The organism is Algoriphagus taiwanensis (assembly GCF_036245645.1).
GTDB classification, from domain to species: domain Bacteria; phylum Bacteroidota; class Bacteroidia; order Cytophagales; family Cyclobacteriaceae; genus Algoriphagus; species Algoriphagus taiwanensis.
On sequence record NZ_BTPE01000010.1, the window covers coordinates 1 to 57,671 of the forward strand.

Below are 57,671 nucleotides of genomic sequence, written 5' to 3' on the forward strand. Positions count from 1 at the left end.
GTAACTTAAAGAAACACCTGCAGACTTACCATATGATCAGTGAACGAATGATGCAGAACTACCTGGACGAGTTTTGTTACAAGCTCAACAGAAGATACTTCGGTCAAAAACTCTTTGACAGACTCATCATTGCTTCTATTTATCCATACTGGTTTGATTGCGGATAATCATAAAGTTTAATTATTTGCTTCTCGCTCCTCTAAAAAGAATATTTTTTATTATTAGAGACAAATACCTCAAATCGGTAGTGAGCGGAGCTTTTTCATAGGCCAATAAATACTTCATTTCCGAAGCCATGATTTCATCCAAAGTTTTTGGCATATCTGCATAAAAAGGAGGTAGCAGTCCAGGCTTAGTTTTCACCCGTATTTCCTGAAGTTCTTTTGTGTAAAGATTAAAATATTGGCTACTCAAAGGTCTAACCCCAATTAATTTCATATCCCCCTTAACTAAATTCCAAATCATAGGAATCTCATCCAACCAGAATTTTCTAAAAAATCTCCCAATAGGCGAAACTCTAAAATCATCCTTAAACTTTCCACCTTCATCTAATTGATGATACTTAAACACATAATCCTGCAAATATTCTGAATAGGGATACATGGTTCGAAGCTTATAGACTTTAAACACTTTGCCATCTTTTCCTATCCGACGCAATTTAATAAGGGGACCATAGGTTGGTTCCATATCAAAAGAAGGATTTCCTATTTTCCTTGCCACGAAATATAGTTCATTATTAATTTCGCGTTCCAAAAGTACTTCAAAGCCACAGGAATAAAGCCGGCCTAAAGTCTCTGCCCTAGAAAGAACACGATTTCTTCCGTTGGTAAGATAAAAATAAAACTTTTGTGTTAGCTTCAGTTTAGGCAATACTCTGTGAAAGAAAAAATCAATCGTGATAAACAAGTAATTGATCAAAAATGGGTACTTACTTTTAATTGCATTCTTCCTGTTAGAATAAGTTTCGACAGAACATGCAAAAATCCCATTGTATTCTAATTTTTGATTAACACTCTCTAAAAACTTATTTATGCGTCTTATATGGTTAATTTTCTCAAGGTTCAATATATTGATAAAAACAGATTCTGAACTATAAATTAAATCAAAACTATCAGAGGAAAAAAAGATAAAAGTATCTTCAAAATTATATTTAAATACTTCCTTGTAAAATTGCAGAACTTTCTTTGATTTTAACTGCAAAATAAAATTATCTAATTTATCCTTCTGTACGTCATTAGATACAGATTGTTCTAAAAAAAAATTGAATTTTATCATTCTAAGTATATTTAATCAATTAAAATAATAAGAAAGTCCTAATTGAAATCCGGGCAATATATCATCATCGCCCTGGTAAATATCCCATCCAACTACACTAGAAAATCCTGATTGAAATGAAAAATTATCATCAATGTCGTATTTATAAATTAATCCCAATTTAGCACATACATTTGGCCTGTTATATTCATGCCTAAAAAAATAACCTGTACCAATAGTCGCCAAAATAGAATGATTTGAAAAATCACTATTACTAAACATCTTACTTAAGTTTAGGAAAGTATCCACATACCAGAAATCATATCGATGATTTTCTTCATCGGTAATTAATTTAAAATAAGTCCCTCTATAACCTAAAGAAAACCCTATTTCATTCGAAAACCATCTTCCTAAACTCACATCCAACAAAGGAGAAACATTGGAAGAAATAAAATCTTCCTTCTTAATCCCTGAAATCTGAATCCCTGATGAAACATTTCCAAAAAACTTCGCACTACTTTCTTGAGCAAAACAAAAGGAAAAGAAGGCTGAATTAATGAAAATCAGAAATAACAGACAAATCTTCATGTAGAATAAAGTTTAGGGATTTTGTTTACAACTCTAATTACATCAGCAAAATCTAAACCAATTATTTCAAGGTACCACCTTAAAGTTTCATATCTAGGGAAGTTTTCCTTATAAATCAATTCTAAAGCTTCATCTCTTGAAATCATACCTTCTCGAATTTGATTGCTTCTAAATGTATCAAACTCTGAAAAACCAGTAACCGTATAGTAGATATAATTATAAAAACTAGCTGTACCATCTCCAATTCTCCATGTAGAATCGCTATCAATAGCTTTTTCCCAATTATATTCATTCAAAATTAAATCATTGATTTCCTTTTCATCCCAACGGTAATAATCAAACAAATGATAATAATCTTTCTTCGGGGAAATATATCTCGAAGCAAACGAGCCTAGACTGTCAAATATACTTTGATTTAAATAGCCAGGGCTTTTTATTACGTTACTTCCTATATAAGCAAACAGTTTCATTTGATTTATAAATGACAAAGAATAAATTCTTTCCTTATCAAATTTTGGAGGCAAACCAGCAAAACCAACTTTGAAATCAGTGTTCTCCAAGTTGTTAATTCCCCAAATATTTAAATCAATACCAGTTTGTTTTTTTAGTTTATTTGTATAATAAAAGAAAAATTTATCCCCTGCCATAAATAATGGGATCATACCTAGGGAAGGATTTCTAAGCCAGGCTGCAACATTTTTTCTAATGTTCTCTCTTTTCCAATGAATATCAGCTGAAACAATTATATTCTCAACACCAAGTTTCCCACAAACGCGAGCAATATTTCTTCTTGCTAAATCTGTTACCATTCCCCAATCATAGGTGAATGCGATAGGATTCAATCCAAGTTCCTTTTTTATCAAATGCAATGAATAAGTGCTATCACGACCTCCGCTAAATGGGACTATGCAGTCAGGTTTTCCATTTTTTCTCCGATACGGATCTACAAGAGCCTTTAGATTCTCAATCGGTTGTACTTTATCTTGAGGTTTGTAATTATTGCAGTAATTACAAATTCCTGATGAATCAAATTGTATAAAAGGAAAAGTCTGAGGTAACAAGCATTTCGAACATCTGCGGAGTTTACTGATAGCTTGCGCATTATTTTCCAGCAGTCCAAATAAGTGGGCTTCTTTGGAACGATTGATAAACACCGCCGGGTCAATCACTACTTCTCTTTTGTTTTTTTCATTGTCGATCAGGTGTTTCTCCAGCTTAAGTGACCTGACTTTTGACAACTGAATAGAACTATCATTGACCGGACTTTCAAAATGATGGATCTTTAGATCATCCATTTCAATTACAAGACCCTTATTGGAGGTCAGTTGTCTTACATCCAATGAAGCTCCAAAGGCGGCAAATTCAGACGTTTGTTTCAGTCGTTCCAGAAAGTATCCCTCAGAAGCAAAAGTGATGAAGTTTGCGTTGTCAGTTATATAATATAGTGAACCATTATTGGTTGCCAGCACAAACTGATCCAAGTCGTGGAACATGATGGCTAGTGACCAGGTACCCTCGAGTTGAGCGAAGGTTTTATTGCAGGCTTCAACCAAATCGGTTGTGGAATTCAATTGTTTGCGGATAAGTGCAGGTATGATCTCTGTATCAATACTATAGGTTCTGTTCAAATCGTCATTCAGCTGCCACAGTTCTTCCACATTAACAATGATACCATTATGGATAACAATTACATCATCTTTCAAGACCGGTTGATTATTAACCTCATTTAGTTGTGTACCATTTGTAACAAGACGTGCATGGCCAAAGGCTGTAAAGCCATCCCCTTTTTCCTGATGTTTAAGATTCCCTGAAATTACAGTTTGAAAAACTGTGCTTTTTATTAAGTCACGGATAGGCACATCGCCTTTAATGACATCTATTTTATTGGAAAATTGATTCCTTACAGCCATACCAGAAGAATCCTTACCCCTAGATTCACTGAATATGGCTATATTTTCCAAATTTCTTTTTAAAGAAATCGAGGGATAACTTGAATTAGGTTTAACTATAAGTCCAAAAATACCACACATAATCAATATTTTAGTCTTACTACATCAAAAGTCTCTGCAAAATCTACAGATATTTGCGACCCTTTAGCCCTAGCTAAAGCTAGAATAAAATCGTCCTGGAAATATCTTCTTTTTAATAATATTTGAGATTTATAATTATTAAGAACCTGTAATTTAAAATTAATTTCTTCAGAAGTAAGATTGACAAAGAAAGTTGACTTAAATTCTAAATGATTCCAAGGAAGTTCATAACATAATATACTTGAAAAAGTTTTATAAGCCCTAACCATTTCATTAGCTATAATTTGATGATCTTGGTGATAATCATTCAAGGAAGGACCAATTACTAAATCTGGTGAAAAGTCAACCTTTAACTTAACCAAAAACTCTAAAATCTCTTGTCTATAATCAATTAATTTCCGAACAGGATAATTAAAAATTTTAAAACTGCTCTCAGATAAATTATAGTCTTTTAATACATTCCTAAATTCCATTTCAAGAGTGTTTTTAGGCATGTTAGTTGGCAATGATTCCTCAGCCGTTGAAAAAACAACCCAATAAATTTGGGCACCATCTTTAAGTAGTTTATATATTAATCCTCCAGCCCCAAGTTCAGCATCATCTGTATGAGGTGATAAAACTAAAACCTTTCTAAAATTCATAAATTTTTTATTATATTTTGAATGCGAATAAATTCTTTAATAGGTCTAGCAGGACTACCCGCCCAGGTTTCTCCACTGGGAATATTTTTTGTTACGGTTGCGCCCATTCCTACTGTTACATTTTCTTCTATAGATATACCATTCATCAGGTTAACAGAAGGAGCAATCCATGAGTTTTTACCAATTACAGTACTCCCTCCAATCATGGAGTTAGCAATTAACAGTGAATTCTCTCCAACTACAACATTGTGAGCAACATGAACTAAATTATCGATTTTAACTCCTGATTTTATAATAGTGTCACCTAAAGTTCCTCGATCGATACATACATTTGCTCCTATTTCCACATAATCACCAATTTGAACACCTCCAAAGTGGGGAAATTTATTCAACTCTCCATTAGCCTTCCTTGCATAACCAAAACCATCAGAACCAATAACTGACCCAGGATTAATAGTAACAAAATTTCCAATATTAGTCCCAGAGAAAATATAATTATTTCCTAGTAACACACAATTATCGCCTATTGTACAATTATCCTCAATTGTAACATTAGGACCAATATAACAATTCAATCCTACCTTGGAATTATTTGAAATAATTGATGTCGAATGAACATTTGAAGTTCTTTCACGGGGGAAAACAAAATTAAGAATATTTATAAACGTGGACTTGGGATCATCAGATAATATATAGGCCTTATTTGAATCAATTTCAAATAAGCCCTTTAGAGATCTATCTAAAACAATTACTGTAGATAAAGAATTTTGGATTAGCTCTAAAGATTTATCAAGGTTTTTTTTTACCCAAGTTATAGAGTATTCGGCAGTATTATTAATTGGAGAAGCTTTAGTAAAATAAATATCATCTCTTGATGCATAGACTTCTTCATCAACCAAAACATCTGATATTTTCTTAATTGAAACTTTATTCATGATAATCTCATTTATTTTGAAACATTAGTTATATATAAACATTAAATTATTGACCTAAATAAATAAAATATTTCGAATTCTCGAGAACGGTAAAACATAAAATAAAAATATTTATTACAATTTAACTCTACCCCAAAAAAGCATATCTAATAACAGATGAATATATAACATGATTTAAGTCATCACAACCTTTTATATACTCTTTTGCTTTCTTTTGATATTCTAATTTTAAATCTACATGTTTATTATTTTCTTTTATTCTCTCAATCATTGACTCATAGTCATAAAAATAATACTGAATTCCAGCTTTAAAAAGTTCATTATGGACTTTTACGTGGAAAGCTAGCTTATTCAAAAGATAATTAGGCACACCCAAAACTGCTGCTTCTGTGGCCATAGTTCCACTATCAGTTACCATAAATGCAGCATAATAAATTATATACTTGAGGTCAGATGGATCGCCTTTGTACACATTTTTATTGAGCCGGCTAGGTAACTTTCGTTCAGTAACCAATAAAACATCTTTAAACAGACCAACGCAATAGTCAAAAAGATTGATCAAGTTATTGTCTTCTAATCCATTATTGCCTCCGGCATCATGGGTTGCATTTAGTTTTGATGTTCTGATAATGCAAAAATTATTTTCTTCAAGTCCATATTTCTCCAAAACACTAGAATCTGGCTTGTAAACATTGGGGTGAAGGTGAGCTAAGGATTTATTTCCTTTAAAGGAATGCTTCTTTGATTTAAATTTCCCAAGTTCTGTGATTTCTGGTGAAATAATTAAAGTTGCGAAATTAAAAAGTATACTATTAATTTTTATTGTATTGATGTCATTGTCATTAAAAATTATGGATGGAATTTTTCTCCACCATCCACTAACCACCAAAGAATCATCAGTTAGAAATACACAATATCTCTTCTGCCTCAACAAGAAACGTTCAATTTTAAATAATGTGAGAATAAAAACTCTGGCAGAATTAAAAATTGAAGGCTTTTCTTTCTTATTTCGTCCTTTTGGAAACAGATTTTGATATTCCCACCCTTCCTTTCTGACCAAATCTTCTAATACATCCTTAGAATTAATAAGTATATCAACTTGTATCCCATCCGCTTTTAATCTATTAATTGTTTCTCTAAATAAATGTACCTTCGCGGGATGAACGAAGTAGACAAGAACTCTCAAATTGGTTTTATTAGAAGCGTCGTTCATTTTCTTAGGATTTAGAAACAAACCCTTTTCCAGTCTTCTCACGATCTTCTAATTGAAAGAACATTAGTGGTTTATCGGGTAGAAGCCGTTTAATCAATGGAAATACAACTTTTTGGAAACGAGTAATTAAGGGTAAATATGAAGGATAATCATTAATTGATTTACCAGGAATGGCCATAAGAGTGTCAAATTCGTCCCTTTTCATATTCAGTTTCTTTATTACGAAAGTGATATCACGCTCAATAGAATCCAGAGTAAAAGGCTTTTCTGAAATTATTGAAAAGGCTTCCTCGCGTGAAAATTCACCCGTCATTACCTGGCCAGAATACGTTATCTTACGCTTATCAATACCAAATTTTTCTACTAGCCAGTAGGAGATAATGAACTTTGTGAATACGTTTTCATAATGATGCCCTTGATAGTCCTCCCATCCATAGGTTGCTTTTAATAAATCTTTCGCTTCCTTTTTTGTGTAAGGTAAATAGAAAAATGGACGAACCAATTTTATCTTTTTCAAAAAAGAATAATATCCAAACTTCCAAATGCTCATCGTCGGAAACGACTTAAGACTCCGCTTACAAAACTTATTAGCAATGTATCTTATCTGCTTAGCATCAGTATAGGTCCATTCATTAGGTTGAAAACCTTCAGATCGAAAGTCATGACCATTTATTATATACTTCAAATTTTCTCTCGCGGCAGTTTTATAAAGAATTGACTTTATAGCATGATCAGTAGGCCCATCAGCCCATGGAAATTCTGCACGGAGATAGGCTTTTAGAACATCGATTACCTCTTGATAATCAATCACATATGACTCAAAGTCAATCTCCAAAGGGTCTACTAGTTTCTTAATATTTTTAACACATATATCAGAACCCCATCCATTATCTAAATATACCGCTAAAACCCTCAACCCATATTTTTTGGTAATATGAAGTAAGTAAGAACTATCCGTTCCACCACTAACTCCAACAATACAGTCGTATTTTTTACCTTTTCCATCAGCTTTCATTTTGTCAACAAAAGAAAGCCATTCCTGAAGTCCTTTTTCGCCTCTCGGATAGTAGTCCAACATTCGTTGAAAGGTTTTGGCGTAAGAACTTATCCCAAATTCATCAAATTGAATATCCGGAATGGATTCATCCCAAAGCCCTTGAGTACATACTCGTCCTTTAAATCCTATTTTTTCATTTTTCTTATCCATATTAAATCTACTTACCATCTCTCGAAAAAAGTACACTCAAATTGTCATTTTGTGGGTAATTTATTAAAACTCCTTTGCGTGAACCTTGATAAACAAACATGCTACCTGCTGCCAGAGCATGTGCACCAGAATTATACGCTTGCAAAAAATCATTTAATGAGCCGGCTCCTCCTAGTCCAACTACAGGGATTGAAAGACTTTCACTCACCATTTTAATCATTTTTAGGTCATAGCCGATCATACTACCATCACGATCTATTGACTGGAGGATAATTTCTCCTGCTCCCTCTTCTTGCATTTGGCGAGCAAATTCAAGTGGACAAATACTGGTTTTCTTTTTGCCCCCTAATGTGGTACAGACCACTTTACCGAAAAAAGTGGTTTTATAGTCTATACAAACTGTTACACTCTGGCTTCCAAATGAAGAGGCTATTTGATTTACCAGGTTAGGTGAGTTATGTACAGCCGTATTCATTACGACTTTTTCAACTCCCAAGGAGAGAATATTTTCCGCATCTTCAATTGTTGATATTCCACCTCCAATGCCAATAGGCATAAAAGCCTCATCTGTCATATTTCGAACAAAGTCTAGAGGGATTTTTCGCTTCTCTCTACTCGCATCAATATCTAACAGAATAAGCTCGTCAACCTTAAGATCATTGAAGATGCGCACAGCATTGATAGGATCGCCGATATACCGCGATTTATCAAACTTGGTGGTTTTAACTAATCCGCTATTGCGGAGAAGCAAAACTGGAATTACTCGTGGTCTGAACATACAGCCTTAGTATAGAAATTCTTCAATAGGGCCAGCCCCTGATCATGACTCTTTTCCGGGTGGAATTGAGTTCCGTATATGTTTTCAAAATGAAAAGATGAAACTAATTCAACCCCATATTTAGTTGTTGCAGAAATATGATCAATATTTTCACAACTTATAAAGTAGCTATGTACGAAATAGTATTGTAATATATTATCCTCACAAGGAAGCCATGAGCCTTGGGAGGTAATGTTGAGACTGTTCCAACCCATATGTGGAATTTTAAGGCCTTCTATTCTCCCTTTAAAAGCAAGAGTTTTAGAAGGAATCCACCCTAGCCCTTCTACATCTCCTTCTTCAGAGAATTGAGTCATAAGCTGCATACCAAGACAAATTCCCAAAACAGGCTTTCTTTTTTCTAAAACAAATTCGTTAAGCGGAGAAATTAAATCTTTTGAGCGCAGATTATCCATTCCCTTCTTAAAATGTCCCACACCAGGAAGCAAAAAGTGAGAAGCCAAATTGAAATCTTTATAATTGCTACTAACAAATGAATCAATTCCAATACGACATAAAGCTTTTTGAACAGACCTAATATTACCCAATCCGTAGTCAACAATACAAATCATAAAAATTGATTAATTATATTTAGAAACACATAATTTTGTTCTTCAGATGATAATATATGAGCTACTTTGTCTGAATTAGATTTAAATCTAAAAATTTCATCTCTCTCTAATAGCTTAATAGCAGAAGCTAATCCTAACGGTGACCAATCCTTAGCTCTAACTCCTAATTCATATTTTAAAACATATTTGGACATTTCAATATCAGGACCTATAATGATTCCGAGACGAGATTGAACAAACTCAAAAAATTTGTTTGGTAATCCATGTTTAATATTAAAATTGGTAGGTGGACAAAATATTATACCTAGGTCAAATTGGTTGCAGAACTCAATAAGTTCTTCTCTTGGTACTGGTTCTAAAAAATTAATATTTCTAAATCGTTTAGCCCTATTGATTAATTTATGATAATAGTTTACAGTAAAATCATTACGTACTAAAATTAAATTTAATTCATAAAGATTCTCATCAAGAAATTCCATCGCATCGATCATTAATTCCAATTTTCTAGAAGAACTTACAATACCATGATGGATTAATCTAATTTTTTGCAAATTCTTTGTGGGCTTTAAATCTTCAAAAGAAGGTAAATTCACAATTAAATAAGTAGGAACTTTATAATTATCTATATACATATTCACAATTCCATCTGATACAGTAAGTATACAACTTACTTTTGGTATAAATGTATCACAAAGATACTTATAATAATCTTTAATAAACAATCTCCAAATTAAACTATCATCAAAATTTAGTGGACTATATTCATGTGCATCCAAAATAACAGGTTTACCATTTGCTAGTTCAAAAGCTAAAGGTAAAAGCCTAACTTCATGAGCAATAACAACATCAAAATCTTTATATAAAATTTTTAAAATCTGCTTCTTATATTTATCCCAATAAAAAAGGTGATAAAATTTAAATAATAATAAAATAAGCCTAAAAAGTCTAAAAAAAGGATTAATCTTTCTAATTTGAAAAAATTCATCTTCCAAACTACTTTTAGATAAACCAACTGTTACTACCCTAAATCCTTTACTTTTTAAAAAACTAATTTGCCTATACGGTCTAGGATCTTTTTTTAAATCAGTATAGGATAATATAAGTATGGTTTTCATATTAATTTAATTAGATTTATAATATAGATATGCATTTATCCAATCAAATTGGATAAAAGCAAACATCATTACCATTAACCAGAATGGATGGGTAGTAAGGGTTGAAGCAAAATAAATAACAAAAATTATTAAAAATAAAACTGCTACGCCAGAATAATGAAAACTTTTTAAAATTCGATTAAAAAAACGTAGATGAAAAAAAATAAAAACAGACAATCCAATTAAACCATAAGTTGCTAACCAATCAGAAAATCCATTAACCCTAACAAGCTTAGTGTAATTACTTTGTGTGCGAAGATGAGGATTGAACCCATATCCAAAAATAGGACTTTTAAGAAAATCATTAAAGTCAACAATAAAAGATGGAAATCTCCCCAAGGATCGTGACTCAAATTCTCTAGTATCATCCAGTAACTCTTTGTACTCTTCTCTCATATTAATTTCATACTTAATTTTACTAAAACCAAAATCAAGACTTAGAAAAACCAAAATAAATGAAAAACTGACAATAATGAATAAAGGAAGAAATCTTGAATTTTTATTTAATATGTACCAAAAAGGAACAAGTATAAAAGCACAAATAAAAGCAGTAGTTGATGTAGTAGTTATAAGAGCAATGTAGTAAACGAATAACTTTTTGTTAAGCTGAAAATTAGAAAATATTAAATTAATTATAATTGCTACAACAATAAAATTTGCAAAACCCTTTGGCTCCCATGCAAAGCCAGAATTACGATAAACAGAACCATGACTTTCTAAAGTGAAAAAAACAAAATTTGCTAACCTATCATTTCTATACTCTAAAAAAGGAATAAATCTTTGTGGCAAAGATAAAAATGAAAATAACAAATCATAGTTAATTAATTGAACAAGAAATAAAGGAAGACTAATTAAACATAAAATATAAATAATATTTTCATAAATTAAAAAAAATGTATCCTTTACAATTTTTATAGTAAAATATGCATAGTTAATTTTCAACAAAACATAAATACTCAAGATAAAATCATTCTCTTTAAAATATAAAAAATATGCAAAATTCAAAAGAATATATAAAACATTAATCCTTACAAAAAAAAGATCAAATTTTAACCCTCTTTTTGTAAATAAATAAAAGGAATACAATAAGGCGATTATAGTAGTTAAAGGTGAAAAAGCTAATACTGAGGCTTGAGAACTTTTAAAAATGATTAAAAAAACAAGAAAATAATTCTCTCGAGATTGATGCAAATAATTCAAATTAATTTGATAGGACATTATCACTTACCTTTCGAAGAATTATAAGATGAAACAAAATAAAATAAATACATCAAAGAATAAAAAATACTATAAAGCAAAACACTTAAATTTGATGATTGAAAATAATAACCAATATATATTCCTATCGAAGTTAATATCATTAAAAAAATTTGCCAAATCAAATTAACTTTTTGTCGATTAGTTATAATTAAGGAAAATCCTAAGGGACTAACACTAAACTGAAAAAAAAATAGTAAAGATAAATATCTGGCAAATTGTCCAGAAATCTCCCAATCTTTACCAAGCACAATAGAAAAAATATAAGGACTAAAAAACGCGACAAGTAAAGATGGTACTATTGCAATAACCGCTAAGTATTTAAACGTTTTTAAAAAAGTACTTTCAAAATTTCCAAAATTGTTATAATCTTCAGAACATTTTTGTTTAAATACTTCAAGAGTCGAAGAAGAAATTAACTTAATTGGAATTCCCAATATCCGTTGAGTCATAACAAAATAACCTACAGTTGAAGGACCAAAAAACAAAGAAAATAAAATAATTGGATTCTGTGAAACATAAACATTTAATAAATCTGACGGAAGAGAATACTTTGGAAAATTCTTGTATTCTGCTAATATTTTTAAATTATCTAAGGCCTTAAACAAAGAAAAAATACCGCTATCTTCTTTTTTAATTTTATAAAACAAATAAAAAGTTTCTACGAATTGAGCTACAAGATTAGCAATGAGGAAATTTCCTGGATTATTATTGAATAAACCAAGTAAAAGAATTAAAGAATTTAAAGACATAGACTTATAAATTCCAGATTTTGTAATCAAGATATATCTTTTTTTCCTTACTATCCAATTCCTAAACAAATAAAAGAAACCATTTAAGCCTGTAAAAATAGGCAATAAATATAGCCATTCCTTATATTTTAAATCAAAAATAATAAAACTTAATTTATCGAGAAAAATTAAAATAATTAATTGAAATATGAAAATAAAAATGATAACAAACATAATAACAGAATTAAATAACTTTTTCGCAGTGTCTTCTTCCTTTGGCAAAACTATAGCATTATCATACCTTAATGTCACTACAACTGTCAGTATATTCACTATTGAAAGATACATTCCTATTATTCCGAAAGCCTCAGCGTTATAAATTCTTGTAAAAATAGGAGATAAAATAATAGTTAAAATCTGAGTAATAAAAACTCCTGAAGCAATTGTTAGAATATTTTTAATATATTCGTCATAATACTTGTTTTTTAATTTTTTTACTATATATACTTTATTAAACATAAAAAATAAATTAGAATTATTCTATAGGTTTAAATTTTTTAATTTAATCGATCGATTTTTCACAAAATGATGAAATTTTTCAATTAATTATAGATTTAAATTTTGAATTCAAATTATGGGTTTTAAAACAATTGAATTCTAATTTTCAAAAGTGAGCATCCATCGTTTGAGACAAATATAATGAATATATTCTTGATTATTTTTGAAATTATTCATTCTATATTGGATAATCAATTACTTAAATTAATCTTGATACGCTTTTGATTGATTTTTTTAACAAAAACTAACAAAACATTTTAATATTTAATCCAAAGCTACTAAGCCTAATAATGATTTATAAAATACTTTTAAAACAAATTTAGAAGAAAAATACATTTGATGAAAATAATTATAGTTATTGAAATAGCAAATAAAAGTATCTCCAATTTCTTTTTTTGGTCTTCCATTATTGCTCTTCTTTCAAAAAATCTTTGGAATACTTGTTTACTTCACGGGAAAATCAAATATGATGATTTAAATAGTTTATTCAAATCATTTTGAAAATGGATGTTTAAGTAATCGTCCCGCTGCCAATGGATGGTAATCCCCTTTCAATCCAATTTGTTCACTAAAGCGAATATCATGAACAATTTCAATTGAATTCCTAGCTTCTCCCAAACCAAAGCCATTTCCATCTAAAATATGCTGATAGCTATGAGTATGAAGTTCAGTAAAGCCATCGCTAAATTCTATTTCTTGACCTTCCATCGTTAATGACCTATAAGTTCTTCCACCTTTAGCCTTAACATCGTCTGGAAGTGTATCGGCATTGATACTTAGGAACCATCTTACTCTAGCTTTTTCCAGTTCAAAAAAACCTGCAGCCCGATCATGGGTATGGATATGAACCACATTCTTTTTGACTGGCCCAAAAATCCAGGTTAGCATATCGTAAAAATGGACTCCAATGTTAGTTGCTATTCCTCCGGACTTAGCTACATCACCTTTCCAGGATGTATAATACCAATGACCTCTGCTGGTAATATAGGCTAGATCGATATCATATACCTTATCTTTTGGCCCCTCCTCTATTCTTTTTTTTAAAGCTATAATGGAATTATGAAGTCGAAGTTGGAGGATATTAAAAACTCTTTTGCCATGTTCCTTTTCAATTTCAGCCAAAGCATCAATATTCCAAGGGTTAAGAACCAATGGCTTTTCGCAAATTACATCTGCCCCTACTCTCAAGCCAAAGCGAATGTGGGAATCATGCAAATAGTTTGGAGAACAAATACTGACATAATCGATTTTTTTATCCGTTCTCTTTAACTTCTCTACATGTCTATCAAAACGCTCAAACTCCACAAAAAAATCAGAATCAGGAAAGTGGCTGTCCATTACTCCTACTGAATCAAATTTATCATATGCTGCCAAGAGAGTATTCCCTGTGTCTTTTATAGCTTTCATGTGGCGGGGAGCGATATAACCTGCTGCTCCTATAAGCGCGAAATTCTTCATAATTCTATTTCAGTTTTTCTACTGTATTATTTTTCAAAATATATTTTTCCCCACTCTCATTACAAGTAGCATTGCCATCCTTATCAAAATGGAGTCTCTGTCCATATTCACTCATCCATCCAATTTGCTTAGAAGGATTTCCCACTACCAATGCATAGGCGGGAACATTTTTAGTCACCACAGCCCCTGCACCAATAAAGGCAAATTCACCTATATCATGTCCACACACAATAGTGGCGTTGGCCCCAATACTTGCACCTCTGCCTACATTAGTCTTGGCATATTCAGACTTTCTGTTAATCGCAGACCTAGGATTGATCACATTGGTAAAAACCATAGAGGGTCCAAGGAACACATCATCATCACAAGTCACTCCGGTATAGATGGAGACGTTATTCTGAACTTTTACATTCCTTCCTAATACTACTCCAGGAGAGACTACAACATTTTGACCGATATTGCAGTTTTCCCCAATTTTGCAGTTAGGCATGATATGAGAAAAGTGCCAGATTTTTGTTCCTGAACCAATCTCACATCCCTCGTCTATGACAGCTGTTTCGTGCGCAAAAAAGTCTTTCATTTAAAGAAATTTAAAATTTGTTCGATGATATAGTCTTGTTCTTCCGATTTCATTTCTGTGTGAATGGGAAGAGAGATTACCTGCTTGCAGAGCTTTTCAGAAACAGGAAACTGCCCTTCCCTTCCTCCATATTCCAAATAGGCTTTTTGAAGATGCAGAGGAAGAGGATAATAAACCATGGTAGGAATACCCTTATCAGCGAGATGCTTCTTGAAAGCTTCTCTATCGACTGATTCAGCAAGCCTAATGGTGTACTGATGAAAAACGTGGGTTGAGTTACCAACTCGCTCTGGAATGTGAATGTAGGGATGAGATGCAAAAGCGTGATCATATCTATCGGCTACCTCATTCCTGGACTTGGAGTAATCATCCAAATACTTCAACTTCACACTTAGGATTGCAGCCTGTAAGGTATCTAATCTAGAATTGACCCCAATAGAATCATGGTAATATTTCTTTTTTTGACCATGATTAGCGATCATCTGAATTTTTTCAGCCAATTCTGGATCATTAGTAAATATGGCTCCACCATCACCAAAACAACCCAAATTCTTTGAAGGGAAAAAGGAGGTAGTCCCAATGTCACCCATGGTTCCAGCTTGAGCTTTTCGACCGTCTGAAAAGGTATAACCTGCACCAATAGCCTGCGCTGTATCTTCAATGACTTTCAGTTTGTACAATTCAGCTATTCTCAGGATTTCCTCCATATTGGAGCATTGCCCATACAGGTGAACGGTGACGATACCTACAGTTTGATCTGTAATTTTAGATTCCAGCTGATTGATATCCAATTCAAAAGTATCAGGAGTAACATCGATAAATATTGGCTTCAAACCCAAAAGAGCAATAACCTCTACCGTAGCCACATAAGTGAAGGCTGGTACGATAACTTCATCACCCGGCTTAAACCCCAATGCCATCATGGCAATTTGAAGAGCGTCGGTCCCATTGGCACAAGGAATAACAAAACCTGCACCAGTATATTCCTTCAGCTCCTTTGCAAATTTTTTAACCTGTGGACCATTGATAAATGCCGTTTGATCGATTACTTCTTGAATTGCTGCATTTACCTCATCCTTAATTCTATGATATTGGGTCTTTAAATCGACCATTTGAATATTATCCATTGCCTTAAAGTCTTGCATCTACTTTTTCTTTTTCCAATACAGATTTTACATCAAACACCACTTGATTCTCTGATTTTTGAATAGGCCAAGATTTGAATTCCTTGTGTGCCACGGCTAGGATAATGGCTGAATAGTCTTCCAGTACAGGTTTAGTTCCACCGTTGATGACCTCTATGTCATATTCGTGTCGTACTTCGGCTGCATCTGCCCAATGGTCATAGACACAGACATCGATATCGAAAGATTTGAGTTCTTGGTAGATATCGATCACACGCGTATTACGGACATCAGGACAGTCTTCCTTGAATGTAAATCCTAAAATCAGCACCTTAGAATCAAGCACTTTCAGATCTTTACGCATCATGTGCTTGATGACTTCAGTAGCTACATGCTTGCCCATGGAGTCATTGAGTCGGCGCCCAGCCAGGATAATCTCCGGATGGTAGCCTACTTCCTGTGCCTTTTGAGCAAGATAAAAAGGATCTACACCTATGCAGTGTCCTCCAACCAATCCAGGTCGGAAAGGAAGGAAATTCCATTTGGTTCCTGCCGCTTCCAATACCTCTTGGGTATCAATGCCCAATAGATTGAAAATCTTGCTGAGTTCGTTGACAAAGGCGATGTTAATATCTCTTTGAGAGTTTTCGATCACCTTAGCAGCTTCTGCAACCTTGATACTGGATGCCTTATGGGTTCCGGCAGTGATTACCGATTTATATAATTGATCGACGTATTCTGCTACTTCGGGCGTACTACCCGAGGTGACTTTGAGGATCTTGGTCACCGTATGCTCTTTATCTCCTGGGTTTATCCGTTCCGGAGAGTATCCTGCGAAAAAGTCTTCGTTGAATTTCATTCCTGAGACCTTTTCCAAGACCGGTACACATTCCTCTTCAGTAACTCCAGGGTAAACCGTGGATTCATAGATCACCACATCACCTTTTTTTAAGACCTTTCCGATCGCCTCAGATGCCTTAAGCATGGGAGTTAAGATGGGTCTATTGTGTTTATCTGTAGGAGTAGGAACGGTTACAATATAAATATTGGCAGAGGATATAGGCCCTACCGCATCGGTAACCAAGAGACCTTTGCCTTTTTCATCCAAGGCTAAAGGACTTTGAACCAAGACCGACTTGAGCAGATCATCTTCTACTTCCAGGGTTCGGTCATGTCCTTTTTGGAGTTCGGATACCCGCTTTGGGTCTATGTCATAGCCGATGGTTTTGAATTTTTCAGCAAAGGCTGTCGCCAAGGGAAGACCCACGTAACCGAGACCGATAATGGCGATTTTACTTTCGTTAAAAGGTTTAAGCATTTTTTTTGATGTGAGGTTCTACCGAGAATAGATAGAAGAACACGGAATTTTTAGCGTTTAAAAGTTTTATTTACCAAGTCGAAGATGAAATACTCAAGGAAAAACATCAAAATGGATATCTATTCCACCAAAGTCGGCTTTTCCCGCTCTAAGCGTTCATAGACCTTTTTCACATCCTGGGCCTTGTCTTTATTTAAGACCAACACCGCATCGGCTGTCATGATCAAAATGCAATGAGAAAGGCCAACAAATTCAGTAGTCAAATCCGAACCGATTACCATATTTCCATGGGAGTCTATGGGGTAGTTTTGGGCTTTGTAGTATTCATAGATAGCCTCGAAGCTCCCCATATCCGTCCAGTTGAATGAGGACGGGACGACCTTGATTTTTTTGGTTCTTTCCATGACGGCATAGTCCACAGAAATTGAAGGGATTTGCAAGGAAAAGTCCAAGTCCAGAAACCCATCTTTCTTTTTTTCAAAAGTTTCCTTGGCTTTGGCATACACTTCAGGTTCGAATTGCTCCAACTCCTCAAGAAATACCCCTGCCTGAAAGCAGAACATTCCCGAATTCCAAAAGAAATTCCCTGAATCCAAGAAGGCTTGGGCAGTAGCCAAGTCGGGCTTTTCCCGGAAGCTTTTGACTTCTTCCCCATCGGATTCGATATATCCAAATCCTGTCTCCGGATGAGTGGGCTTCAATCCAAAGGTCACAATAAAACCTTCTTTGGCCAGCTGTATCCCGCGAATTAGAGCCTTTGAATATTCCCCATCCGAACTGATGAGATGATCCGAAGGAGTTACAAAAAGTATATCCTCCTTTTGGGCTGCAAAAGCTGCAAAAGCAATAGCTGCAGCAGTATTTCTTGGGCAAGCCTCAATGATTTCTGAATAAGCAGTAATTCCAGCCTCATTCAAATCTTTTCTGGAAAGCGCGTAATTGTCCGCATTTCCGACCACGAGAATTTCATCACAAAAGGATTGGTTTCTTTTGGCAGTTTTTTGGAAAAGCGTCTCTCCCTCAAAAATAGGAAGGTACTGCTTTGGTCTGCTTTTTCTTGACAGTGGCCATAAGCGGGAACCTACCCCTCCGGAGAGAATGACGTTGATTACTTTCATTTATTAATCTTGTGAATTACTTCAAGCATGAAAAAAAGAATTCCGTTTTTTCCATGACTTATAAAAATTGAAAATGCTTCCAAAACGATTTAACTCGTCCCCGAAAGAAGCATTGACTTCCTTTCTTTAAATAATTTCCAATAAAATTTATTCAAGGATAAAGGGATCCAACTTTTGATTCGAAACCATGAGAAATCGATAGGGCTTTTAATCTCATTGGGAATTTGGTTTAAATATTCCCAAAAAAGATTTTTAAACGGATGCTTGCATCCCGGTTTCCAAGGCTTAAATGCTCCGGTAAAGTGAATGATTCTAGGATTCTGATTAGCCTCTAATAGGGATTGCTCTGAGAAAAATCGGTTAAAAAAGCCGGAAGGCTCCTTTTCAACCATTCCCGTCTGCAAGTTCCATTTAGGTTCCAACCGAAGCCAGTTCCCCTTCAATACCGCATTTAGGGAGCACTGATCGAGGTAGGGAATAATCGCGGGATTGTTGAATGCAAAATCCAAAACCAAATCCCCAAGATTCATTTTTCTCCATTGGTCCAGATTCATCAGCAAAACTCCCGAATTGAAATAGCCCTGATCTTCAGTTAATCCTAATCTGTGCAAATCCCGGGTAAATGGATCCTCTACTGCCGCAATGGGGAAATCTTCCAGGTCCAACTCCCACAATTCTGAAATATCCCCATGAACCAATAGGTCTGAATCCAGGTAAATAATTTTGGATTCTTGAAAAAGGGAGGGTGCCAAAACTCTGTAATACGTAGCGTGACTTAGTTGGGGATTTACCTTAAGTTTGGAAATGGCCCGTCCATTAATCGGCTTCAGAATCGGTTCTGAGCCCATTTTCTCAATCAGACTTACCAAGGGACTGATCCAATCCACCCCAAATTCCTCGGCAACTAAATAAATCCTAAAACACTGCTTTGGATTATTTTTGAGCAAGGAAAAAATAGTAACGGTAGCCGGTATCAAAAAAGCCCTGTCTAAGGAAAGAAAAACTGCAATTTTCTCTTTATCCATTCTTTCTTTAAACTAGAAAAACATTAGCAAGATCAGGTCAGAATTACTCTTCCCAAGGATGATTTTAATTTGATCAATCAATCCCATCCTAAAAATCCAGAATTAGCTAAAATCTACAGCTTCGCCCTTTCAGTCCCAAGATTCCAAAAAATCAAAGAGATTCGCCAATACCCTTAGCTTTCTTACTCCTCTGATCTTGATTGGTTTGCTTGGTCTTAGCTTGATTTTTTCTCGATCAGCCTTAGCTGAAAAATAATTACTATTTAATTAATAAAAGGGGCGATTTTTTGCCTCTAAAAGGGATTTTTGCCTTTCAGGATGTAAATATATCAAAACTGAGCAGTTTAAGTACTCGTTTTTTGTACAAACTTTTCAGGGTTTTTTTATATATTAAAAAATGTATTTCGTGTTTTAATAATTAAAATCTGAAACCAATTTTTATCAAAAACAAGCCTGTAAAATAAGCTTGGAAGTTCATTTTTATCAGCTGCGGACGATTATCAGCAACCTTGGAATAAAACTATTCTTACCAAGGTTGCAGATAATCCAATAAAGAATTGGGGGATTATTTATGCCTTCTCAAAGCCCTTTTCCACCAAGGCAGCTGCACTTCCTCATGATAGCCATAGCTATTGTTTCCATACCCATAGCCATATCCGTAGCCATACCCATATCCATATCCTTTGTCGATATGAACATCATTCAGGATGCTGTACATTTTCTTCACCCCTCCTTTTTCAACCAGATTATTCAGGATTTGGGTATTGCCTTTCATCGAATAACCCTGTCTGAAAACGTAGAAATTGACATCCGAGAGAGCAAACAATTCTTTAGTCTCAGAAACTAAGCCCACTGGAGGACAGTCGAATACTACCACATCATAGGCCTGCTTGATTTCCTGGATAATCTTTCCAAACTTTTCCTGAAGCAAAAGTTCTGCGGGATTCGGAGGAATAGGACCGGAAAGAATTACATCGAGATTTTCATGACCCGAGGACTTCACCACTTCCTGCCAAGGTTTGGAAGAGCTCAGGCAGGTACTCATTCCTACATCGTTGGTCAAGTTAAAGTCCTGTGCAATCCTAGGCTTTCTAAGATCCAAACCCAACAAAACGGTCTTTTTTCCCATCAATGCAAAGACAGAAGCCATATTCATGGATACAAAAGTCTTTCCTTCTCCAGAAATTGATGAAGTAAACAATAGAGTCAAACTATCCTTTTGAGGGCTGAGGTAGGACAAATCAGCTCTCAAAGAACGGAAGGACTCAGTCACTGTAGACCTGGGATTATGCAAAACAGGAATAGCATCGTCGGAATTATTCCTTCCAATCATTCCGATTAAGGGCACTTTCAACTGTTTTTCTAATTCCTTAGGATCTTCGATTTTCGTATTCAGGAAGTCCTTGACGGTGATAAACCCAATAGGGATAATAAATCCAAGAATCAATCCAATCAACAGGTTCAGAGAACGCTTTGGCGCAATCGGGAGTTGACCCGACTTGGCAAAGTCCAAGATCTTGTTACTCGGAATATTGGAAGCTTTGGTGATTTCAGCTTCTGCTTTTTTCTGAAGGAAATAGATGTAAATATTTTCGTTGATGGTAAACTGACGGGTAAAATCCAGGAGTTTACGCTCTGTTTCAGGCAATTGATTGATTTCGCTTTCAATCTGATTGATTTGTCCTGAAAGGTTGGCAATCAGATTTTCAGTATTAACTATCGCAGAGCTAACATTTTCCTGTAAGGCTTTGGATGTACTTTGAATCCGGGCATTGATATCTCTTACTTGAGGGGTGTTTTCTGCGAAATTGGCAGTCAATCGTACCCTATCTGCCTGCAATTCGGAAAGGCTTTGCACCAAGGCATTGAGCAAAGGGTCCGTGGTACCCACAATAGAAGGCGCAATCAAATCTCCGGTTTGCCCACTCGCCAAATAGTTGCGAAGGGTTTGCAAATACTTCAGATTGATTTCGTTCAGGCCTCTTTCTTTTTCCAATTCCTGAAGTCGCTGAAAAATTACAGAACCTTCCTGAGAAAGATTGAAAATCCGATTTTCGGAACGGTATTGTTGAAGCTTGGCTTCCGAACCCCTCAGGGAGTCTGTGATTCCGCTTAGCTGCTGATCGATAAAAAAGATTGTGTTTTCAGAAGTCCTGTTTTTATCGTCCAGTTCTCGCTGAAGATAGGTTTCCTGAAGTTTGTTGAGGTAATCGATTCCTTTCCTTCTCAGTGGGGTCTCCAAACTAAGCGTAAGAATTGAACTCTGCTTATTCGTGGGAGAAACGGTCAAGTCTTCCACCATCTTCAATGCCAAAGAAGGAGTGTCCACTAATCGAAAGTAGATTACCTCCCCGGGCATAGCGGAAGATTTTATCGGTGAAAATTCAAAAACTTCTGTTTTTACCGTATCCCCAAATTGAAAAATAGCCGATTCGAAAACCAATTCATCAAGTATTGATTTAAAATTTGGATCGGCTGGATTAAAGAGTTGAAATTCATTTTCTTCTATACTCAGTTCAAAAGAATTGTCATCCAAAACCTCCAGGCGAAACAGCCCTCCTACAGCTTGCTTTCTGTCCCAATTTACTCTGACATAAACCGGAACATTGCCATAAATCTCGCTTTTCTTCACAAAGCCCTCAGTGAAGTATTGCACATTCATGTCAAGTTCCTGAAGGGTGGAATATGCCAGAGTGTAGGATTTCAAAATCCCGATCTCGTTCTCAATATTGCTTTTGCCCTGCAAACCCATTATGCCAGCGGAAGCGAAAAGGTCAGCACCCAAGGCGTTGTTTTCATCTTCCACGATGACGGTGGACTCCACCTTGTAAATCGGGGTGGCATATCTATTGAAAATAAATGCAGAAATCAGGCCCAAAAAGACAAAAAGCAAAATCAAAGGCCAATACTGCAGGTAATTGAAAAGTAAAACTTTCAAATCAATTTCATCTTCCTGATTGACCATAAATTGGGAAGGTGAACCGTTTGGGGCTTGTGGAGTATTCGGATACATTATTCTCTATTAGCTACGATAACAAGATTCAGAATCAAAGCGGCTGCTGTGATCGCTGAAATAAACAAAGTCAAGGATTGGGCTGCATTCTCCCCGGCACCTACTTCACGAACTTTCATCGGTTCGGCATACAGCTGATCGTTGGGTTGTATAAAGTAAAATGGAGAAGCTACAAGCTGACGGTCGTTTAGGTTGATCCTATGAAGCTTGGTTCCTTCAGGATATTGACGAATTAGGAGAATCTCGTCTCTTTTGGCAATATTGGTCAAATCACCGGAATTGGCAATCGCTTCCAAAATGGTCATCCTGTCTTGAAGTACGACAAACTTGCCCGGTCTTCTGAATTCACCTAAAGCCGAGTAGCGGATCCCTCCGAGTTTCACTTTTACATAAACTTCCGTGATCACAAACTCCTTCAGCTTGTTTTCGATTTCGATTCGGGCTTCGTCGATGGTTTTGTCTTTTACCTGAACTAGACCAACAATCGGTAATCGGATGTTTCCGTCCTTATCCACTGTGAAGCCCGTCATGTAGTAGATATCTCCTCCACTTTGGGCCATTAGATTCATTCCCTGAGCATTTATTTGTCCCGCTGAATTGTTATTGAACCCATTCTTAAGCAGGTCATCCACGGTTTGAATATTGATATCCACGATATCATTGTACTGAAGCCTGTATTCAGGAATCTCATAGCTTATCAACTCCCCCTCAGGGATGGGCTGATTGCCTTCAAGATTTTGTAAATAGATTATTTTTTCGTTGGAAACGCAGGAAGATACCACCAAAATAAAGGCAGCTATTCCGATTGCTTTTAGGGACTTAAGCATAAAGGTTTTTAAAATTCGACACCAAAACCCGACAAACATAGGAAAGATTGTCCAATCGAGCTGAATTTTCTTCTTTTAAGCTCGAAAAATTGTGAAGATTTTGGAAAAATTGAAAAATGTAAAAATTTCATTTTTAGCACCCTTTCTCCAAATCTTTTTCAGCTACCATGAGATTCATATCATACTCTTGGTCCATTGAAAAGATCAAAACCTTTTAAAATTTTGATCCTTCCAAAGGATGGGAAAAGACAAAAATCAAGTCTTACTCGTACCTCAAAGATTCGATAGGATCCAATTTACTGGCCTTGAATGCCGGGACATATCCAGCTAGAAGGCCTACGATAATACAGATCACAAATGACACAAACATCCAAAGCCAAGGCACCAAAAATCCTCCCGGGCCGATAAAGTTGGCAATGATATTTCCTATTCCTATACCCAAAAGCATTCCGAAAATCCCTCCGAGCACGCATATTACAATAGCCTCAATCAAAAACTGCTGACGGATTCGCAATGGAGTGGCGCCCAAAGCTTTTCTTACACCGATTTCTCGGGTTCGCTCAGTCACAGATACAAGCATAATGTTCATCAAACCGATGGAAGCACCAAGTAGGGTAATAAATCCAATCCCAAACCCTCCGATTCTTAAATAGCCGGCTACCTCTTCCAAACTCTCGGCAACGGACTGACTTTTGGTGAGCTCAAAGGAATCTTCCTGGGCTACTCGGTCCTGTCTTACTTTTCTCATGATCCCGATAGCCTGTCCCATTTCATAATCCAGCTTACCCGGGTCAGATGCTACACCTGTGATTCGGTAGTTGAATGTACCCCTGGTGTCTAATCGAGAAGCGTTCTCTACAGGAATCAGCACCTGACGGTCTGCTCCTTGGTCCTGTCCTACTCCACCCTGCTTTTCCATAATGCCGATCACTGTGTATGGTCTTCCATACACCGTGATTTTTTGGTTAATTGGATCTTCTGAAGGATCAAATAGGGTCTTCTGAATCTCTTGGCCAATAATGGCAACGGCAGTCCCATACCGAACTTCCATCTGACTGAAATTTCTTCCTTTTTCAAGTTTGACGGCCTTAATCGAAAGATAATTCTCGTCCCCTCCTCTCACACGGGTATTGGGATCAGTCTGCTTGGAACCTCTTTTCAATTCTGCAATTCCGGAAACGGGAATAAAAACTGTAGAAATCCCAATGGAATTGTATTCCTCCTTGAACTGCATGGCTTCCCTGTAGGTGATATTGGGATAGGTTTTTTCGGTTTTTCCTTCCTGAACTATCCTTCCTCCACTTTGTCCTTTATTACGGATATCAAAAGAATTAGCTCCCAATCCGGCAAAGCTTTCCGCGATTTGAGCTTTAATCCCGTCTATGGCAGTCAGCATCCCCACAAGGGAGGAAATTCCAATAGCAATAATAGCTCCTGTAAGAATAGTACGGAGCAAATTCACCTTTACCGACTTGATTGCTTCGCGGATATTTTCGATCAAATTCATGTTTTGTTCGGATTAGAACAGGTTTATGGGAAAAATTCAATTTCAGAAACTAAGTATAAGGAAGTCCTTTTAACCTGCCAAAAGTACGTTTATTCTTAATTGGAAGATTAAAAGATTTTAAGAACTTGTCCGCCGTGGCGGATTTGAAAATTAGGAAGTTGGGAGGCTGGGGAGTCTGGAAGTTTGGGAGGCAGGAAGTTGGGAGGCAAGGGGGTTCGGGAGTTTGGAAGTTGGGAGGCAGGAAGTTGGAAGGCAAGGGGGTTTGGAAGTTTGGAAGTTGGAAGGGGACGTCATAGCGAGGAGCAGAGTGAGATTTTATCTTTTTCCATTCGCAGGAAGCGACGAAGCTATCTTTTGAGTTAGGGAGTCGGGAAGTTGGGAGGCAAGGGGGTTAGGAGGTTTGGAAGTTGGAAAGTTGGAAGGGAACGTCATAGCGAGGAGCCGAGTGAGATTTTATCTTTTACCATTCACAGGAAGCGACGAAGCTATCTCTTTGAGTTTGGAAGTTTGGGAGTCGGGAAGTTTGTCGGATGACCGATGTCAGATGTCGGGTAAGCTGCAGTCTACGTCTCCGATGAAGGGTATTTGAATAGTTTGAGATAATCAAGTTTAAATTTGTCCTTGAGGGTTGGAGTTCAATTGCTTCTCCTAAACCTGCACTGAGCCTGTGGTCCCTGAGTTTACTGAAGAGTCGAAATATTGGAGTGGTTAAATCGTGAATAAAGGAATAGTTTATCCTTTCATTAATTTTTTCCAGAGATCTAGGTCTCGGCTCTAGCTTCTTGCTTCTTGTGTCTAATGTCTAAGGTCTTACGTCTATTGTCTTGTCTCTAGTGTCTTGCTCCTAATACAAAATCAATGCATCCGATCTCCTCTTAGCTCCATGTTTTTGAGGATTTCTGCTTCATAGTTAAGCCATTCCTGCCAGCGATGATTTACTTTCTCAGGATCCTGATAGGTCCGAGCCAATTCGATGAAAGTAACATAATGGCCCGCTTCGGAGATCATCAGCTCGTAATAGAACTTTTGCAACTCGGCATCCTGAATATGCTTGGAAAGTAATTTGAATCTTTCGCAGCTCCTCGCCTCTATCAGTGCATTCATCAGGAGGTATTCAGTCAATTGTTGAGCTCTACTTCCACCTTTCCTGACGAATTCATTCAGCTTGGCCACGTATTCATCCTTTCTCTGTGGACCAAACTTCATCCCTCTTTTGCGAAGCTGCTCCATCACCCGCTCAAAATGCCCCCATTCCTCGGCTACGATAGGGGTAAGTGTGTCTACAAGCTCCTCCAAATCATTAAATCGGACTATTAGACTGATGCAGGATGAAGCTGCCTTTTGCTCGCAATAGGCATGATCGACCAAAATATCCTCGATTTGCATCTCTGCAATGCCCACCCATCGGGGATCCGTGGGCAGCTTTAAATGCAACATTTTCTGTCTTGTACTTTCTTCCCAACTCATACCTATTTGCGATTTACGAATGGTTGATTTAAGATTTTTTTGTGAAGAAGTTATTGCACATCACTATGATCAAAGGAATATGAGCTTTTAGATCAATTGAAACCCTATTCCCAGCTTAAACAATAACTCCCTAAATTCTAATTCCTTACGTCTTGTATCAGGTGTCTTGCTTATTGCTACTTACTACTTGTGTCTAGTGCCTAATATCTTCTATCTAAAGTCTTGCGTCTTAAATTTTTCTAATCAAACAAATACCAAGTAATCCCCAAATCCAAAAACGAACGGTATCCAGTGTAATCCGGGGTTACAAAATATCCTTCGTTGTTCATCAGACCTGAATTGAGGTGATTGTATTTGAATAAAACCCGGGTTCTGTTGATCCGGAAATTCAGGAACAAATCTGCGACAGGATAGGCAAAGACATTGAAATCATTCTGCAAGTGAAACTGCTGATAGGATGGGTTGTAGGCATCAGCAAAAAAGGAGGACTTGTATCGGATATCCAGACCAAGCTGTACGAAAATGTTTTCGTCAAACATCGGACTATCAAAGTAAATTCGGGTGTTGGCGTACCAATTCGGTATGCGAATCACATCGGAGGCGGCCCCGGTGAGTTCGGTATAAATCACTTCCAAATCCAGCCGAAATTTCTTTCCCAGCTGAGCATTGGCCTGAAGACCCGGCATCAACATAAATACTTCCCCATTGGCCTGCGCTACTTCCAGATTCTCATCAAAATAGACATAATTGTTCACCCGGTTCAGGGTAAGCATAGGGCGAAGATGTACACCTTTTATGAAATCCAACTTAAGCCTGCCCTGAATCTGATCTACTCCGATATTGGAGAAATCATTGCTCCAGCGGAAGTGATTGCCAAAATACATCTGCTGCATGGCAGTGGGCCTGTAGAGCGCTTTGGTATATTCGGCTTCAAGCCAAGGCGACACGAATTTTCCATGAATCCGAAATGCATCCGTGAGCAAATATTCACCATCAGCCTGCAGGGACCACTGATCTGAGATTTTACCAATCAATTCTCCTCCAATGTAAAATTCATTGTATCGCTCCGGACCATCTTCAAAAAACGGGTTTTCCAATCTCGCATTTCTCAGTTTGGTGTAGGCATTGTAGAAAAATCCTTTGTAGGTACCTTTTACACCCATTTCATTTCTCCATTCCGAAAATCCATGAAAATTCTGAGTGGTATCGGATTCCTGAAATCGATTGGAATTATAAAAGGAGGAATCCGTGGTATTCAGATTGGCGAGGAAACTGAGCTTTTGGATTTTTCGGTCAAACACATGGTAAACCTGAAGACCATTGCCCAACTTATACTCATGATAAAGGTGATAATCCTGCCTCAGGTCAATGGCACGGGAATTTCTCAGCCAGACTTTTGCATCCTCGTAGGTATAGTATAGTGAGGTGCTGTCTACCTCGGGAGGGATAATTCCGCCAATTTCATTCACCAAGTGTCTCATTCGGGAAAATGCCCCTAAGAGCCAGTATTTCCCATTTTCTGAACGATAATTGGTGTGCAGCCCATAGGCATTTTGCTCAGCCATGTAATCATCCCTTGTGTTGGGATTGAGAGTTTTCCGGATTCGCTGGGTCCGAAAATCAAAGCCCACATTCCATCTAGGATTCACATTCCTTGCAAAGTAGATATCGAGCATATTTCGGTTGCCTCCACCAAAAAATGCCGACATCTCCGTGAAAGGAGATTTTGTATCGAAATACCGCCTCTTTGACGGATCTACGAAATAAGGATCATAGGCATGAAATCCAGAGGTGGTTCCGATCAATTCAGGAACTTGATAGAATACAGGTTTTGTGGCACTTCCGATATTGGCCAAATCCTGGTATTTCCACCCCCCTTTTTGGACGGGATCATAATTATGGAAGTTGTCCAACAGGGTGTCCTGCTCGTAGAGCGTCAGGCTGTTTCTTCTAATGTCCTTTTCAAAGAAATAGAGGGAAGTCTTTGGGCCATAAACCATACGGGTACTGTCATCCAAAAGGGTCCTTCTCCCCTCCTGCTCCGTCTCCTGTGGATCTGCAAGTTCCCGGCCCGGTCGGGCGGTCTGTCCGGTAGGCGGATTTCCCTGCACAGGTCGCTGCGCAAAAATCCCCTGCACACTCAGCAAGGCTAAGAAAACACCTAAGACTAATCCTTTTCTGATCACTGAATGCCTAATTTTTCACGGATTTGGGCGAGAAGCATTTCCTTTTCCTGAGATTCAAATTTCACTTCCATTGGGAGGGCAAAAATCGGAATTTCCCTAAATTTTCCCTCATTTGCCAAAACTTTAAGTTTCTCGGCATCCTTCTCCGTGCAAAGAATCACTGGGTTTGCGGAGGACAAATCGGACCATGAGCTGGCAATTTTCTCCCAATCCGTAACAGAAAATTTATGATGGTCCGAATATGAGAAAGAATACAGTACTTGGAATGTCTTTTTGCAATAATTCACAAAAAGACTCGGGTCAGCCAAACCTGAAACCAAGATAACCTTTCCTGAAAAAGGAACATTTTGGTGCACGGAATAAGGCTTTCCATAGTTTAATCCAGAAAAAAATACAGGTGCATCTATACTGATGTAGGGATGAAGTCTATTTCGGAATTCAGTTTTTGCAGAGTCGGATAACCCATCAGGACATTTAGTCACCACTACCAAATCGGCCCTTTTGGCACCCGACCTAGCTTCTCTGAGTCTTCCCATGGGCAAAATTTGGTCTGAAAAAAAAGGGTTGGAATAGGGAGTGAGAAGTATATAAAAGTTCGCCTTCAATTGTCTATGCTGAAAGGCATCATCTAAAATCACCAAGGCCAAATCAGGGTCTGTTTGATGGATTTTTTCCAAGGAATCAACCCGGTTTTCCCCTACAAAAACGGGGATTTCTCCTTTAAATTTGGAATAAATCTGAAGAGGTTCGTCTCCGATTTGTTCAGGTGAACTATGGGGATGAGCTTGCAAAAATCCCCTGGTTTGCCTTCCATAGCCTCTACTGAGTGTGGCGAGTTTTATTTCTTCTTTGAAAACCTTCACCAAAAACTCCACCATTGGCGTTTTTCCTGTACCTCCTACACTAAGATTCCCCACCACGAGGGTTGGAATGGACGAACGGTGGCTTTTTATCCAAGACAGATCAAAGAGTAAATTCCGGATAGCAGTGATCATCCAAAAAATAAGGGCAAAGGGCGCAAGCAGGTAAGCGTACCAAGGCATTGGGGAGAATTGCTAATTTTGACCAAAGAAAACAAAAATATGGGACATCGGATTCAGGATATTCTTTCTTACCTCGAGCAAGTCGCTCCTGCAGCCTATCAGGAGGACTACGACAATGCCACCTTGATCTGTGGAGATCGCAATGCAGAAGTGAAAGGCGTATTATGCACGCTGGATTGTACCGAAGAGGTAGTCCAAGAAGCGATCGCACAGGGGGCCAACCTGATTGTGGCCCATCATCCCATTGTCTTTCGTGGACTGAAAAGCCTGACCGGAAAAAACTACGTGGAACGAACGGTCATTTCAGCCATCAAAAACGACATCGCCATCTTTGCCATACATACCAATCTGGACCATGTAGCTCATGGGGTCAATAAAAGAATAGCAGACAGGCTTGGCCTGAAGGAAACCAAAATCCTAAAGCCCAAAAAACAAACGCTGTCCAAACTGGTGTTTTTTGTCCCACCAAAGGATAAAGACCAGGTCCTGGAAGCAATTTTTGAAGGAGGGGCGGGACAAATCGGTGAATACAAAGACTGCTCTTTTCAATTGGAAGGTATGGGAACCTTCACCCCTTCCGAAAGTGCCAATCCCCATATCGGTCAGCGGGGAATTCCTCAGTACGAAAAAGAAGTTCGTGTGGAAGTGATTTTGCCTGCACACCTTTCTGGAAAAATCATTCAAAAGCTCAAAAAGGCCCATCCCTACAAAGAGGTGGCCTATTACCTGAGTCAGCTGGAAAATGAAAATCAAGAAGTGGGTGCCGGCATGATCGGGCAATTGGAAGAGACCATGGAAGAAGGGGCTTTTTTGGACTATTTGAAAGAAAAAATGAATCTCCAAGTAGTAAAACATACTTCTCTGTTAGGAAAAAAAGTAAAGAAGGTTGCTCTTTGTGGTGGGGCCGGGATTTTCCTTTTAGGAGATGCCAAACGGGCACAGGCCGATGTCTTTGTAACATCAGATGTCAAATACCATGAATTCTTCGATGCAGAGGGTCAATTAATCCTTTGTGATATCGGGCATTACGAGAGCGAAATTTTTACAAAAGATTTATTGGCAGAACTATTGTCACAAAATTTTCCTAATATTGCACTCTATTTGTCAAAAGTAGTTACCAATCCCACATCCTACCGATAGTACATGGAAAGTACAGTAGCACAAAAACTCGACGCTATCTACAACCTTCAACTCATAGATTCTAGATTAGATGCCATCATCAAAGTAAGAGGAGCCCTCCCTGAAGAGGTTCAAGACCTGGAAGATGAGATAGCAGGCTACGAAACCCGACTCCAGAAATTTCAGAATGATATCAGCACTTTTGAAGAGGATATCAAAAGATTCAAGGAAAACATCAAGGATTCTGAAAAACTGATAAAAAAGTATCAGGATCAGCAGATGAATGTCCGAAACAATCGGGAATACGATGCAATCACCAAGGAACTTGAGCTTCAGGACTTGGAAATCCAGGTTTCTAAGAAGAAAATCGCTGAGACAGGTGTAAAAATCGACCAGAAAACTGCTGATTTGGACGAGCTTTCTGCTTTGATGAAAGACCGTCAGAAAGACTTGGATCTGAAGAAAGAAGAATTGGATACCATTGTTTCCGAAAGTGAATCAGAAGAATCCAAACTGATGGCTGAGCGTGAGAAAGCCCTGAAGAAGGTGGAAGACCGCTTGGCCAAGTCTTACGAAAAGATCCGTGCCAATGCTAAAAACGGACTGGCTGTAGTTATGGTAAAAAGAGGTGCATGTGGCGGTTGCTTCAACACAGTTCCTCCTCAAAGACAGGCTGACATCCGTGAAAAGAAAAAATTGATCGTCTGCGAGCACTGTGGAAGAATCCTTGCCGGTGTAGAAGATGAGATCGAAGAAGAAAGCAAGCCAAAAAGAAGAACAGCGAAAGCTTAATCATAACAACAAAATCCCCGAAACCATCGGGGATTTTTTTTGTCCCCTTTCTTTTGGGAATCTATCATGAGAGCTATTGGTCCGTCAACTTACCAATCGATAGATTGCATTGATTTTTTTGGATAGAATCCAAGATTCACTTCAAACAAATTTGCATTACAGCATATTATATCCTTACTTGAAGGCCATGAGAATACTTATCATTCTGCTTTTTTCAATTTTGACTTCGGCTCCGTGTCTTGCAAAAGACCCGGAGACCAAAACTTTTTTGGTTTTATTCAAAATTGAAGAGCTCAAACAAGCGAAAACTTCGCTTAAGCAGATTGAACAGCAATTTTCTTCTTTTTTCACTACCAAAACATACAGCGGAAATTCGGAACCTGCACTTCTTATCAGTATTCCCAACTGTGATTTTGACGAGTGTTTCTTGGGAGAATTTTTGGTGGATACTGGCAATGAGCAAAAAATGCAATTACAAAAATTAGCTTTTCGCCTTTTTGATTTGACTGAAAATAAAGACCTGCATCAAATCTATATCGCCAAATTCGAAGAGGAGCAATCCCCCAAGAAAAAGCCCCTAAAAACTACTCGCTTGGCTGCCTCAAATCCTTGAGGTGATTCTGATCATTGAACTTTTTAATGGAGAATGATCCATCCTCCAACTGATCCAACAAATAAAGACAGAGATTCGAGTGTCCGAATTGATCCATATATTTCAGATTGTAGTTTAGGATCAGACTCAAAAAAATCCGCATTGCACGCCCATGCATGCAGACAAGGATAGTTTTTCCTGGGCCATTGAGAATAATATCAATGCCTCTTTTCATTCTCTTCGCAACTGTATTTGGACTTTCTCCACCAGCGATGGCATAGTCGAGATTTCCTTGCTGCCATTGGTGCAGCATATGTTGATAGTACTCCCCTTCTTCAGGAGTCATAGGAGTGCCTTCATAATCTCCCCAAGAAATCTCATTGAGTTCGGTCAGAGCCCGAGTGGGAGTACCTCTATCGATAAATGCCTGAATGGACTGCTTGGTTCTGATTAATCCTGTGTGGTAAATCTGATCAAATTCCACATCGGAATAGGCATCAAAAAAAGCCTGGGCTTGGGCACGTCCTGTGGCATTGATCGGAGCGTCAATTCCGCTTCCCTGCACTACCCCTTGAAGGTTAAAATCGGTCTGTCCGTGACGTACTAAGTAAATTTTTTTTCGATCCAAGATTCTTTATTTTTGTCGACACCCCAAATAAACTCGATTTAGCTCAGATTTTAATGATTTTTCTCCAAACACCCTCTCTGGACCACCTGAATCAAACTTCCCGGAACACCTTAGTTCAGCATTTGGGAATAGTATTTACCGCTGTAGGAGAAGACTATTTGGAGGCAACAATGCCCGTCGATGCTCGAACCAAGCAGCCTATGGGATTGTTACACGGTGGGGCAAATGTAGTCTTGGCTGAAACCTTAGGAAGCCTTGCATCCTCCTTGACGATTGACCTGAGCAAAAAGGCTTGTGTGGGATTGGAGGTCAACGCCAATCATCTCCGGTCAGTAAGGGAAGGTCTAGTCAAAGGAATTGCCAAACCCATACACTTGGGTAGGTCCACTCAGGTCTGGGAAATCAGAATTTTGGACGAAAAGGATAAATTGTGCTGCATTAGCCGACTGACGATGGCTATTCTGGATAAAAAATGAGTATCACCGCAACAGGAAATCAAATTTCAAAAGCAGAGGTTTTAAACGCCCTGTTTTTAAAAGGACTGGATTCAGGAGGAGCATTTGCTCTTTGGCGAAAGCCCAAATCAAGTAAGCTGGAATTTATCCAAGACGATCAGTCCGAGCCTATTCGGGTCAATTTGGAATTGGAAAACCTGTCTGCAGGCTTTCTAGTCCACCCTTTTGCAGACCAAGAAGACAAAAAAGCCTACTTCATTCAAGCTAGTCGGTATTTCTCGGTTCACCTGGATTCAGTCTCTTCGGAAATAGAAATACCCGAATGGTTGTCCACAGAATTGGGTGAGGAAGAAAGCAAAATCCGAATTGCAGAATTAATCCGGAACAGAAGTTTTTCCCAGCTTGAACCTGCTGGAGAATGTGACCAAAAAGCTCATTTCCTTGATTTGGTGGAAAAGGGAATCCAGGCTATTGATTCAGGTTTGTTGGAGAAAATCGTTCCGGCCAGAACCCGTCTCATCGATCTGCCTGAAACATTTGACTTAGCCCAAACTTTCACCCGGCTTTTGGAAGCTTATCCAAATTCCTTCGTGAATTTCTTTCATATTCCCGGAGTAGGAACTTGGATCGGTGCTTCTCCTGAGGTATTGATTGAAACCAAGGGGGATCAGTTTTACACCATGTCCTTAGCCGGTACTCAGCCCGCTCGTGGCGAAAACCCGCTTAAATCCGCGGCTTGGACTCAAAAAGAAATCGAGGAACAAGCCATGGTCAGCCGTTACATAGTGGATTGCTTCAAAAAAATCCGCCTGAGAGAGTACGAAGAGCATGGACCTAAGACCGTGCTTGCCGGTAATCTACTCCACCTCAGGTCTGATTTCAGAGTAAACATGAAATCCACCAACTTCCCCAATCTAGGCACGGTGATGCTGGAATTGCTTCATCCTACCTCTGCTGTTTGTGGGATGCCCAGAAAAGAGGCCCATGATTTTCTTCAGACTCATGAGGGTTTTGATCGCTCCTTTTTTGCAGGCTTTCTGGGTCCGGTGAATATTCAGGAGGAAACTTCCATTTACGTCAATTTGAGGACTGCAAATTTGCAAGGGGAAAAGGCAATCCTATTTGCCGGTGCAGGTGTGACTGAAGATTCCGATCCGGAAATGGAATGGGAGGAGACCGAGCTGAAATGCAATATCATTGGTAAATTTCTTCAAAATCCATTCGATTGACCAATCAAGCCATCATCGACTTAGTGGCGATTTGCGCCAAAAAAGGCATTGAGAACGCCATATTATCTCCGGGTTCGCGCTGTGCACCTCTTACCCTCGCTTTTGCCAGACATCCGGAAATCCACGCCCGAACCATCTCTGATGAGCGATCCGCGGCATTTATTGCTCTTGGAATGGCTCAGAAACTCAATCAACCTGTAGTACTCGTCTGTACTTCAGGTTCTGCAGCCCTGAACTACTACCCTGCCATCGCTGAGGCTTATTTTCAGGAAGTACCTTTACTGGTCCTGACTGCTGACCGACCACCAGAATGGATCGATCAATGGGATGGGCAGACCATTTATCAGCAGGAAGTCTATGGCAAGCATGTCAAAAAAAGCTTTCAGTTTCCAGATAGTTTGAATTCCCCTGACCAGATTTGGTACGCTCACCGGAAAGTCAATGAAGCAATCAATCTGGCAAAATCAGGTCCAGCAGGTCCAGTGCATATCAATATTCCGCTACGGGAGCCCTTTTATCCCAAAAAAGGAGAAAGCTTCATTCCTTCTGAAGAATTGCATATTGTCCATCCTCATGTGGCTTGCAAGCAGCTATCCCACGACTCGCTAGAGCAGCTCAAGGCAAAACTTGCTCAGGTCAGCCGGATTATGATTATTCCCGGGCAACAAAAACCCAATCCAAAAATCAAAAAACTGCTCCGGCAGCTGGCTCAACAAAAGAAGGTGGTGACGGTCACAGATACGATATCCAACCTCTCTTTCGAGGAAAGCATCAGCTTTCATGACCATTGGTTGGGAAATGAAAAAATCTCCCAAGGACTTGCCCCTGACTTGATCTTGACCTTTGGCAAATCCCTTATTTCCAAACCTCTGAAGCAGTTTTTGAGAAAAAATCCCCTTTCCCATTGGCATATTCAAGCACACGAAGGGGCTAGAGATCCTTTCCAGCATTTGACCAGACATCTGGATTGCGACCCACTTTACTTTTTGGAGTGGCTATCTGATCATTTGCAGAGTATGGATGAAGGTTATTATTCCAAATGGCAGTCCCTGGAAATCCAAGTCAAAGAAAACCTGTCAGAAATTCTTCAAAACTCAGAATTTGGAGAGTATCAAGCACTGCAACAGGTGATAAGGCATATTCCCGAAAACTCAAAAATCCACTTGGCCAATTCCATGCCGGTACGCTACATGAATTTTCTGGGAAAAATCAATCAGGAAATCATTTGCAATCGAGGCACAAGTGGTATTGACGGAACGAACAGTACCGCGGTGGGCTGTGCTTTCACTACCAAAGAACCTGTCACCATTATCACCGGAGACATGGCTTTCTTCTACGACCGCAATGCCTTTTGGCACAACTATTCCTTGGCCAATCTGCGCATCATTCTTCTGAACAACCATGCAGGGGGGATCTTCAGATTGATTGATGGACCGAAGGAGCAACCTGAATTGGAGGAATTCTTCGAAACTCGTCAGCCCTTAAATGCACAATCTCTTGCCAAGGAGTTTGGATTTGGATATAATTTGGTAACCCAAGCTCAGGAATTGGAAAGCCAAATCAAGGAGCTATTTGCTCCGGGGATGAAGGCCAAAATCCTTGAAATCCAATCAGAAAGTGCTAAAAACGCTGAAATACTTGCTGTAGTCAAAGAAAAAATAAAGCTCCTTGTGGAGGAATAAGTACCTTGATTCTCCCCCTCGGATCGGATTCACTCGCCCAGTCTCCGAAAATGTTGGAAATCAATTGATTTTGAACATATTTGTTCGACCCAAAATAACTTATGAGAACTTGTTTATCCCTGATCTTATATTTACTTCTATTAGGTAATTGTCTCGCCCAATCTCCGGGTTTGCCTTTTTCAAAATACTATTCCACCAACGACTACCAAGGAGGAATCCAGAACTTTTCCTTCACTCAGAATGATCTAGGACTAATTTATGTGGCCAATAATTTTGGGCTTTTGGAATACGACGGGAGTACCTGGAGAAGGTATACCCTTCCTAACAGTACCAAAATCCGGGATGTAGCCATCGATGATTCGGGGACCATTTTTGTAGCAGGTCAGGCACAGTTTGGGTACTTCAGACCCGATGAAAGCGGAAAGCTGAGCTATTTTTCCCTACTGGAAAAATTACCTCAGGATAAGCAAAACTTGGAAGAGATTTGGAAAATTCTCTTTATTCAGGATAAAATCGTCTTCTGCACTTTTGACGAGATCTTTGTTTTCAACAAAAATCTGGAACTAGCCCATATTTTAGACCTTGAGGGTGACTTTGAGAGTTTTCACATAGCAAACAACAATCTGCTTGTAAACCAAAGCGAAAAAGGATTGCTCTATTTGGAAAATGATCAGCTAGTACCTTGGGAAAAGGGGGATTTTTTCAAAGACATGCTAGTGGTAGGCTTTATTTCCCTGACCAAAAACCAGCATCTAGTCTTCACCCGCAACGAAGGCATATTCAGCTTTTCTCCTTCCAAAACCGAACCCTGGAGAGCTAACATTCCGGAGAATATCCAAATCAACACAGTCCATCAGCTGAAAAATGGGAACATCGCCATCGGAAGCCAAAGAAATGGACTTTTTGTCCTGAGTCCGGAGGGAGAAATTCTGCTGGAGATGAATAAGGAAAACGGGCTGAGGAATAATTCTATCCTATCTCTTTTTGAAGATGTCTCTGGCAATCTTTGGGTGGGACACAACAATGGAATTACACTCCTCGAGTTGAGCCTTCCCTTCCGATTGATAGATCAGTTTTCAGGACTTCCAGGCACAGGATATGATGCGTATTTCAAAGAGAATCAGCTTATTTACGGCACCAATTATGGGCTTTTCTCAGAGACTTGGATTGGAAAATCCGGTTCGGGAGTTTCTTCGGTAGCCGGAGGAATCGGACAAGTCTATCAAATAACTGAAATTCAGAATTTCTTGCTCTCAGCCCAAAACGATGGCGCCTTCCAAATCCAAAATGGAAGCGTAAAAGCCATTGATGGGCCCTTGGGAATCTGGAATTTCCAGCCGCTAAAAGATCATCCGAATTTGATTTTGGCGGGGAGTTACAGTGGTTTCCTGCTTTTCGAAATAGAGAATGGGGCTATTCGGTTTTTGAGAAAATTGAAAGGCTTTGATGAGTCCAGTCGGATTTTCGAGCAGGATAGTAACGGAGACATTTGGATGGCTCATGGGTACAAGGGGATCTACAGATTAAGGCTCAACTCTTCGCTGGATTCCCTTGAATTCAAGTTTTATGGCATTGAGTCAGGTCTTCCCACCACCCTTTTGAATAGCGTCTGGAAGCTAAACAATCAGCTGGTCTTCTCTACAGAATATGGACTGTACCGACACAATCCTGAATCGGACAGATTGGAATTGGATCCTAATTTCAAACCTTACTTTGAATATGAATTTTCTGCCACAAGTATGGCCGAAGATCCCTTGGGAAATATCTTTTATCTAGGAGAAAAGGAAGTCGGAGTGCTCGAGCGACAAATCAATGGCTCCTACATCAAAAACAACCAGATTTTCAATAAGATCAAGCCTTTTCTCAATGACGATCTCCAAAATATCTCTCTGATACGCCCCAATGAGGTCCTATTTGCAGCCAATGAAGGCTTCATTTGGTATAAACTGGATAGAAATTACAGCGCACCCAAGGCCTTCCCAACCCTGATTCGTTCGGTTTACCTGACCGGAATAGCTGATTCTCTTATCTGGGAGGGAAAGTATATCGCGGAAGAAGAGAATTCGGTCAAAAAAGTACCCAATATTCCCTACCATAGGGCAAATCTCAGGTTTGAGGCAAGCAATCCCATTCCAAACAATGAAAATACCACCCAATATCAGTTTTGGCTGGAGGGATTGGAGGACGGATTTGGAGAATGGACTACCAAAAGGGATAAGGCCTACACCAATCTCAGGGAGGGCAATTACACTTTCCATGTCCGCAGCAAGGACATCTATAGTCAGATTGGGGAAGAAGACCTGTTTGAGTTCAAGGTTCTGCCTCCTTGGTACAGAAGTCCTCTGGCTTACGTGATTTATTCCATTTTGGGCATCATTGCCTTAGCTTTGGCCTTCAGGTATTTGGACAGAAGAATGAAAAAGGCTGCCGCAAGAATCAAGGCTGCCCAGTCCAAAGTAATCCAGCAGAAAGAAAGTGATCTGAAGGATTCCCAGCGGGAAATAGAGAGATTAAAGACTGAAAAGCTAAGATCTGAGATTCTGGTCAAAAACAAGGAATTGGCATCCACCACCATGCACCTGATCAACAAAAACGGATTTATTGATCAGACCAAAACCCAACTGATGAACATTACCAAGAAGAGCAAGAATCAGGAGGTAAAGGACGAAATCAAAAAAATCATCAACAGCATTGAAAAAAACATAGCGGGAGATAAGGATTGGGAACAGTTTGAAATGCATTTTGACGAGGTACATGGCGACTTCATGAACCGGTTCAAGACCAAATTCCCTGACCTCAGCCCACAGGAAATTAAGCTGAGCGCTTACCTCAGGATGAACCTGTCTTCCAAAGAAATTGCCAATCTGATGAATATCTCGGTAAGGGGAGTGGAAATCGCCCGATATCGCCTGCGCAAAAAAATCCATCTTGAGCGCTCGGATAATCTGCAGGAGTTTATTTTGAAATTTTAAACAGCAGAAAAAGTAGAATCGGGAGAGTTTCCTCTCCCGATTTTTTGGATGAAGTAAATCATCAATCCGAGTTGACCGATTTCGAAGAAGGTCAGCGGCAATAGCCCAAACAGTACTCCCACACCGGAGAAAATCAGAATCCCTGCTATCAATCCCAAGGCTCCAATCACTTGGGTGATACCAAACTTCACTCCTTTGTAAGCAAAATAACTGGCACCCAAGAATGCATACCCGATTCCAAATACTTCCAGCTTGATCCAATAATAATCCTGGATATTCAGCAAGTCAAAATGAAGAGACAAAAAGTCCAGGGTGTACATCACCACATTGAATCCGATCATTACCCAAAGCGCGATTTTTAGAATTCTGTTGGGGAAAAACTTTTCCAGGGCCACCAATCCCCCCAAAAAGCTCACATATGTCAGGAAAGTTGCCAGTTTCACAGCCGTAAATGCCATTTTATTTGCCACAAATCCATCTTCTATCCATTCGTATTCCATTCCGATTTCATAGAAGGCCATGAAAAAATAAATCAGCCCCGCTGCAAAAGCTAAATAAAGGTAAGTGGGTACTTTGACAGGAAAGCTTTCTTCGCTTTCCAATTGGGAGGAATGCTCCACCTCCAAAGCATCCAAAATCGCTTTGATGGTATAGCTTCTTGGGGTCACCTCCCCTGCTTCGATCCGCTGAATCGTTCTTACGTTCAGGTTACATTTTTCGACGAGCTCCTCTTGGGTGAGCCCTTTGGCTTTTCTCCATTCGGAGATCTTCTTGCCTAATTCAGGTTGTTTCATTGTGATAAGTGCGTTTGATTTAACCATGGCAAGTTGATTCAATTGGAAATTCTTTGGCGCGAAAATGGGGCGGAATTAACCCGACATTTGGACGACATTTACTCAAAAATAGGTTTTTTGACCAATTGAAGCCTTTTTTAGGAAATCAAACTCAATACATTTTTCAAAACAGGGTTTCGATTTTCTGGCTTCCAAATTACCGATAGTTCGGTAAACTGAGTTATCACAGGGATTTCCATAAATCGAACAATTAGCTCATAACCCTCTTTCAAAGAAGTAGGCACAATGGCTACTCCCAACCCATTTTCTACCAAGCGAAAAATAGTCAAGGCATGTACTGATTTGTGTTTGATCTTGGGCGTAAAACCGGCTTCACGACAAATCCCCAAAATCTGCTCATAGTAAAAATTGGAATAATCAGATGAGAAAAGGATAAAGGATTCATCGGAAAACTGACCTACACTTTTGAATTGTTCGGACTGAATGGGATGGTCCTTAGGAACGACCAAAGAAAAGGTGTCCCTGAAAATCGCTTTCATCTCCAAATCCTCAGGCACTGAAGCCAGGCGGACAAATCCCAAGTCCAATTTGTCCTTTTGGATCATTTCCACTTGGGTCTGATTGCTCAGTTCCTCAAGACTTGTGGTGATTTTTGGAAAATTCGAGCTGAGCTTTTTCAACAAATTCGGAAGTACCTGATTAGATGCCGAACCCAAAAAACCAATTCTCAACTCCCCTTCTCTTCCGGCAGCAATTTCTGATAGCTGCTGCTTGGTTGTCTCCAAATGGTTCAGCACAAAATCTACTTCCTCTTTCAGAAAAGCACCGGAGGCGGTCAATTCCACGTGTTTTTTGTCCCGCTCAAAAAGCTGCACACCCAATTCCTCCTCCAATTGCTTGATCTGCCGACTTAGTCCGGGCTGGGAAATAAAAAGTCGTTCCGCGGCCTTTCGGTAATTCAATTCCTCGGCCACTGCTTGGAAATAACTCAGATGCCTTAATTCCATTGATGCTTTTAAATTATCAGTAATTGACAAAATTAGTATCAAAAAGCATCAAACCAAAGGAGTAATTTTACATAACCCTTGAGGTCTTGGAGATAACCTTTGAGGTCTTCAAGACCTCGAAGGTTTGAGTCATTAAAATTTTGAACATCTATTCAAAGAGGCTGTCTCATAAATCGTTTCGTTGTCAGCCTGACCCTTCGATTTCGAGACTCCCGTCTCTCAAGTGCTCAGGGTGACAGGAGTCGAAGGCCGTTTCCAGCTCTCTGGACGACATTTCGACTTCGCTCAATGTGACAAACTTTAATTTTGAGACAACCTCTATTAAGGCCATGAAAACCTTTCATTACGGACAAGACAAACTCACCGCTTCCCAAGCACTTGGATTGGCATCAGGCGTAATCCAAGGAGTATTCAGCCCAGAAACCATCCAAAAAATCCATGATTCTGCTCAGGCAGTAGAAAAAATAGCCCAAGGAGAAGCCATTGTCTATGGTATCAATACCGGTTTTGGGCCGCTATGCACCAGTAAAATCTCAGCTGCGGATACCCGTACCCTTCAGGAAAACCTGCTGAAAAGCCATGCTGTGGGAGTGGGCGAACCCGTGGACTTGGAAATCTCCAAACTGATGATGGTATTGAAAATCCATGCCTTGTCTCAGGGATTTTCAGGAATTCGATGGGAAACCGTGGAAAGAATCCATTGGATGCTGGAGAATGATATCGTGCCTTTGGTTCCTATTCAAGGTTCGGTCGGCGCTTCAGGAGATTTGGCACCGCTTTCCCATTTGTTTTTGCCCTTGATTGGTCTGGGAAAAGTATCCTATCAGGGTTCAATCCAAAAGTCTGGAGCAGTGCTGGAGCAATTGCGTAAAAAGCCCCTTCACCTGGGACCCAAGGAAGGTCTAGCTCTGATCAACGGCACTCAATTTATGGCTGCTCACGGGGTGAAAGTGGTCCAAAAGCTTCATAACCTTCTGACGCATGCCAGCATCACCGGTGCGATGATGATCGAAGGATTGATGGGTTCGGTTAAACCTTTTTCAGCCGACTTGCATCAACTCCGGCCTTACTCTGGAAGCCGGCACGTGGCACAAACCATTCTAAATCTGTTGAAAGACTCCGAAATTGTCGCTTCCCATTTGCATTGTGCAAGAGTGCAGGACCCCTACTCTCTCAGATGTATGCCACAGGTTCATGGGGCGAGTTGGAATGCCTATCTCCATCTCAAGGAAATCCTGGAAACAGAAATCAACTCTGTGACTGATAACCCGGTGGTATTTGACGAAACCCATACCATTTCCGGAGGGCATTTTCACGGTCAACCCATCGCATTGCCCTTGGATTATGCGACCTTGGCCGCCTCTGAAATCGGAAATATTTCAGACCGGAGGATCTACCTTTCTATCGAAGGAGATACACCCGGTGTTCCCAAGCTGTTGCTTAAGGAAACCGGGCTCAACTCCGGTTTGATGATTCCACAATACACCACAGCAGCCTTAGCTTCTGAAAACAAAGGACTTTGCTTTCCCGCTTCGGCTGACTCTATTCCCACTTCCCTAGGTCAGGAAGACCATGTCAGCATGGGAAGCATAGGAGCGAGAAAAGCATTGAGAGTGATTGAAAACGTGGAAAAAATCCTGGGCATAGAGCTGTTCTATGCCGCACAGGCAATGGATTATCATGCACCCATGAAGTCCGGGAAAATCATGACCGCCATATACGAGCGGGTTAGGCAAAGTATAGCACCAGTAGTTTCTGACCGGATCATGTACGAGGATATGGAGACAGCCATTGAATTGGTAAAGAGTGGAGAGCTAGTGAGCCTAGCCAAAAAGGTGGCCGATCAGGAAGGATTGGCATTCGAAACGGAATGGAGTGAGATTTTTATCTATTAAAATCTCCCACAGATTGACACAGAAAAAGACTCAGATCTTCACGGATTTTAAATCTGTGGCTATCTGTGGTTTTTTCTGAGAAAATCTGTGGGAAACAAAAACATGAAAAAACAAAAACTAATCGGCCCAATCGTCCAAGTTCTAACCTTGGATCATATTCCATTAAAAGGAGCTTTGAAAGATGATCAACTGGAGATCATTGAACATGCTGGAATCCTCGTAGAAGATGAAAAAATCCTTCAGGTTGGACCATGGGAGAAGCTTATCAAAGATTTTCCAAAAGCAGAAATCAATGAATTAAAAGGAGATTTTGTGGCAATGCCCGGTATGGTGGATTGCCATACCCATATTTGCTTTGGAGGCTCTAGGGCCAAGGATTTTGCGATGCGCAATGCCGGAAAGACCTATTTGGAAATCGCCCAAGCCGGAGGAGGAATCTGGGATACAGTCACTCAAACCCGCAATCTCAATCCATCCCAATTGGCTCATATCACGGCAACTCATGCCAATCGCCATCTTTCCGAGGGCGTGACCACTATCGAAGTGAAAAGCGGTTACGGGCTTTCGGTGGAAGAAGAACTGAAAATGCTCAATGCTATTCAGGAGGCAAAAAATCTGACATCAACTGATTTGATTCCGACCTGTTTAGCTGCCCACATGAAACCCAAGGATTTTTCAGGATCCAATTCGGAGTATTTGCAAATGATTTCAGAGGAACTTTTTCCCATTCTGAAAAAAGAAAATCTCACTCATCGCATAGATGCTTTTGTGGAAAAAAGTGCCTTTTCACCGGAGGAAATCAAACCCTATTTTCAAAAAGCCAAGGACTTGGGATTTGATCTCACCGTCCATGCAGATCAGTTTACGGTGGGGGGTTCGAGAGTAGCTGTGGATTTGGATGCTTTGTCGGCAGACCATTTGGAAGCTTCAGGCGAGGCAGAAATCCACTATTTGGCCAAATCAAACACTATTTCAGTTGCTTTACCCGGTGCATCGTTGGGATTGGGATGTGCCTTCACTCCTGCCCGCAAGATTCTGGATCAGGGCGGGGCATTGGCTATTGCCTCCGACTGGAATCCGGGTTCGGCACCGATGGGAGACTTACTCGCGCAGGCCTCCATCCTGGCAACTTTCGAAAAATTAAGTACGGCAGAAGTTTTTGCAGGGACCACCTTTCGGGCAGCAGCCGCTCTTGGCTTATCCGACCGGGGAAGACTGACCCCTGGTCAATTGGCAGACTTTATCCTTTTTCCCACCAAAGATTATCGGGAAATTCTCTACCATCAAGGCAAGATGAAGCCGGTGGAAGTGTGGAAGTCAGGAAGTAAGGAGGATAGGAAGATGGGAGGTATGGATGCTTTGAAGTTCGGTGTCAGATGACCGATGTCATAGGAGAATCATAATTAAAAATGGCCTCCAATTCTGACTTTAAGGACCAAAAAGGGTCATAAATCGTAATTCAAAAACCGCAGATCGAATGAATTTTCAAGAACAAATCATACAAGGAATCCCTTCCACCCTTCCTCCCAAAAAGGAAAGAAATCAGGCTATCTCCCATGCACCCAAGCGAAAGGATTTCCTGACTGTTGAGGAGAAAAAGCTTGCTCTGCGCAATGCCCTCCGCTATTTCCCGAAGGAATGGCATCAGGAATTGGCGGGTGAATTTTTGGAAGAATTGAAAAACTACGGTCGGATCTACATGTATCGCTTCATGCCGGATTACGAAATGTATGCCCGACCGATTTCAGAATATCCTGCCAAATCCAAACAGGCCGCTGCAATCATGCTGATGATCCAAAACAATCTTGATCCTGCCGTGGCTCAGCATCCTGAGGAACTCATCACCTATGGTGGAAATGGAGCTGTTTTTCAAAATTGGGCTCAGTACCTGCTCACGATGAAATACCTGGCGGAGATGAGCGATGAGCAAACTCTTCATATGTATTCGGGTCATCCCATGGGCCTTTTTCCCTCCTCTTCGGAGGCACCTCGGGTCATTGTGACCAATGGCATGATGATTCCCAACTACTCCAAACCGGACGATTGGGAACGCTTCAATGCATTGGGAGTCACCCAATACGGACAAATGACCGCCGGATCCTACATGTACATCGGTCCTCAGGGAATCGTCCATGGCACCACCATCACGGTGATGAATGCCTTCCGGAAAAAACTGGGGACAGGACAGTCTTCCCGGGGGAAACTCTTTCTCACAGCCGGTTTGGGAGGAATGAGCGGTGCCCAACCCAAGGCTGGAAATATTGCCGGCTGTGTGACAGTCTGCGCTGAGGTAAATCCGGCAGCTGCCAAAAAGCGTCACGAACAAGGCTGGGTAGATGAACTGATTGAAGATTTGGATCTCTTGGTCGCAAGAGTAGTAAAAGCAAAAATGGCCAAAGAGGTAGTTTCTATCGCCTATTTGGGCAATGTGGTAGAAGTTTGGGAACGGTTTGATCAGGAAAACATCTTTGTTGAACTTGGGTCAGATCAGACCTCGTTGCACAATCCTTGGGCAGGTGGATATTATCCTGTGGGCTTTTCTTTTGAAGAATCCAATCGCCTGATGGCTGAAGATCCTGAATCATTCAAACTGGCAGTTCAGGAATCTCTTCGGCGTCAAGCTTCTGCAATTAATCGGCATGCGGCAAAGGGAACTTACTTTTTTGACTATGGAAATGCCTTTTTATTGGAAGCATCCCGGGCAGGTGCTGAAGTGATGGTTGAAAACGGCATCGATTTCCGCTATCCAAGCTATGTTCAGGATATTTTGGGGCCGATGTGTTTTGACTATGGATTTGGTCCTTTTCGATGGGTTTGCACCTCAGGAAAGACGGAAGATCTGCGAAAAAGTGATCAGATAGCCGCTAAAGTATTGAAGGAAATCAAGAAAACTGCACCCGAATCCATTCAGCAACAGATGCAGGACAACATCACCTGGATTGAGGAAGCTGAGAAAAACAAGCTGGTGGTGGGTTCGCAAGCTAGAATTCTCTATGCAGATGCTGAAGGGCGAGCGAAAATTGCCGAGGCTTTCAACAAGGCCATAACAGAAGGTGAAATCTCTGCTCCGATTGTCCTCGGTCGAGATCATCATGATGTAAGCGGGACAGATTCACCTTATCGGGAAACCAGTAATATCTATGACGGAAGCCGATTTACAGCCGATATGGCCATTCACAACGTGATTGGAGACAGCTTCAGAGGTGCAACTTGGGTATCCATTCACAATGGTGGCGGAGTCGGATGGGGAGAGGTAATCAATGGAGGCTTTGGATTGGTCTTAGACGGTAGTGAGGAAGCCGAAAGACGGTTAAAATCCATGCTTTTCTATGATGTGAACAATGGGATTGCCCGAAGAGCTTGGGCTAGAAATGAAGGTTCTTTGGAAGCTATTCAGCGGGAAATGGATCGAACTCCTGGCTTAAAAGTGACAGTACCTAATTTGGTGGATGATGAAGTATTGGGAAACCTAATCCCTTAAAATCCAACTTTCCCAAAGTTCGGAGCTTTGGAATAGATTACTTCCAAATATCAACTTTCTTCAAAAATCTCTTCTAAATCCAATTCAAATCCGGGTAGTGCCGTCGAGGTCACTTTTTGCCCAGTGGTGAAAAGCCTCGAGGGCTGATATACTCCATCCACCAAGACATTGATTTGGAGGGTGTTTTCCACAGGATGAATGATCCAGTATTCCTTGACGCCAAATTCTTGATAGAGATCGTACTTGTTTTGAAGTTCTACTTGGTTATTGCTTGGAGATAAAATTTCCACAATCAAATCCGGGGCACCTAGGCAGCCTTTTTCATCCAGTTTATTAGGGTCACAAATCACTGAAATATCCGGTTGGACCACGGAATCAATGGTTTTATAATCAGGATCTTTTGATAATCTAACATCAAAAGGGGCTGCATAAACTTTGCATTTCTGACCCACTAAATAATTTCCAAAAATTCTGGATAAAGTCATCGAGACAGCTTGATGTCTTCTATTCGGTGCAGCTGCCTTTTTAAAAACTTTGCCTTTAATTAACTCCACGATTTCCTCAAAATTCCATGTCAAGTAATCGGCATAGGTATATCCGGAAAAAGCAGCATCAGGCTCTTTAAATGCTGCCAAATCAATATTCTCTTTTTCAGGAACTCGGTAAGGCTTCATGACTATCCCATTATGGTCAACGAAATTAACAAACAAGTTTTCTTAAGTTAGAGTAAATAATACAAGACTCAAATCGAAAGCCTATGAATCTTCACCAAAACCCCTCTCCTTATCATTGGTCAGGCCGCAAATCCGATCAATTGGATTATTGGCATCAAGCCGTTCAGTCAATTTCTAATCTAAATTTGGCTCAAGGATCTGAAAAGAAAGTTGGAATACTTGGCTATGCCGGAGAAGAAGGGGTAATCCGAAATCAGGGTAGATTGGGAACTTTAGAAGGCCCTGCAGCAATCCGAAAAATGCTGGGTTCGGTCGCCTATCACCTTCCTGAAAATCTCCCCTTGCTGGATTATGGAGATATTTTTACTCTTAATCAGGACCTCGAAGCTTCCCATGATGCCATTTCCAAAATCACTTTTGATTTACTCAAAAGCAATCACTTCCCAGTTCTGCTCGGTGGGGGTCATGATTTGGCTTTTGCTCATGGTCGGGCGGTCCAACAATTCATCTCCGAAAAAGGAGAAAAACTGGGGATTATCAATCTGGATGCACATTTTGACTTGAGGCCATTGGTGGCAGGAAAAGCCCACTCGGGTTCTCCTTTCCTTCAGCTTGCGCAGGAATTCCCAAACAATTTCCACTACCTCGCCTTGGGCATTCAGCGTGCTGCAAACCCCAACTCTCTTTTCCAGACGGCAGAAAAACTACAGGCAAAATACCTCGTCATGGAAGATTTCCGATTAAACAATTGGGAATACATCGAGGAGCAGATCATCTGGTTTTTGGACTCAGTGAACAAGGTCTATCTCAGTATTGATTTGGATGGATTTTCCTCTGCGTTTGCCCCGGGAGTTTCGGCACCTTCACCCATGGGTTTTGATCCTCAGATCGCTTTCAAAGTATTTGAACTCATAGCTTCAAGCAAAAAAATGATCAGTCTGGATGTGGTCGAACTCAATCCCAAATTCGATCAGGATAATGCAACAGCAAGGCTGGCTGCACGGGCAATTGAGTATATTTTAAGAAAGGTTTTTGGGTAAAAGTAAAAGTTCTGCTTCTGGAGAAGCAGGACAGCAATCATAAAAAAAGAGGCTGAATTTTTAGAAATCAGCCTCTTTTTTACTTCAATTGAATTAAGGTATCCATTTGATATTCTTGAAATTAGGCTTTCTCTTTTCAAGAAAAGCATTTCGACCTTCTTTGGCCTCTTCAGTCATGTAGGCAAGTCGGGTAGCCTCTCCTGCAAAGACCTGTTGTCCGACCATTCCGTCGTCGGTCAGGTTCATCGCAAACTTCAGCATCTTGATCGAAGTCGGTGATTTGGCCAGGATTTCCTGGGCCCATTCGTAGGCAGTATCTTCCAATTCGGCATGAGGAATGACCGCATTAACCATACCCATATCCAAGGCATCCTGGGCAGAATAATTTCTACCCAAAAAGAATATCTCTCTCGCCTTTTTCTGCCCTACCATTTTGGCCAAATAAGCAGAACCATATCCCCCATCAAAGCTCGTTACGTCCGCATCAGTTTGCTTGAAAATCGCATGCTCCTTACTTGCCAAAGTCAGGTCACACACCACATGCAAGCTGTGTCCTCCACCTACTGCCCAACCGGGCACAACAGCGATGACCACCTTTGGCATAAAGCGAATCAGACGCTGAACTTCCAAAATATTGAGCCGGTGATATCCGTCATCTCCCACATAGCCCTGATGTCCGCGAGCCCGCTGATCGCCGCCCGAACAGAAAGCCCAGCCCCCGTCTTTCGGCGAAGGACCCTCACCTGAGAGCAAAATCACTCCGATAGAGGTATCTTCTTGGGCGTCATAGAATGCGTCGTACAACTCAGCCGTGGTTTTGGGACGGAACGCATTGCGGACTTCGGGTCGGTTAAAGGCAATTCGGGCTACTCCATTGCACTTTTTGTAGGTGATATCTTCGTATTCTTTGGCAGTAATCCAGTTGATCATGATCGTTTGGTTTAAAAATCACATTTTTGTGCAAGTTAACCCTCTCCCCCGGAATTTGTTACCTGTTTATCCGCTTTCTGAATAGCCTTTGCATTATGTTCCAATTGCATTTTGAAAATCAAGTTTTCTCCAAAATCGATGATTTTGAAAGGACTACGCCAGATTTTCCGGTCTTCGCAAAGGCAGCTTTTGCATTCTGCAGGGCATGGTTAGCCGGAGAGCAGACCTTTTCCCAAGCTACCTCAGGCTCTACCGGTACACCCAAGCAAATCACCGTTTCCAGGCAACAAATGGAAGCCAGCGCCAAAGCCACAGGTGCCTTTTTTAAAACTGACTCCAGGTCAAATCTTCTCTGCTGCTTAAATCCTGCCTATATAGCAGGCAAAATGATGCTGGTCAGGGCTATGGTTTGGGATTGCGAAGTGATCCTCACCGAACCAAGTGCTAATCCACTCCAACAAATTGACCTAGAGATTGACTTTATCGCGATGGTTCCTCTGCAGGTTCAGGCCTGCGTGGATGATGATAAAAGTTGTCAAAAACTCAAGAAAATCAATCATCTGATCATCGGTGGAGCCCCAATCTCAGCCAAGCTCAAATTCAGTTTGATTGAAACCGGGATTCAGGCCTGGCAAACGTTTGGAATGACCGAAACTGTTTCACATATCGCTTTGGCCCCAATTACTTCTCATGAATTGATTTATCAGGTTTTGCCCGGTGTTCAATTTGGTCAGGACAGCCGAGGGGCTTTATGGATCAAATCCGAAATGAGCGGTCCTGAACCAATTCAGACCAATGACCTTATTGAACCTCGGTCAGATTCTTCATTTGTCTGGCTGGGAAGAGATGATTTCGTCATCAACAGCGGAGGGATTAAAATTCATCCTGAGCTCTTGGAAGCCAAGATTGAACCCCTACTTCAACTTTACTTTCCGGATTCTCTTTTTTTCATTTTTGGAGAAAAAGATGAAAAACTGGGCGAAAAAGTGATGCTTCTTATCGAATCAAAGTCTGGAGAAGAAAAGCAGGCAGGAGAATTGCAGAATACATTGAAAGCTAGCCTGGAAAAATACGAAGTGCCTAAGGGGATTTACTTTCTGCCTTCATTTCTAATGACTCCAAGCGGAAAGATCAACCGAGCCCAGACCCAATCATTAGTATGAAAAAATACCTCCTATTTCTACTTATAAGTTGCCTTACTTTCTTTGCACAAGCTCAGGAAAAGCCTGTTTTGGAGGTAGAAATCCAAGAAGCCAAAACCAATTCCGGGATGATCCGCATTTTGATTTTTAAGCTTCCTGATGGATTTCCGGATGATATGGATAAAGCCTTGCGCTCTTTTTCCATTCCTTCTACCCTACCAACAAGCAAGTTGATTATTGAGGATTTGGAGCCGGGAATCTATGCGATTTCTATCATTCATGATGAAAACCTAAACGGAAAACTAGATACCAATCCGGTGGGATACCCTACAGAGAAGTTTGGATTTTCAAATAATCCCAAAATCTACTTTGGTCCCCCATCTTTTGATAAGGCTGCCTTCAGCTTGGAAAGAGGGAAAAAGACAATTCAAATCCGATTGAAATAAGTGATTCCTTTCAGGAGGTCTAAGCCTAGATATTCCCCTCATTTTTGGGATTTTCTCATCAATTCCTCGAAAAGCCCTACTTTTGGCAAAAAATTAAAGGCATGAGCTCTTCTAAAAACTCCCTCACCGGTTTGATTCTGGAATACGATTCAGGACTGGTTCCACCACCTTACAGTCATGTGTTCCGATTGGCTTTGGATTGGAAAAAAGGAAACTTGGAAGTACAGCTTGACCTACACTACACCGAGCGGGAGGAGCTTTCCGAAGAGGAAATTTTGGATGAGGGATTTACTCTCAACGATGATTACAGATATCAAGGACCTTTGGACCAAGTCTGGATTCAACCGATTCAGGAATTGTATTCCGGCAGCAAGTGGACCAGCAAGGATATAGAAGATGGTGGAATCTCCCTGACTCCTCAGGCCCAGGGGAAAGATGAGGGGGTAAAAATCCCCTCCAATCAAGAGGAATGGCAACTAATGGCCCAAGACCTCATTCAGGCCATTTACGAGACAGTCAAAAAGGAAGCCCCACTTCAGATTCATTTTCGAAAAGTCGACTCAGAAAAGACCTTGGATTGCAGCCTGACAGTTCAATTTTCCCACAGGCAGGTAATTTTTGATCAGGGCGGAAAAACCCGAAATCTCAATTGGGAATATGCCATCCAACTGATGAAGTTGATTTTCACCCCAGACTATCATTACGAAATGGCCAAGGAAACTCCCGGAACGAAAAGTGGGACTTACATTGATTGCGGAGACGGCTACTGGCACGAATTGGGCAAAGGAGTAGTCAATATTGACCCTTCATTTGATGCTGTCGGCAAAATCAAAAACAGGCTTGATGAACTGATCGATTCCTGATTTGGAATTTCCCTAGAAAAGGAATGGTCTTCCTAATCCTATCCCGTGATCTTTTTCAGGTCTGAGTGGATGTCCTGAATCATTTTCCCCAAATCTTCCAGAGTAAGCGGATTTTTCTTGTCTCCTGGATTGGGAAAATCTGTGCTGATAAAGGCTTTGGCCTCCCAAACTTCCAATACATCTTCCCCTTTGACTTCATAGGGCTTGTAATGCTCATTGTCCGATACCAGGAAGAGTTTGCCGTTTTCTGCCAGGTAGTTAAATACCCGCTTATAAACCACACCCTCAGTTTGGGTGACCAAAATATAGGTTTTCCCGCTTTTGATCTGAGTAAGCTGATCCAAATACGCTCCGATCACGATGGTGCCCGGAATCAAAGGAAGCATGGAGTCTCCGGCCAGTTCGAATGCTCGGTAGGTAGCTTGTCTGGATAAATTGGGCAGATGAAACTGCGGCAAAGTCTCCATGTATTCAGGGTCTGCAAATCCGTTAAGATAGCCTGCAGAGGCCTTTTGACCCACCAGAGTAATGTTTTCCAGATCATTCTCATCGGTCGCAATGGTGAGAATATTCAACTTTCGCTTTTGAAGTGCCTTGCGTCCCAGTCTCTCGATATCATGCTCGATCAACTCCTCCAGACCGACTTCAAGTAGATCGCTGATCTTTAGCAAGGTGGCTAATTTCGGTTCGGAACGCCCGTCTTCATAGGCAGAGATCATCGTTCGCTGCACATCTAGCTGATCCGCGAGGTCACTTTGAGTGATTCCTTTGACTTTGCGGAGATATCGGAGGTTAGAGGCTAAGTAGCTCATGCGGAAAAGAGATAAAAGTTAGGGTCTTCTTCCATGGGAGCAACAGGGAAAAAAGGATTCAAATTCCCCATTTTCTCCTTTCTGCTTTCCAACTTGGCCTTGATCTGTTCGATGATTTCTCCGACTGGCTTAGGCTCTTTCACCAAAAGATAGCCATACTGCGGCCTTTGCTCATCCTCCACAAAAAACTTGACCTGATGATTACCGGAGGCAAGTGCCTTGGATGTGATTCTGATTTTGTCTACTGCTTCCATAGCTCATTGATTTACATGGGCCAATTTAGCAAATGTTGTTTTTATAAACATTATAATGATGTAAAAATCAACATTTTTCTCTGACAAAAACTGTCATTTTTCATTCTTCCCTATAAACCGCTGATTTTCAGGTTAGCACAGGATAGTTTTGCTTTTTTTCCATGACTGGTTGCTACTCATTTTACCATTCGACCGCTCAGCCAATAAATGAATCGATATGAAACCTTTGTCCGGTTATTTTGTAAGTAAATAGTGTGTATTGTCACCTAAAGAGACAATACATCCGAGTAAACTCAAACCAACCATGAAGTATTTCTACCTTTTATTTTTCCTATTTGGGCTTTCTTTCCATGCTTCTTCCCAGAATTACACCGTGAAGGGAAGGGTATTGGAATACGGAAAATCCGAGCCTGTGCCTTATGCAAATATCCTTTTACTATCTGTTTCCGACTCTTCACAGGTAACAGGTACGATATCAGAGATCGATGGGGAATTTGAACTGAACAATATCCGTGAAGGCGAATACCTTTTTAAAATTCAATATCTAGGCTACCAGGATTACTTTAAAACTATTTCTCTGAGAAGTAATCTGGACTTGGGAGCTATCAGTATTAGAGAAGAAGCAACAGCTCTGGGAGAAGTAGTAGTCGCTGCCAGAAGATCAACCGGAACCCAGCGAAGTGACACTACCATGTACAATGCTGACGCTTTCAAGACCATGAAAGACGCCAGTGCTCAGGTTTTGATTGAAAAACTACCGGGCGTGGTCTCAGAAGGTGGCGTTTTGCAGGCTCAAGGAGAGGCTATCGCCCAGATTTTGGTAGATGGGAAGCCCTTCTTCGGCAATGATGTGCAATCTGCTCTTCAAAATCTCCCCGCTGAAGTCATTCAGAGCATCGAGATTTTCGACCAAAAAAGCGAGAAGGCCCAGTTGAGTGGCTTTGATGATGGAGAAAGATTGAAAACCATCAATATCATCACCAAGCCTAACCGCAGAAAAGGACAATTCGGCAAAATGACTGCAGGTTATGGTACCGATGACCGCTATTTGGTTGGTGCCAGTGTCAATGCTTTCAATGAAGACCAAAGATTCACCTTCACTGGTTTGTCCAATAATGTCAACCTGCTCAATTATTCCAGTGATGCCAACACTCAGTCCGATGGACGACCTCAGGAAGGTATCGTGACGACGAACATCCTCGGGATGAACTACACGGACCTTTGGGGAGAAAAGATCAAGGTAACAGGGAGCTACCAATACTCCAACAGAGAAAATGTGGGGATTATTTCCCGGTTTCGAGACTTTGTCACCACAGATGGATCTGATCAGGAATACTCGGAGGTTTCCCGTGATGTAAGGGTAAATAATGAACATCAAGCTGACTTACGCTTGGACTACAATCCGGATGAGAAAAACAGGATTCTTTACATCCCAAGGCTTAGAGCAAGATTTGAAACGGAAAACTCCGGCTTCTTTGGCGAGACCACCAATGGTCAGAATCTTATAAACCAGGTGGAAAACGCCAGAATTGGCGACTATTCCGAATTTGATTTCTTTAATCGCTTACTCTACAGCCACAAATTCAATAAACCCGGAAGGACTGTAACATTGCGAACATTCTATCACCGAGGCTGGGACAACGATGAAGCCGAGAGAACAGCAAGAAACACCTACTTTGAAGAATCAGGGGAACGAGTTGAGCAAATTGATCAGCTTACCACCCGTGACCGGGTAGGCAACCGATGGGAAGTTGGGCTTTCCTTTACCGAGGCACTCAGTGAAAAGAGCCAAATCGAAATTGAATATGAGGTAGGCAACAGAGACAACGATTCTGAGCAATTGATCTTCAACGTGGAAGGCGGTGACTTTGAGACAGGCATCATGATGTTGGACACTGCATTAAGTAATGTCTTTCAAAGTGATTATCTCACCCAGGAGTTTGAGCTAGGCTATCAATACACCACTGAGAATTTCAAAATGCAATCCGAGGTCCAATACCAAAACGCGGATTTGGACAATTCTCAGGAATTCCCTCAACCTTTTGCCTTGCAGAGAAACTTTAAAGCTATCCTGCCTACCGTGAGGATGGAATACAAGTTTTCTCCAACCACCAATATCCAACTGGACTACGACACGCGCACAGCCGAACCTCAAGTGAGGCAGCTGCAGCCGGTAATTGACAATTCCAACCCTCTTCAATTGAGAACCGGTAATCCGGACCTGGATCAATCTTACAGCCATCAATTCCGTGTTCGATTCAGAAGTCAAAATCCCGACACGGATAAAAGTTGGTTCTTATTCGCCAGCTCTTCCCTGGTCAATAACTTCATCTCCAACAGTACTTTTATCGCAGATGAACCCACGGAAATCCAGGATGGTATCATTCTGGAAAAAGGCTCCCAATTAAATAGTCCTGTCAACCTGGATGGATATTGGGACATGAGAACCTGGCTAAGCTACGGTATGCCTCTGGATTTTATTAAGTCCAAGCTCAACCTCAATCTGGGAGGTGGAGTGACCCGACGACCTGGTCAGGTCAATGACCAAATCGGATTCAATAACTCCCAGCGAATCAGCACCGGATTCTCTATCAATAGCAGCATCAGCGATCAGGTTGACTTCAATATCTGGTCAAGATCTTCTTTCAACCGAGTGGAAAACACGCTCAACTCCAATCTCAATGACCGCTTTTTCCAACAGCGATTCCGGGTCAATTTCAACTGGATCATCTGGGAAGGATTTATCTATCGACTTGACCTGAACCATCAGATCAACTCTGGACTTTCCGAAGGTTTTGACAACAATTTCTCTCTTATCAATATGAGCATTGGGAAGAAAATCTTCCAAAACCAACGAGGAGAAATCAGCATCATGGTTTATGACTTATTGGGTCAAAATGCCAATGTCCGAAGAAATATAACGGAGACATTTATTGAGGATATCCAGACCAATGTACTCCAGCGCTACTTCATGTTGTCCTTTACCTACAATTTGCGCCGCTTCAGCAAGGGAATGGATATGGACGACTACAACGAACTGATCAATACCGGTGACTCTGCGGGAGGTGGCAGAGGAGGAAGAATGTCAGATATCTAAATCAGAAACATTTCAGGTTGAGCATAAAAAAAGCTGAAGGATATCACGCCTCCAGCTTTTTTGATTTCAACAGGTCTGGGCTCTGTAGTTGACTATAGAAATTCAAGGCATCAACTTCCAGGGATGGTAAACGAAAGAGCTACACCTATGGAACTTCCTGAAAGCACCTCGCTATTGGGCAAAGTATACTTGATAGAAGTATAAGTAAGTGCTATCCACTTGTATCCAAATTCAAATCTTGCACCTAAATTACTTGTCATATCCGCATCGGGCACAAATCCGTCTCCTTTGAACCGGACAGATTGATGGGTGGTGATCCCTGCTCCAAACCGGAAATTCTCATTGATTTTGTAGAAAGGCATGAGATACATGGGAAGTCGGGTAAATCGAATATTGGCATCATCAGCTGCAGTGGTATTGTATTTCCAGCCGATCCCGCCTCGGAGCATCAGCTGCTTGATTTTTGGAAAATCAAGTTGGCCACCCACCGACAAAAAGCCTCCCTGACCAGCCCTCATGACCTGATCTTCTCCATTGGTGAAAAAGACCTGAAGAAGTTCGTCGCCTCCATATTCCAGGCCACCTTCCAAAAGGAGTTTGGCTCGGACCCCAGGAGTTTTTTCTTGGGCAACAAGAGATAGGCACATCATGAGACTAGCACTCAGGATGAATACTGTTTTTTTAAACATAGGAAATGAAATAAGGGGTTTAGGGTAAGGTCGATGCCTTTTTTTAAGAATCCCTGATGAAAAGTATCTGTAGAAAAGGGGTTTGACCTAGGAAATATCGGGAGGAAAAAAATCACTTTTTAAGAATCGAAAAAAATATTTTTTAGCGAAAATCCAGTCGGGTTCAGAACAAAAAAACGCGATCCTTTTGGGATCGCGTTTTGCAAGAATCAATTGAATTTTAAGCTTAAAAGATTACCTGAATTTCCCTTTCAACTGGGCTAACTTATCAGCCATAGAAGGCTCTCTGCTTGGTTCTTTGGCCTTTTGAGGAGCTTTTGAAGGACTCTTGCAACGCTCCGCAAAAGGGTCGGACTTCATACTCAAACCAATTCGCTTTCGGGGTATATCTACCTCCAACACGGTCACTTGCACTTTTTGGGCTACGGACACGATCTCGTTGGGATCTTTGACAAAGCGATCTGCCAAATGACTCAAATGGACCAATCCATCCTGATGCACTCCAATATCCACAAAGGCCCCAAAGGCGGTGATGTTGGTGACTATTCCAGGCAGCTTCATCCCTGTCTTCAAATCAGCCATGGAATTGACTCCTTCCTGGAACTGGAACACTTCAAAAGTCTCGCGTGGATCTCTTCCCGGCTTGGCCAATTCCTCCAAAATATCCTGCAATGTGGGAAGACCGACAGTCTCGGACACGTAGTTTTTAAGGACAATTTTATTCCTCAATTCCTCCGAACTCATCAAATCCGAAACAGAGGCTTTCAGGTCTTGGGCCATTTTCTCAACCAATTCATAGCGCTCCGGGTGCACGGCTGAGCGATCGAGAGGATGCTTGGCATTCTGGATTCGGAGGAAGCCTGCTGCTTGTTCAAAGGCCTTTTCGCCCAATCGGGGCACTTTTTTGAGTTGGGTGCGGCTGGTAAAGGGTCCGTATTCGGTTCGGAAATCGACAATATTTTGAGCCAACACCGGCCCCAAACCAGATACATAAGTGAGGAGTTCTTTGGAAGCGGTATTCACCTCCACTCCCACTCCATTCACAGCAGACATCACCGTGTCATCTAGGGCATTTTTGAGCGCATTTTGATCCACATCGTGCTGATATTGCCCCACTCCGATGGATTTGGGGTCAATTTTCACCAATTCCGCCAAAGGGTCCATCAATCTTCTGCCGATAGAAACTGCTCCTCTCACTGTCAAATCCAAGTCCGGGAATTCATTTCTAGCCACTTCAGAAGCAGAATAAATGGATGCTCCGGCCTCATTGACCATAGTGATGATGACTGATTTTGGCAAGCCCAAGCCTTTTACAAAAGCTTCCGTCTCTCTTCCGGCTGTTCCATTTCCGATGGCTATGGCCTGAATGGAGAATTTCTCCACCAAACCTTTTACTGTCATCCCGGCTACCGCAGTCTGTCTTTGGGGTTCATGGGGAAAAATAGCCTCGTAATG

General features: G+C 40.4%; 48 protein-coding genes and 1 pseudogene (1 of these 49 running past the window's edge). 16 read left to right on the top strand and 33 right to left on the bottom strand.

All coding sequences use genetic code 11. The annotated features are described in order from the left end of the window. Positions 1 to 167 (top strand): annotated as a pseudogene (locus tag AAA938_RS13755) (IS1595 family transposase); the annotation flags it as partial. A 13-nt stretch (positions 168 to 180) separates the two neighbouring features. On the opposite strand, the gene AAA938_RS13760 reads toward AAA938_RS13755, so the two are convergent. The 24 genes from AAA938_RS13760 to lpxK form a co-directional block, all read right to left on the bottom strand. Continuing rightward, entirely contained in the window at positions 181 to 1,275 is a 1,095-nt protein-coding gene (locus tag AAA938_RS13760; protein WP_338229319.1) for a sugar transferase, read from the bottom strand. Between the two features lie 15 nt (positions 1,276 to 1,290). Continuing rightward, positions 1,291 to 1,842, bottom strand: coding sequence for a hypothetical protein (locus tag AAA938_RS13765; protein WP_338229320.1), 552 nt, complete (start codon positions 1,840 to 1,842; stop codon positions 1,291 to 1,293). Next, a complete protein-coding gene (locus AAA938_RS13770) occupies positions 1,839 to 3,872 on the bottom strand; it encodes a hypothetical protein (RefSeq protein WP_338229321.1) in 2,034 nt (677 codons plus the stop codon). Before AAA938_RS13770 ends, AAA938_RS13765 begins: the two co-directional genes overlap by 4 nt. Positions 3,873 to 3,874: 2 nt before the next feature. Further along, the gene (locus tag AAA938_RS13775; protein ID WP_338229322.1) at positions 3,875 to 4,513 is read right to left on the bottom strand and encodes a PIG-L deacetylase family protein; all 639 of its coding nucleotides are present in this window, start codon (positions 4,511 to 4,513) and stop codon (positions 3,875 to 3,877) included. After that, complete coding sequence (locus tag AAA938_RS13780) at positions 4,510 to 5,448, bottom strand: UDP-3-O-(3-hydroxymyristoyl)glucosamine N-acyltransferase (RefSeq protein WP_338229323.1); 939 nt, start codon at positions 5,446 to 5,448, stop codon at positions 4,510 to 4,512. The genes AAA938_RS13775 and AAA938_RS13780 overlap by 4 nt, the downstream gene beginning before the upstream one ends. A 127-nt stretch (positions 5,449 to 5,575) precedes the next feature. Next, the gene (locus tag AAA938_RS13785) at positions 5,576 to 6,661 is read right to left on the bottom strand and encodes a DUF354 domain-containing protein (protein ID WP_338229324.1); all 1,086 of its coding nucleotides are present in this window, start codon (positions 6,659 to 6,661) and stop codon (positions 5,576 to 5,578) included. A 4-nt stretch (positions 6,662 to 6,665) separates the two neighbouring features. Beyond that, positions 6,666 to 7,868, bottom strand: coding sequence for an N-acetyl sugar amidotransferase (locus AAA938_RS13790; protein WP_338229325.1), 1,203 nt, complete (start codon positions 7,866 to 7,868; stop codon positions 6,666 to 6,668). A gap of 7 nt (positions 7,869 to 7,875) precedes the next feature. Beyond that, complete coding sequence (locus AAA938_RS13795; protein WP_338229326.1) at positions 7,876 to 8,646, bottom strand: AglZ/HisF2 family acetamidino modification protein; 771 nt, start codon at positions 8,644 to 8,646, stop codon at positions 7,876 to 7,878. Continuing rightward, positions 8,628 to 9,257: an imidazole glycerol phosphate synthase subunit HisH gene (gene hisH, locus AAA938_RS13800; RefSeq protein ID WP_338229327.1), complete on the bottom strand. Its 630-nt coding sequence runs from the start codon at positions 9,255 to 9,257 to the stop codon at positions 8,628 to 8,630. The genes AAA938_RS13795 and hisH overlap by 19 nt, the downstream gene beginning before the upstream one ends. Next, a complete protein-coding gene (locus AAA938_RS13805; protein WP_338229328.1) occupies positions 9,254 to 10,372 on the bottom strand; it encodes a glycosyltransferase family protein in 1,119 nt (372 codons plus the stop codon). Before AAA938_RS13805 ends, hisH begins: the two co-directional genes overlap by 4 nt. A 6-nt stretch (positions 10,373 to 10,378) precedes the next feature. After that, positions 10,379 to 11,629 carry an O-antigen ligase family protein gene (locus AAA938_RS13810; RefSeq protein WP_338229329.1) on the bottom strand — a complete coding sequence of 417 codons (1,251 nt, stop codon included), beginning with the start codon at positions 11,627 to 11,629 and terminating at the stop codon, positions 10,379 to 10,381. A 2-nt stretch (positions 11,630 to 11,631) separates the two neighbouring features. After that, positions 11,632 to 12,918 (bottom strand): lipopolysaccharide biosynthesis protein, encoded by a 1,287-nt coding sequence (locus AAA938_RS13815; RefSeq protein ID WP_338229330.1) that lies wholly within the window; start codon positions 12,916 to 12,918, stop codon positions 11,632 to 11,634. 531 nt (positions 12,919 to 13,449) lie between these two features. Further along, positions 13,450 to 14,415: a Gfo/Idh/MocA family protein gene (locus AAA938_RS13820; protein ID WP_338229331.1), complete on the bottom strand. Its 966-nt coding sequence runs from the start codon at positions 14,413 to 14,415 to the stop codon at positions 13,450 to 13,452. Positions 14,416 to 14,419: 4 nt separating this feature from the next. Further along, complete coding sequence (locus AAA938_RS13825; protein WP_338229332.1) at positions 14,420 to 14,995, bottom strand: acyltransferase; 576 nt, start codon at positions 14,993 to 14,995, stop codon at positions 14,420 to 14,422. Next, positions 14,992 to 16,122 (bottom strand): DegT/DnrJ/EryC1/StrS family aminotransferase, encoded by a 1,131-nt coding sequence (locus AAA938_RS13830; RefSeq protein WP_338229333.1) that lies wholly within the window; start codon positions 16,120 to 16,122, stop codon positions 14,992 to 14,994. The genes AAA938_RS13825 and AAA938_RS13830 overlap by 4 nt, the downstream gene beginning before the upstream one ends. 4 nt (positions 16,123 to 16,126) lie before the next feature. Then, positions 16,127 to 17,437, bottom strand: coding sequence for a nucleotide sugar dehydrogenase (locus AAA938_RS13835; RefSeq protein ID WP_338229334.1), 1,311 nt, complete (start codon positions 17,435 to 17,437; stop codon positions 16,127 to 16,129). Between the two features lie 119 nt (positions 17,438 to 17,556). Beyond that, on the bottom strand, positions 17,557 to 18,555 hold the full coding sequence (locus AAA938_RS13840; protein ID WP_338229335.1) for a mannose-1-phosphate guanylyltransferase: 999 nt from the start codon (positions 18,553 to 18,555) through the stop codon (positions 17,557 to 17,559). Positions 18,556 to 18,644: 89 nt separating this feature from the next. After that, positions 18,645 to 19,580: a glycosyltransferase family 8 protein gene (locus tag AAA938_RS13845; protein ID WP_338229336.1), complete on the bottom strand. Its 936-nt coding sequence runs from the start codon at positions 19,578 to 19,580 to the stop codon at positions 18,645 to 18,647. 565 nt (positions 19,581 to 20,145) lie between these two features. Continuing rightward, positions 20,146 to 22,593, bottom strand: coding sequence for a GumC family protein (locus AAA938_RS13850; RefSeq protein ID WP_338229337.1), 2,448 nt, complete (start codon positions 22,591 to 22,593; stop codon positions 20,146 to 20,148). After that, positions 22,593 to 23,420 (bottom strand): polysaccharide biosynthesis/export family protein, encoded by an 828-nt coding sequence (locus AAA938_RS13855; RefSeq protein ID WP_338229338.1) that lies wholly within the window; start codon positions 23,418 to 23,420, stop codon positions 22,593 to 22,595. Before AAA938_RS13855 ends, AAA938_RS13850 begins: the two co-directional genes overlap by 1 nt. 262 nt (positions 23,421 to 23,682) lie before the next feature. Next, positions 23,683 to 24,927 (bottom strand): ABC transporter permease, encoded by a 1,245-nt coding sequence (locus AAA938_RS13860; RefSeq protein ID WP_338229339.1) that lies wholly within the window; start codon positions 24,925 to 24,927, stop codon positions 23,683 to 23,685. Between the two features lie 855 nt (positions 24,928 to 25,782). Then, complete coding sequence (locus AAA938_RS13865; protein ID WP_338229340.1) at positions 25,783 to 26,394, bottom strand: MiaE family protein; 612 nt, start codon at positions 26,392 to 26,394, stop codon at positions 25,783 to 25,785. A 239-nt stretch (positions 26,395 to 26,633) separates the two neighbouring features. Beyond that, on the bottom strand, positions 26,634 to 28,580 hold the full coding sequence (locus AAA938_RS13870; protein WP_338229341.1) for a putative porin: 1,947 nt from the start codon (positions 28,578 to 28,580) through the stop codon (positions 26,634 to 26,636). After that, a complete protein-coding gene (lpxK, locus tag AAA938_RS13875; RefSeq protein ID WP_338229342.1) occupies positions 28,577 to 29,623 on the bottom strand; it encodes a tetraacyldisaccharide 4'-kinase in 1,047 nt (348 codons plus the stop codon). The genes AAA938_RS13870 and lpxK overlap by 4 nt, the downstream gene beginning before the upstream one ends. Positions 29,624 to 29,662: 39 nt before the next feature. Between lpxK and AAA938_RS13880 the strand changes: the two genes are divergently transcribed. The 3 genes from AAA938_RS13880 (at position 29,663) to AAA938_RS13890 (ending at position 32,147) form a co-directional block, all read left to right on the top strand. Further along, positions 29,663 to 30,763, top strand: coding sequence for a Nif3-like dinuclear metal center hexameric protein (locus tag AAA938_RS13880; RefSeq protein WP_338229343.1), 1,101 nt, complete (start codon positions 29,663 to 29,665; stop codon positions 30,761 to 30,763). 3 nt (positions 30,764 to 30,766) lie between these two features. After that, the gene (locus AAA938_RS13885) at positions 30,767 to 31,534 is read left to right on the top strand and encodes a zinc ribbon domain-containing protein (RefSeq protein ID WP_338229344.1); all 768 of its coding nucleotides are present in this window, start codon (positions 30,767 to 30,769) and stop codon (positions 31,532 to 31,534) included. Positions 31,535 to 31,721: 187 nt separating this feature from the next. Further along, positions 31,722 to 32,147 carry a hypothetical protein gene (locus tag AAA938_RS13890; protein WP_338229345.1) on the top strand — a complete coding sequence of 142 codons (426 nt, stop codon included), beginning with the start codon at positions 31,722 to 31,724 and terminating at the stop codon, positions 32,145 to 32,147. On the opposite strand, the gene AAA938_RS13895 is transcribed toward AAA938_RS13890, so the two are convergent. Beyond that, positions 32,119 to 32,754 (bottom strand): histidine phosphatase family protein, encoded by a 636-nt coding sequence (locus AAA938_RS13895; protein WP_338229346.1) that lies wholly within the window; start codon positions 32,752 to 32,754, stop codon positions 32,119 to 32,121. The genes AAA938_RS13890 and AAA938_RS13895 overlap by 29 nt on opposite strands. A 53-nt stretch (positions 32,755 to 32,807) precedes the next feature. Between AAA938_RS13895 and AAA938_RS13900 the strand changes: the two genes are divergently transcribed. From AAA938_RS13900 to AAA938_RS13915, 4 genes are all read left to right on the top strand, one after another. Then, a complete protein-coding gene (locus AAA938_RS13900; protein WP_338229347.1) occupies positions 32,808 to 33,230 on the top strand; it encodes a hotdog fold thioesterase in 423 nt (140 codons plus the stop codon). Then, positions 33,227 to 34,438, top strand: coding sequence for a chorismate-binding protein (locus AAA938_RS13905; RefSeq protein ID WP_338229348.1), 1,212 nt, complete (start codon positions 33,227 to 33,229; stop codon positions 34,436 to 34,438). The genes AAA938_RS13900 and AAA938_RS13905 overlap by 4 nt, the downstream gene beginning before the upstream one ends. Continuing rightward, positions 34,435 to 36,120 carry a 2-succinyl-5-enolpyruvyl-6-hydroxy-3-cyclohexene-1-carboxylic-acid synthase gene (gene menD / locus AAA938_RS13910; protein ID WP_338229349.1) on the top strand — a complete coding sequence of 562 codons (1,686 nt, stop codon included), beginning with the start codon at positions 34,435 to 34,437 and terminating at the stop codon, positions 36,118 to 36,120. Before AAA938_RS13905 ends, menD begins: the two co-directional genes overlap by 4 nt. Before the next feature lie 101 nt (positions 36,121 to 36,221). Continuing rightward, positions 36,222 to 39,092, top strand: coding sequence for a two-component regulator propeller domain-containing protein (locus AAA938_RS13915; RefSeq protein ID WP_338229350.1), 2,871 nt, complete (start codon positions 36,222 to 36,224; stop codon positions 39,090 to 39,092). On the opposite strand, the gene AAA938_RS13920 is transcribed toward AAA938_RS13915, so the two are convergent. Together AAA938_RS13920 and AAA938_RS13925 are read right to left on the bottom strand one after the other, a co-directional pair. Continuing rightward, a complete protein-coding gene (locus AAA938_RS13920; RefSeq protein ID WP_338229351.1) occupies positions 39,089 to 39,886 on the bottom strand; it encodes a helix-turn-helix domain-containing protein in 798 nt (265 codons plus the stop codon). The two genes, AAA938_RS13915 and AAA938_RS13920, sit on opposite strands and share 4 nt — an antisense overlap. Positions 39,887 to 40,023: 137 nt before the next feature. Beyond that, positions 40,024 to 40,893: a LysR family transcriptional regulator gene (locus tag AAA938_RS13925; RefSeq protein ID WP_338229352.1), complete on the bottom strand. Its 870-nt coding sequence runs from the start codon at positions 40,891 to 40,893 to the stop codon at positions 40,024 to 40,026. Between the two features lie 329 nt (positions 40,894 to 41,222). Here AAA938_RS13925 and hutH point away from each other — a divergent pair, with 329 nt between their 5' ends. The 3 genes from hutH (at position 41,223) to AAA938_RS13940 (ending at position 46,269) form a co-directional block, all read left to right on the top strand. Beyond that, on the top strand, positions 41,223 to 42,788 hold the full coding sequence (gene hutH, locus AAA938_RS13930) for a histidine ammonia-lyase (protein ID WP_338229353.1): 1,566 nt from the start codon (positions 41,223 to 41,225) through the stop codon (positions 42,786 to 42,788). A 102-nt stretch (positions 42,789 to 42,890) separates the two neighbouring features. Beyond that, on the top strand, positions 42,891 to 44,168 hold the full coding sequence (hutI, locus tag AAA938_RS13935; protein WP_338229354.1) for an imidazolonepropionase: 1,278 nt from the start codon (positions 42,891 to 42,893) through the stop codon (positions 44,166 to 44,168). Positions 44,169 to 44,265: 97 nt separating this feature from the next. Next, positions 44,266 to 46,269 (top strand): urocanate hydratase, encoded by a 2,004-nt coding sequence (locus tag AAA938_RS13940; RefSeq protein WP_338229355.1) that lies wholly within the window; start codon positions 44,266 to 44,268, stop codon positions 46,267 to 46,269. Between the two features lie 50 nt (positions 46,270 to 46,319). Here the strand turns inward: AAA938_RS13940 and AAA938_RS13945 are convergent, their stop codons facing one another. Then, a complete protein-coding gene (locus tag AAA938_RS13945) occupies positions 46,320 to 46,943 on the bottom strand; it encodes a Uma2 family endonuclease (RefSeq protein ID WP_338229356.1) in 624 nt (207 codons plus the stop codon). A gap of 83 nt (positions 46,944 to 47,026) precedes the next feature. Between AAA938_RS13945 and hutG the strand changes: the two genes are divergently transcribed. Continuing rightward, on the top strand, positions 47,027 to 47,983 hold the full coding sequence (gene hutG, locus AAA938_RS13950) for a formimidoylglutamase (protein ID WP_338229357.1): 957 nt from the start codon (positions 47,027 to 47,029) through the stop codon (positions 47,981 to 47,983). 93 nt (positions 47,984 to 48,076) lie between these two features. Here the strand turns inward: hutG and AAA938_RS13955 are convergent, their stop codons facing one another. After that, positions 48,077 to 48,913 carry a 1,4-dihydroxy-2-naphthoyl-CoA synthase gene (locus tag AAA938_RS13955; RefSeq protein WP_338229358.1) on the bottom strand — a complete coding sequence of 279 codons (837 nt, stop codon included), beginning with the start codon at positions 48,911 to 48,913 and terminating at the stop codon, positions 48,077 to 48,079. A 95-nt stretch (positions 48,914 to 49,008) separates the two neighbouring features. On the opposite strand from AAA938_RS13955, the gene AAA938_RS13960 reads away from it, so the two are divergent. The 3 genes from AAA938_RS13960 to AAA938_RS13970 all read left to right on the top strand — a co-directional run bounded on the left by AAA938_RS13960 (position 49,009) and on the right by AAA938_RS13970 (position 51,364). Further along, complete coding sequence (locus tag AAA938_RS13960; RefSeq protein WP_338229359.1) at positions 49,009 to 50,076, top strand: AMP-binding protein; 1,068 nt, start codon at positions 49,009 to 49,011, stop codon at positions 50,074 to 50,076. Beyond that, entirely contained in the window at positions 50,073 to 50,501 is a 429-nt protein-coding gene (locus AAA938_RS13965; RefSeq protein ID WP_338229360.1) for a DUF2141 domain-containing protein, read from the top strand. The genes AAA938_RS13960 and AAA938_RS13965 overlap by 4 nt, the downstream gene beginning before the upstream one ends. 101 nt (positions 50,502 to 50,602) lie before the next feature. Next, positions 50,603 to 51,364 (top strand): hypothetical protein, encoded by a 762-nt coding sequence (locus AAA938_RS13970; protein ID WP_338229361.1) that lies wholly within the window; start codon positions 50,603 to 50,605, stop codon positions 51,362 to 51,364. Between the two features lie 38 nt (positions 51,365 to 51,402). Here the strand turns inward: AAA938_RS13970 and AAA938_RS13975 are convergent, their stop codons facing one another. After that, entirely contained in the window at positions 51,403 to 52,176 is a 774-nt protein-coding gene (locus AAA938_RS13975; RefSeq protein WP_338229362.1) for an XRE family transcriptional regulator, read from the bottom strand. After that, positions 52,173 to 52,430: a hypothetical protein gene (locus AAA938_RS13980; protein ID WP_338229363.1), complete on the bottom strand. Its 258-nt coding sequence runs from the start codon at positions 52,428 to 52,430 to the stop codon at positions 52,173 to 52,175. The genes AAA938_RS13975 and AAA938_RS13980 overlap by 4 nt, the downstream gene beginning before the upstream one ends. A gap of 304 nt (positions 52,431 to 52,734) precedes the next feature. Here AAA938_RS13980 and AAA938_RS13985 point away from each other — a divergent pair, with 304 nt between their 5' ends. Further along, the gene (locus AAA938_RS13985; protein ID WP_338229364.1) at positions 52,735 to 55,527 is read left to right on the top strand and encodes an outer membrane beta-barrel protein; all 2,793 of its coding nucleotides are present in this window, start codon (positions 52,735 to 52,737) and stop codon (positions 55,525 to 55,527) included. A gap of 110 nt (positions 55,528 to 55,637) precedes the next feature. Here the strand turns inward: AAA938_RS13985 and AAA938_RS13990 are convergent, their stop codons facing one another. Further along, positions 55,638 to 56,216: a hypothetical protein gene (locus AAA938_RS13990; RefSeq protein WP_338229365.1), complete on the bottom strand. Its 579-nt coding sequence runs from the start codon at positions 56,214 to 56,216 to the stop codon at positions 55,638 to 55,640. A 234-nt stretch (positions 56,217 to 56,450) separates the two neighbouring features. Further along, positions 56,451 to 57,671, bottom strand: partial view of a Tex family protein gene (locus AAA938_RS13995; protein ID WP_338229366.1) — the 3' portion only. Its footprint extends 1,020 nt past the window's final position; the window shows 1,221 of its 2,241 coding nt (coding positions 1,021-2,241); its start codon lies off the right edge, out of view; the stop codon is at positions 56,451 to 56,453.

What these genes read in the sequence shown, in the direction of transcription:
- AAA938_RS13845 (WP_338229336.1), bottom strand. Translation starts at nt 19,580, where the DNA reads ATGGATAAAGAGAAAATTGCAGTTTTTCTTTCCTTAGACAGGGCTTTT.
- AAA938_RS13960 (WP_338229359.1), top strand. Translation starts at nt 49,009, where the DNA reads ATGTTCCAATTGCATTTTGAAAATCAAGTTTTCTCCAAAATCGATGAT.
- AAA938_RS13860 (WP_338229339.1), bottom strand. Translation starts at nt 24,927, where the DNA reads ATGAATTTGATCGAAAATATCCGCGAAGCAATCAAGTCGGTAAAGGTG.
- AAA938_RS13925 (WP_338229352.1), bottom strand. Translation starts at nt 40,893, where the DNA reads ATGGAATTAAGGCATCTGAGTTATTTCCAAGCAGTGGCCGAGGAATTG.
- AAA938_RS13840 (WP_338229335.1), bottom strand. Translation starts at nt 18,555, where the DNA reads ATGAAAGTAATCAACGTCATTCTCTCCGGAGGGGTAGGTTCCCGCTTA.
- AAA938_RS13970 (WP_338229361.1), top strand. Translation starts at nt 50,603, where the DNA reads ATGAGCTCTTCTAAAAACTCCCTCACCGGTTTGATTCTGGAATACGAT.
- AAA938_RS13805 (WP_338229328.1), bottom strand. Translation starts at nt 10,372, where the DNA reads ATGAAAACCATACTTATATTATCCTATACTGATTTAAAAAAAGATCCT.
- AAA938_RS13915 (WP_338229350.1), top strand. Translation starts at nt 36,222, where the DNA reads ATGAGAACTTGTTTATCCCTGATCTTATATTTACTTCTATTAGGTAAT.
- AAA938_RS13900 (WP_338229347.1), top strand. Translation starts at nt 32,808, where the DNA reads ATGATTTTTCTCCAAACACCCTCTCTGGACCACCTGAATCAAACTTCC.
- AAA938_RS13810 (WP_338229329.1), bottom strand. Translation starts at nt 11,629, where the DNA reads ATGTCCTATCAAATTAATTTGAATTATTTGCATCAATCTCGAGAGAAT.
- AAA938_RS13880 (WP_338229343.1), top strand. Translation starts at nt 29,663, where the DNA reads ATGGGACATCGGATTCAGGATATTCTTTCTTACCTCGAGCAAGTCGCT.
- AAA938_RS13885 (WP_338229344.1), top strand. Translation starts at nt 30,767, where the DNA reads ATGGAAAGTACAGTAGCACAAAAACTCGACGCTATCTACAACCTTCAA.
- AAA938_RS13855 (WP_338229338.1), bottom strand. Translation starts at nt 23,420, where the DNA reads ATGCTTAAGTCCCTAAAAGCAATCGGAATAGCTGCCTTTATTTTGGTG.
- AAA938_RS13765 (WP_338229320.1), bottom strand. Translation starts at nt 1,842, where the DNA reads ATGAAGATTTGTCTGTTATTTCTGATTTTCATTAATTCAGCCTTCTTT.
- AAA938_RS13790 (WP_338229325.1), bottom strand. Translation starts at nt 7,868, where the DNA reads ATGGATAAGAAAAATGAAAAAATAGGATTTAAAGGACGAGTATGTACT.
- AAA938_RS13795 (WP_338229326.1), bottom strand. Translation starts at nt 8,646, where the DNA reads ATGTTCAGACCACGAGTAATTCCAGTTTTGCTTCTCCGCAATAGCGGA.
- AAA938_RS13815 (WP_338229330.1), bottom strand. Translation starts at nt 12,918, where the DNA reads ATGTTTAATAAAGTATATATAGTAAAAAAATTAAAAAACAAGTATTAT.
- AAA938_RS13825 (WP_338229332.1), bottom strand. Translation starts at nt 14,995, where the DNA reads ATGAAAGACTTTTTTGCGCACGAAACAGCTGTCATAGACGAGGGATGT.
- AAA938_RS13865 (WP_338229340.1), bottom strand. Translation starts at nt 26,394, where the DNA reads ATGAGTTGGGAAGAAAGTACAAGACAGAAAATGTTGCATTTAAAGCTG.
- AAA938_RS13890 (WP_338229345.1), top strand. Translation starts at nt 31,722, where the DNA reads ATGAGAATACTTATCATTCTGCTTTTTTCAATTTTGACTTCGGCTCCG.
- AAA938_RS13830 (WP_338229333.1), bottom strand. Translation starts at nt 16,122, where the DNA reads ATGGATAATATTCAAATGGTCGATTTAAAGACCCAATATCATAGAATT.
- AAA938_RS13760 (WP_338229319.1), bottom strand. Translation starts at nt 1,275, where the DNA reads ATGATAAAATTCAATTTTTTTTTAGAACAATCTGTATCTAATGACGTA.
- AAA938_RS13975 (WP_338229362.1), bottom strand. Translation starts at nt 52,176, where the DNA reads ATGAGCTACTTAGCCTCTAACCTCCGATATCTCCGCAAAGTCAAAGGA.
- hutI (WP_338229354.1), top strand. Translation starts at nt 42,891, where the DNA reads ATGAAAAAACAAAAACTAATCGGCCCAATCGTCCAAGTTCTAACCTTG.
- AAA938_RS13965 (WP_338229360.1), top strand. Translation starts at nt 50,073, where the DNA reads ATGAAAAAATACCTCCTATTTCTACTTATAAGTTGCCTTACTTTCTTT.
- AAA938_RS13940 (WP_338229355.1), top strand. Translation starts at nt 44,266, where the DNA reads ATGAATTTTCAAGAACAAATCATACAAGGAATCCCTTCCACCCTTCCT.
- hisH (WP_338229327.1), bottom strand. Translation starts at nt 9,257, where the DNA reads ATGATTTGTATTGTTGACTACGGATTGGGTAATATTAGGTCTGTTCAA.
- AAA938_RS13775 (WP_338229322.1), bottom strand. Translation starts at nt 4,513, where the DNA reads ATGAATTTTAGAAAGGTTTTAGTTTTATCACCTCATACAGATGATGCT.
- hutG (WP_338229357.1), top strand. Translation starts at nt 47,027, where the DNA reads ATGAATCTTCACCAAAACCCCTCTCCTTATCATTGGTCAGGCCGCAAA.
- AAA938_RS13985 (WP_338229364.1), top strand. Translation starts at nt 52,735, where the DNA reads ATGAAGTATTTCTACCTTTTATTTTTCCTATTTGGGCTTTCTTTCCAT.
- AAA938_RS13980 (WP_338229363.1), bottom strand. Translation starts at nt 52,430, where the DNA reads ATGGAAGCAGTAGACAAAATCAGAATCACATCCAAGGCACTTGCCTCC.
- lpxK (WP_338229342.1), bottom strand. Translation starts at nt 29,623, where the DNA reads ATGCCTTGGTACGCTTACCTGCTTGCGCCCTTTGCCCTTATTTTTTGG.
- AAA938_RS13990 (WP_338229365.1), bottom strand. Translation starts at nt 56,216, where the DNA reads ATGTTTAAAAAAACAGTATTCATCCTGAGTGCTAGTCTCATGATGTGC.
- AAA938_RS13955 (WP_338229358.1), bottom strand. Translation starts at nt 48,913, where the DNA reads ATGATCAACTGGATTACTGCCAAAGAATACGAAGATATCACCTACAAA.
- AAA938_RS13785 (WP_338229324.1), bottom strand. Translation starts at nt 6,661, where the DNA reads ATGAACGACGCTTCTAATAAAACCAATTTGAGAGTTCTTGTCTACTTC.
- AAA938_RS13905 (WP_338229348.1), top strand. Translation starts at nt 33,227, where the DNA reads ATGAGTATCACCGCAACAGGAAATCAAATTTCAAAAGCAGAGGTTTTA.
- AAA938_RS13835 (WP_338229334.1), bottom strand. Translation starts at nt 17,437, where the DNA reads ATGCTTAAACCTTTTAACGAAAGTAAAATCGCCATTATCGGTCTCGGT.
- AAA938_RS13820 (WP_338229331.1), bottom strand. Translation starts at nt 14,415, where the DNA reads ATGAAGAATTTCGCGCTTATAGGAGCAGCAGGTTATATCGCTCCCCGC.
- AAA938_RS13920 (WP_338229351.1), bottom strand. Translation starts at nt 39,886, where the DNA reads ATGAAACAACCTGAATTAGGCAAGAAGATCTCCGAATGGAGAAAAGCC.
- AAA938_RS13780 (WP_338229323.1), bottom strand. Translation starts at nt 5,448, where the DNA reads ATGAATAAAGTTTCAATTAAGAAAATATCAGATGTTTTGGTTGATGAA.
- AAA938_RS13945 (WP_338229356.1), bottom strand. Translation starts at nt 46,943, where the DNA reads ATGAAGCCTTACCGAGTTCCTGAAAAAGAGAATATTGATTTGGCAGCA.
- hutH (WP_338229353.1), top strand. Translation starts at nt 41,223, where the DNA reads ATGAAAACCTTTCATTACGGACAAGACAAACTCACCGCTTCCCAAGCA.
- AAA938_RS13770 (WP_338229321.1), bottom strand. Translation starts at nt 3,872, where the DNA reads ATGTGTGGTATTTTTGGACTTATAGTTAAACCTAATTCAAGTTATCCC.
- AAA938_RS13850 (WP_338229337.1), bottom strand. Translation starts at nt 22,593, where the DNA reads ATGTATCCGAATACTCCACAAGCCCCAAACGGTTCACCTTCCCAATTT.